Consider the following 42,596-nt stretch of genomic DNA (forward strand, 5'->3'; position numbering starts at 1 on the left):
ACGGCTGTGTACCCGACGCGAGACGGCCGCGCAGTCCGGGCACATCAACTCCGGTACGACACTGTGGGCTTCGGCCACAACCACCCCGCCCACCTCAGTCAATCGGTCCAGCACCATCCCCACAGCATCCGGGAACAGCACGTCCTTCAACACAGACAGAACCCCCATGACCAGGGAATTTCCGCAGCCAAACATGTTGCCGAGAACGACACGTTCGTGACCGTCACGAAATTCCGCCCAGACCCGTTTTCAAGAATCCCCATCAGCTCCGACCCCGCGCCCGTCGTCTCGGCGATGACCTCGCTCATCACCCGGCCGGTGCCCAGCTCGATGCCCTTCATCAGCGACACGAACACGGTGCGCGGCTCCCAGAGCACGTGCCAGGCTTCCATCAGCGTGCGGGCGTTCTGGGCGGAGACCGCGAGGACGACGATGTCGGCGCCGCGCGCGGCTTCGGCCGGCTCGGACGTGGCCGTCACGTTCGCCGGCAGTTTCACGTCCGGCAGGTAGTCGGGATTGCTGCGGGTCTCGTTGATCGCCTTGGTGAGGGCGGGGCGCCGGCCCCAGAGTGTGACCTCGCATCCGGCGTCGGCGAGGACGAGGGAGAAGGCGGTTCCCCAGGAGCCGGCTCCGTAGACGGCGACACGACGGGACATGATGAATCTCCTTGCATATCGAACCCTCCGCAAGGTCAGGAGGCGTCAGCGAACCGAGGGCTCGGTGGGCATGTTGTCCTCCCGGCCGCCCAACCGTCGCCAGGACGGACTCCCGCCCGCGTACCAGGAGCACCGCGTCACCCAAAGGACACCCCTGGCCAGCCCTCCCACCTACCTGCTGACTCGTAGCTCGGTTCATGGAATCGCGGCCAGAACCAGATTCAGACAGCCCCCATCGTCATCGACCTGGTCTGGCGAGACGGCTACGTCCCCGCAGCTGTCCTCGATCTCTGCCCACCTACGACACGAGCCGCCTTCCACGGGGGGAGGCCAGGCGGCGGCGTCATGTCCGGTACTTCAACCGGCCAGGGCGCCGGTGCGGGCTGCGAATTCACGGACGCCCTCGACCCGGGCCGGCCCGTACAGAAGACCGGCCGTCAGCGCGCGCAGCGCGGGCCGTCGTACCTCCTGTGGGGCCTCCTGCTCGACTCGCCGCAGGGCGTCGAACGTCTGTGGCGCGTCGCCAAGCGCGGTCCACATGCGGGCGATGTCGGTCCACGCCCGGGCCCGCCGCTCTGCTGTCGGCATGCGGTTGATGTCCAGGCGGGCCGCGACGTCGACCCCCTCGTCCGGGGTGCCGAGCGCGTTGAGCACACTGATCTGGTACGCGTCGACCTGGGCGCGGGTGGCCTCGACGGTGAAGAGGCCCGGCACGGCCGGCCTGCGGTCCGCTTGCTGCCCAGCTTCGTCCATCAGGGACAGAGCCGTCGACTTGTCCTTGCCCGTGGCCGCTGAGTAGGCGCCGGTCAGTAGCAGCGTCGTACGGACCGCGGCGGTCTGGTCGTGCGACGGGTCCAGGTCGGCGGCCTCCTTCGTCAGCAGGTTCACTGCGGCGGTGGGGCGGCCCGAGCGGCGCATGGCGATCGCCAGCTGACGCGATGCCTCACCGACGGCGACCGGGATACCACTGGACCTCGCGGCTGCCAGTGCCCGGTCGGCAGCCACCCAAGCCGCGTCCGAGTGCTGCTTCGAGGCGAGTTCGGCGGCCAGCACGTACGAACGGGCCAGTGCCAGATGCGCCTCGTCGCGGGCCCGGCCCTTCGAGACGTCCCGGGTGGCCTCAGCCGCCGCGATCAGCGCGGGCAGCACTTGCTCGAGGCGGGCGTACTGGGTGGCGCAGTAGTCCCGGCGGGCGGCAGCGACCTGTCCGACCAGCAGGGACAGAGGCATCGGCTCTGCCTGCGGCAGCCTGAAGAGCGCCTCGTCCAGATCGACCGGCGCGGCGGCGGAGGCCGGCCCAGTGCCGACGACGGCCGTCGCCCCCGCTGCCACCACCCCCGTCAGCAGTTCCCTACGACGCACCTCGTCCTCCTTGTCCGACCGGCAACCTCCGGCCACCGTAGCGACATTGGTCATGCCGGGTACGGCAGACGCACGCAGCTGCTCGGGGGCGATCCGCAGAAACGCGGCGACCCGCAGCAAGGTCGCGTAGTCGACGCGTAGCTTCCCGTTCTCGATGCGGGAGACCGCCGACGCCGAGTAACCGACCGCAAAGCCGACCTGCGCCTGCGTGTACCCCGCGGCGCAGCGCGCCCCACGTAAGAGGGCACCGATCTCAGCATCCGCACCCATGGGCACCTCCTTGGACCCGGGACGGGGTGGTGCAGAACCTAGCCTCACGGCAGGGGAGTTGGGAGAGCGCGTGGATGCACACCGTGTGCCGGATCCGCACACCGGATGCCGATGCCTTCCTGTCTGCTCCGAACCGCGTGTGCGGGCCGCCATGGTGAAGACTGCGCCCGGCAACAGCCGGGCGTCTCCATGACCGAACCCCCAACGCGTGGCACACCCATGTCGGCGGCCGGTCACCCTCACCGGAGGCATCTATGAAGCTGCTGGTCACCGGCGGAGCCGGGTTCATCGGCTCTCACTTCGTCAAGCGCCTGCTCGACGCCGAGGACGTGGAGCAGGTCACCGTCCTGGACGCCCTTACGTACGCGGGCAACAAGGCGAACCTCGGGGAGGCGTTCCTCAGTCCGAAGCTGGACTTCGTGCCTGGTGACATCTGCGACCGCGACCTGGTCGACACACTCGTCGCCCGCCACACCGCGGTCGTCCACTTCGCCGCCGAGTCCCACGTGGACCGCTCGTTCACCACCGCTGGCATGTTCGTGACCACGAACGTCGTCGGTACCCAAACCCTCGCCGACGCGGCCATGCGGCACGGCGTCGAGCGGTTCGTGCACGTCTCCACGGACGAGGTATACGGGCCGCTCGTGAACGGCGAGGCCACCGAGGACTACCCACTGCGCCCGACGGTCCCGTACGCCGCGTCCAAGGCGGCCAGCGACCTCGTGGCGCTCAGCTACTGGCACACCTACGGAGCACCGGTCTGCGTCACCCGGTCCTCGAACAACTACGGGCCCTGCCAGCACCCCGAGAAGATCATCCCGCTGTTCGTCACAAGGCTGCTGCGCGGCGAGAAGGTCACCCTCCACGACTGCGGCCAGCACGTGCGGAACTGGCTGCACGTCGCCGACAACTGTGCTGGCATTGAACTTGTCCTGCGCCAGGGCGTGCCTGGGGAGGTCTACAACCTCGGCGGCGGCACCGACATGACGAACAAGGAGCTGACCGGCGAGTTGCTGCGGATCTGCGGCGCTGACTGGGACCAGGTCACCTACATCCCGGACCGGCTGTCCAACGACATCCGCTACGCCATGAGCTGGGGCAAGATCGCCGCCCTCGGCTACCGGCCCGCCCATGACTTCCAGGCCGGGCTGGAAGAGACCGCCGCCTGGTACAGCGCCAACACCGACCGGTGGGCGCCGCTGTCGCGTCGCCTGCTTCCCGTCATGCCCGCTGCCCGCAGCGCCTCCCAGGAACTGGAGAGCCAGCATGCCCACTGAGCCGACCGGCCCGTACCGGATTCTCGTGACCGGTGTCGGCGCCAACCCCGGCCTCGGCCTGACCCGCAGCCTCCTTCGCCACGGCCACCACGTCGTCGCGGCCGACTGCAATCCGCTCGCCCCCGGCTTCTTCCTGCCCGACGTAATCGCCCAGGTCATCCCGCGAGCCGACGACCCCGGCTACGGCAGCATCATGCGCGGCCTGTGCCGCGAGCTGAACGTAGACGCGATCGTGATCGGCATCGAGAACGACCTGGTGCCGCTGCTCGAACTGCACCCCCGCCTGGAGGCCGACGGCGTACGCCTGTGGCTGCCCGACGTGGGCTCGGCGCACGACTGCATCGACAAAGCCCGCTTCCACCAGGTCCTGACCCGGCACGGCATCCCGACCGCGCTCACCTGGCGGCTCGAGGACATCGACCAGATCCCCGACGGCACCGAGCTCATCGTCAAGCCGCGCAAGGGCCACGGCGCCCAGGGCTTCCACCTCGTGGACAAACGCGAGCACCTGCCGCTGCTGTGCGACCTGGTTCCCGAGGCCATCATCCAGGAACGCCTCCAGGGCGCCGAGTTCACCGCGGACTGCCTGGTCGACCGCGACAGGCGGGCCTCCGTCATCCTGCGCCGCCGGGACCTGGTGAAGAACGGACTCGCCGCCGTCTCCACCACCTTCGAGAACGACGCCGTACGCGACCTGGTCGTGGACACGCTGCGGGCCGTCCGCGCCGCCGGCCTGTGCTGCGTCCAGGGCTTCGTCACCGACGACGCCCGGATCACGATCACCGAGCTGAACGTGCGGGTCGCCGGTGGGTTCGCCCTCACCGAGGCCGCCGGCGCGGACCTCGTCGGTCAGATGGTGCGCGGCCTGTTCGGCCAGCCCGTCGACCACGACAGTCTCACCTACCGGCCCGGCATGTTCCTGGCCAGCTGCGTCGAGACCCTGCACGTCGGCGACGCCGCCGAACTCTCCGTCCTCCTCGCATCGAACGGAGCCCCGGCATGACATCGACAGCAGCGACGCCCGGCGCCTCACGCAACGCCTCGCCGTACCTGTATGGCGAGGAGGCCGTCGCGGTCTCCCGGGTGCTGGAGACCGGCCAGTACGGGCACACCGACGTAACCGAGGAGTTCGAGCGCCGCATCGCCGAGTTCCTGGGCGTCCCAGACGCCGTCGCCGTCATGTCCGGCACCGCGGCCCTCCACGCCGCGCTGCTCGCCGCGGAGGTTGGCCCCGGCCACGAGGTGGTCGTGCCGTCCATGACGTTCTGCGCGACCGCCCAGGTGATCCTCGCCGTCGGCGCCACCCCCAGGTTCGTGGACATCGACCCGGCGACGCTGTGCGTGACCGACCAGCTCGTCCTGGACGCCGTCACCGACCGCACGCGCGCAGTCATGCCGGTCCTGTTCGGCGGCCGGGCTGTCGACCTCTGCCGCGTCCGCAAGGAACTGGCCGCGCGGAACGTCAGCATCATCGAGGACGCCGCGCACGCCTTCGGCTCCCGCTACGACTCCCGCCGTGTCGGAGCGACCGGAGACCTGACCTGCTTCAGCTTCGGCCCGATCAAGAACCTCACCTGCGGCCAGGGCGGCATCGTCGTCCCCCGCACCCGAACCGAGGCCGACACGGTCCGCCGGATCAGGCTGCTCGGCGTCGTCCAGTCCCAGGCCGAACGCGCCCAGGCCACCAGCTACCACGTATCCAGCTTCGGCCTGCGGTACCAGATGTCCAGCATCAACGCCGCGATCGGCCTGGCCCAGCTCCCTCACTTCGAGAAGGCCAAGACCACCCGCCGCATCCTGTGGCGCGCCTACCGACGCGCCCTCGCCCCGCTGGACCGAGTGACCCTGGTCGACGTCGACCCCGACCGGTCGGTGCCGCACCTGTGCCAGGTCCGTGTGCCCAGGCGCGACAAGGTGTTCGCGCAGATGCAGGCCCGGGGTATCGGAGTCGGCGTCCACTACCCGCCCAACCATCTCCAGCCGGCGTTCGCCCAGTGGCGGCGAGTCCTGCCCGCCACCGAGCAGGTCGCCGGGGAGATCCTGACACTGCCGTTCCACCAGCATCTGACCGAGACCGACATCGACCAGGTCGTCACCACCCTCGGCCAGGTCCTCCAGACCGTGGGAGCAGCATCATGCGCAAGGTCCTGACCGTCTGCCTCGGTAACTACTGCCGCAGCCCGTTCGCCGCGCTCGCCCTGGCCCACCGAGGCGGCGCCGAGCTGGATGTCCGCTCGGCCGGGCTGATCGGGAAGTGGGAAGGCGAGCCCGCCAACGAGTCGATGATCAGCGCGGCTCGGCGGCTCGGCTTCGACCTCACCGCCCACCGCGCGCGGCAGCTCACCCTGGATGCGATGGACTGGGCCGACAGCGTCCTCGCGATGGATGCCTCCGTGCTTGACGTCCTTCGAGAGATCTGCGGCGAAGCCGTTCAGCCCAAGCTCGGCCTGTACCTCGGCGACCGCGACGTCCCCGACCCCATGGGCAAGGACCAAGAGGCGTTCAACGCGTGCGCCATCCTCATCGAGGCCGGGACGGCGCTCCACATCAGCTGAGCCCCGGTCAGCCGGACACGGCGGCGGACAGGATCTCATCCACCAGCCTGTCGGCCGCGTCCGGACGGCCGTACGCACGAGCCCGCTCCGCCATCGTCTCCCGCAGGCGGGCATCGGCCAGGAGCGGGCCCAACGCGTTCCGTACCTGGTCCGCCGTCACCTCGCCTTCGAGCGTGACCGCGGCCCCGGCCCCTTGCAGATGACGCGCGTTGTGCGCCTGCTCGTTGCCCGCCGACGACGCCAACGGCACGAACACCGCGGGCTTGCCCAGCGCCGTCAGCTCCGCCAAGGTCCCCGCACCACTGCGCGAGATCACCACATCGGCCAGCGCAAGCACGTCCGGCAGCTCCGCGCCGACGAACCCAGCCAGGTAGTACCGGCCCGCCAGCTCGGCGGGCAGCCCGGCCGCACGCGCCCGCAGGCCCTCCTCGTTGGCCGGACCGCACTGGTGCACCACGTTCGCCTGTTGCAGCAGCCACGGCAGCACCCCGCCCACCAGCTCGTTGATCTGCTGCGAACCCTGCGCACCACCCGTGACGTACACCGTCGGCAGCTGCCGGTCGAAACCCCACAGCCCCAACGCCTCGACGGCCTTGTCCGCGTGTCCGGACAGGACTTCCGGCCGCACCGGGTTGCCCGTCACCACGGCAGCCTGCCGCGCCGACTCCGACAGCATCTGCAGCGTCGACTCCGACGACACACAGATCCGCGCAGCCGCCGACGCCAGCTTCCGGTTCGCCAGCCCGAGTCGCACCGTCTGCTCGTGCAGCACCAGCGGACGGTGACACATCCGAGCTGCCAGACCGGCCGGCACCGCGACATAGCCGCCCGTGGCGAGCACCACATCCGGCCGGAACTGCTCGATAGCCCTGCGCGCCTGGAGGACACCGAGCGGCACCCGTGCCATGTCCTTGACGTTCGCGGGCGACACCAGCTTGATCGGGTTCTTCGAGCGGCGGATCTTGCCCGTCACCACGCTGGTGAACGCAATGCCCTCGGCCGGCGCCACGCGCGCCTCCAAGCCCTCTGCCGTCCCGATCCACAAAGTCTCCAGCGCCCGCCCCTCAGCAGCGAGCCGAGCCTGGAGAGTGCGCACCGCGGTGAGCGCGGGATACGTGTGTCCACCGGTCCCGCCGCCCGTGACGACGAGACGGAATGGGGCGCTGTTCATCGGGACTGCTCCAAGTTCCGGCGGAGATCAGACGAGCCGCCACAGTAGCGGCTGAGGGACGCTCTTTCGGCCGCCGCGCGTGAATCCACGTCACGCGCCCGCCGTGGGGCCCCAGGGCCCGCGGCTCGATGGCGTCACGGTAGGCGACAGATGCCACCCTCGACCCCGCGGCCCGACTCGCCGGCCGCAAGGTCTGCCTGATGGGTCAGACCCGCCGCACGGGCGCAGCCGAGACGGTATAGACCAGCACCGCTTCGTGGTCGCTCATGGTCAAGGGCCGGCGACCGTGGAGATGGACGACACGGCTGCCTCCTCCACCACGTGCGCGCAGGTCAACGACCTGCCAGGGCTCCTCGTCAAGACAGAGCCATTGGTTGATGCGCAGTTCCCGCGCCGGTATGGGCTGAGGAGCGCTGAGCCTGGTGCCGTCCAGCAGGGTGTGTATCCGCGGGGTGCGCGGCTCGGGCTGTACCGGCCTCGTGTAGTAGCTCATCGGAAGTCTTCCTTCTGGTCTGCCGCCGGTCGGCGGGCGATGGGGGGGAGGCTGCTCACGCCGCCAGGGGGATGCGCGGTTCGGGCGCGGGCGTGTTCTCGTCGTCTCCGCCACGTCGGCACCACGGACACCACCAGGCGAGCCGGTTGTGCATCCGGGTGGCCCATAGGTCGGTCGTCACCCAGGCGAAGCCCGCCGTGGCCAGGGCCGGACCCCATGCAGCCGGCGCGAGCATGGGCCCGATGACCAGGGCCCAGAAGATGGCCTCGCTCACGCGGTGGCGCCGCTGGGTGCCGCGGGTGATGTGGTCCCACGCCAGCAGGGGCCGACGGCGCCGAGCCCTGGCCTCGACGTCCTCGGGCAGTTGCCCGCAGCGCTCGCACAGTGTTCCCTGCTCGTGGGCCTGGGCGAGGAACGTGCCAGCGGCGATCGCCGTCAGAGCGGTTAAGCGCACCGCTCGGCCCTGCCAGTTGTGCGACGGCGGCAGAGCCCACATGGCCGCGGTGTAGGCGCCGAGAGCTGCCGTGATCAGCGGCAGACCGTAGTGGCGGATCCTCCAGTTGCCGCCGAACGGCACGCGGATCGTCAGATTCACAGTTCACTTCTCCTTCGTTCTCCCCGCTGGCTGGGTGCTGCTGCCGCTGTCAGCGGGGGCAGGGGGGAGGGCCCCAGCACGGGCGCGCCGGGGCTCTCCGAGCCGTTGACCGCCTGCGACGGGGGCGCCTGCGGGCAACGGCGGTCAAGGGACGGCTGCGTGCCAGCTGTTCAGCGCCCGTGCCGTCGCGGGGCCGGGCAGTGGTGTTCACACGGCGGCCTGGTGACGGGGAAGGCGGACGGGGGCGGGGACGTCGAGGTGCAGATGCACGGTGATCTCGTGCAGGGAGCCGTCGGTATCCCTCACCTCCAGGTCGAGCCGGCCGCCCTCGGTCAGCACGTGCTCCGGTTGCACGGGGTGGGCTTGTCGCACGTCGCGTACGTATGCGTCGACCTGGGCTTGTGTCGCCATGAGCTGGGTGGCGATCTTGCGAACACGCTCTATGGCCCACTCCACCGCGTCCTCGCTTCCGCGCACGGTGGCGACGGCGCCGGGGACACGGCGGGCGGCGCCCTGGCCGTCGTCGAAGACGGCGGTGTGCTCGCACCGATAGCTGCGGACGCGTACGGGGGCTCGGTGCTGGCTCACTCCGCTCCTCCGGATGCCGATGCGCAGGGTGCCGTCGACACGGCGGAGGGTTCGGGGAAACGGACCACCGCCCACACCATCGAGCGCTGGGTGCCGTAGACCCGGTGCCCCCATACGTCGACGTAGGCGTCGACCACCGCGAGCCCCCGGCCGCCCTCCGCGTCCTGATCCGGCAGGCTCGCCGTCAACCGCTTGGATGTCGCCGGGCCAATCACCGCGACCCTGACCGCGCGCGACTCGTGGGCTACCAGTACCGCGACCCGGTCCGGCTGGGCCGGGTGCACCGTCGCGTTGGTCACCAGTTCGGAGACGATCACGAGTAAGTCGGCACTCGCCTGCGGCGGTACCCGCCATGCCGTCAGGATCTGTAGTACCTCGGCGCGAGCGCGGCCCGGCGCGGCGAACGTGGTGCCGTCCAAGTCGACCATCCGGCGGCGACCTACGCGGCGCACGACGAGCGGAGTCTCCGGGTACGCGGGGGGTGGATCCAGGTCGTCGGCGTGCGCTGTGCGCATGGCACGACCTCCTCTGTGGGGGATCGGTGAGCGAGCATCAGTCGACGAACCTCGCGGTGCGTGAGCACCGGTCGGCGAAGGCGCGGCGATGGAGGGAGGCCACGGCAGGTGCTGCCCTCGCCTTGGCTCAGTGGCTCCGAAGCGTGTGGACCAACGCGACACCGAAGGCGAGGACCACGAGGCCGGCCAGCGCGATCGTGATGACCGCTTCGGTTATCCAGGTCCGCAGCGGAGGCTTCGGTGATGCCATAAGCGGCGGCCTCCTTGAGCGTTGAACGGTGCAGACGGTCCTGCCGTCGGCGGACGGCGCCCTGTGCCTGTCCGTCACGAGGCCTCCCAGGTGCCGCGTTTGGCGATCAGCTCGACGGCCGCCCACGTGGTGGGCCACGGCTCGGCGAAGGTGGCGCCGTACTGGGCGCGAAGGTAGGGGACGCCGTCGCGTACGTCGGTGAGCACGGCTTGACAGCCCCGGGAGGTGTCGCGGACGAGGTCCCCCACCCCGGCCGTGCGGGGCACTGTTGCGCCGGTCACCGCGTACTCTCCTGCGCCGTCTCGCTCTGCGCCCGGCGACGGCGGCGCCGCTGGACAGCGTCGATCGCATGCGCGCTGCCCTCACCGTCCTCGACCCGTTCCCGGTACTCCGCCCAATCACGGGCGGTCCAGTTGTCCAGACCGGCCGGGAAGTCGTCGGCGCCGGTCACTGGCCCGCGTCCACGGCCGGGACGCCGTACATGCCGGCGCACAGGGGGCAGGCGCGCAAGTCCGCGCCGTCCGTGCCCAGCCGGACAGGGAACCGGGAGTCGGGGGTGCCGCTGCACCAGCAGCAGGAGCGGCCCGTGCGCTGGTGGTCGCTCAGCCGGTCCAGGTGCAGCGCGGGAGCGTCCACCAGGGCGCCGGGGCGGGGGGTTGTGCCGCGAGTGGTCATCGTCAGGTCCCGTCGTTGTCGATCGTGGCCGCCGGTCCCCTCCGGGGGACGAGGACCGGCGGCCCGTCACGGCCGTCCGCACGGGGGAGGCGAGCGGCCTGCACATAGACAACGCCCTTTCATTGCAAGGGGGTGAGGGGAAAGCGGACCTATCGCAATGTGCCCCCTAGGGGATTTTGACCATCCATTTACCTGACTCCACGATTTCGGAGCGCTACGGTGCGTGCATGGACACCACGCTCAACACGGCATTAGTGGCGTGGATGGACGACAACGGGCACACCGCCAAAAGCCTGGCCGAGGCGCTGAACGCAGCCCTTGAACGGCTCACGGGAACGCGCGGACGGTATGACGACCGCATGGTCCGAGACTGGCGATCGGGGCGTGTCAAGTCGCCCAACGCAGCCACGCGCAAGGCGTTTGAGGACGTCTCGGGTCTGCCCGCGACCGCTTTAGGGTTCGTGCCTCGAGGCCGGACTCGGTCCACCCCAGCCGCACCACAGGAGGACCCTGACGACATGAAGCGCCGTTCCCTCGTCGGCGGCATCGCCGCCGCAGCCGCCGCAGCCGCCGCCCCCGGCACCGCCGGGCCCCGCCGTATCGGAATGACTGACGTGGCACGTCTACAGGGCGAGTTCGCCGAGGTCATCGCGAGCGACCACCGCCACGGTGGACAACGCACCATTGAGCAGCGTGCCGCCGACCTCGCCGACGAGGCACTGAACTTGCAGAACTCCGGGAGTGCCACCCAGCGCGTACGCAGCAACCTCTACGCAGCCGCAGCCGCCTTCCGCTCCTCCGCGATGTGGGCCGCGATCGACGGGCGCCGCTACAACCACGCCATCACACACATGCGCGAGGCGCAGGCCCTCGCCGAGATGTCCGGGGACCAGGAGATCAAGTTTCGTATTTGGTCCCATGCCGGGACGATGTACCGGCACATGGGACGGTCGGCGGACGCCCTTGCCGCAAACGACGTCGCCCGGAACCTCCACGTGACCCGCAGGGATCCGCTGTTCGCGAGCCTCGGGCTGGCGCGTCAGGGCGCCATCTACGGGGCCGCCCACGACCCCACTGGCGCCCGCCGTTCCTTCGACCAGGCTCAGGATGCCATGGACCGCGCCGCCCCAGGCGCCCAGCGGCCCATGTGGCTGCTCGCGTTCTACGACCGGGCTGAACTGGACTCCCTCGCCCTCTCGGCGTACCTAGCCCTCGGCGATCACCCATCGGCCGAGTACCACGCTCACCGGTCCCTGTCGGGGCTAAGGCCCTACATGGTCCGGTCCCGAGCCATCACCACAGCCCGGCTCGCACACGCCCAACTCGCACAGGGCGACGCCGACGCCGCCACGGCGACCGCGATGAAGGTCCCGGCAGACGCCGCTACCCAACACGCCCGCGTCTCCCGCATGCTGATGGAATTCGGCGCCGCGCTCCGAGCGACGGCGCCGGGCAACTCCACCGTGCAGACCTGGACCGAGCACGCCGCCACCTGGAGGACCACGGCATGACCACGGCACCCGCAGTCGAACTCCGACAGTTCACCGACCTCGACCCTGCCCGCGGTGACCTACTCGACGTGTACGCCGAGGTCCGTGCCCCGCTCCTCCACATGCCGAACTACGCCGTCATGGCGTTCGGTGAGCGCCTGGACCGGCACGGCATCGAGCCGGGGTTCGTGGCCGTCCTCGCGTACACGGGCGGACAGCCGGTCGGGTACGCGTACGGGAACACAATCAGGCACGGTGACCGGTACTGGCAACGCACCAGCCCTGTGCCAGCGGCGATGTATACCCAGCATCCAGCCCTAGCCATCAAGGAGATTGGGGTACGGCCGACCTGGCGGAAGACCGGTACGTCACGGCTCATGCATGACGCCCTTCTCGCCGAGCGCACCGAGCCCTACGTGACGCTCATGGTGAACTCGGCGGCCGGTGATGGGAAGGTTCGCGCTCTGTACCAGTCATGGGGGTACGAGGACATCGGTCACAGCCAGCCGTCGGCAGCCTCGCCAGTTCTCACAGTGATGATCCGCACCACGTGCTGACCGGCGCGCATTCGGCGGACCGCTCCGATCTTGGGGCGGGCCTCCACCTCCGCCAGCTGCTCACTGCAGCGCGGAGCCCATCAGCAGCCCCAGGAAGGTGCCGCCGAGGAGGAATGGGCCGAAGGGCATGGTGGTCGTTCGGCTGGCTCGGCGCGTGAGGAGGAGGGCGACGCCGTACACCGCGCCGAGCAGGTATCCGGCGAAGGTGCCGACGAGGAGGACGACCCAGCCGTACCAGCCCAACATGGCACCCACCGCGAGGCTGAGTTTCACATCGCCGAAGCCAATGCCGCTGGGGAGCAGGAAGACTGCAAAGTGACAGGCGGCCAGGACGAGGGAGCCGAGCACGGCGGTGGTCCAGCGGCCGCCCGCATTCGGGAGTGCTGCGGCCACGCCGAGCAGGGCCAGTGCGGTCGCGGCGAGCGGCAGCGTCAGGATGTCCGGCAGCCGGTGCACGGCGAGGTCGACGGCGGCCAGGAGGATGGCGACCGGCGCGAGCAGGAGCCAGACGACGAGTTCAGGCCGGTTGCCGGTGGTGAAGGCGAGTGCGGCGCAGGCGAGTGCGGTGATCACGGCCAAGAACGGGGCGTTCAGACCGTAGGTGGTTCCGTCGGAGCACCGGGCGCGTCCGATCCATCCCCGGGCGGGGCCGGCGATCGGGTGCCCGGCGGGACACGCTGCGCGCCATGGCTCGTCGGGCGTCACGGAGAGCCGGTAGGCAGCCCTTGGTATGAGCAGGCCGGTGCGCCCGCCCCACAGGGCAGCGGCACCGGTGATCAGCAGGTTTCCCACCGGGCTGACCTTAATACGTGCCGTCGCGGTACCTGGTCTTGGCACTCACGGCAAGGCGCAGAGGGACTCGTGCCGGGAATACCGCCGAGCCGACCCGGTTACGCACCGTCCTTCTCTCCCTTGATGAGAGTCAGTGGCGGGGCTTCCCGGACAAAGTCACCTCGTTCCAGGGCTGCGTCCGTCCAGGAACCAGTCAGTTTCAGGAGCCGGTCGAGGGCGTGGTCATAAGGTGGCGCAGTGCCGGGGACGAGTGGCTGAAGAATGGCCGCGGCGAAGCGTACGGCGTGCATCGCGGCGGTGGCATGGGCGTCAACGGCGTCGTCTTCCAGGCGCCGTCGAGTGTCCAGGTCCGCCGCCAGGGCGAGCAGGGTGCGGTACGTCTCGTCGTAGGAGCGGGTCACGGCGGTGTCCTCCCGGTCACGCGCTCCGGCTCATGATCGAGTCGAAGATGCGTTCCGTTTCGGGTTCCATGCTGACAGCCAAGCCCTTGTTGATGGCGAGGAGCGTGTTGTAAGCGCTGGTGACGCCGTCACGGTTGCCGGCCTGGTCTTCGATCAGCATCCAGTCCTGATAGAGGAGTTCGGCGCTGTCGTCTACGTCAAGGCCGATGCGGACCGCGCGGCGGGCGGCATCGAGGTCGGGCCGGGGGGCGCCGCGGTGCCAGGCGGCCAGGGTGTGAGCGACGTCGGTGATGCGTACGAGCATCTCCTGGATGCGAGCTGCCGCCCACATAGGCTCGGTGTCCGCGAAGGGGCGTCCGCGGACCATGCCGAGAGCCACTTCCAGGTCGGCGATGCCGGCGGTCGGGCCCTTGGCGAGGCCGCGTTCCGCGCGCTGCTGGAAGGTGGTCCAGTCGCAGCGGACCTTGGGCGAGAGGCGGTAGATGCCGCTGCGGTCGCGTGGGAGGTAGAGGTTGCTGTCGGCGTCGTGGCCGAGGCGGTTGCGCAGCTCGCTGATGCGGGCCTGAACCGTGGGCTTCGACCAGGGTTTGCGCGGGTCCATGGCCTCGCGCACGGCATCGCTGCTGGTGCCGGGCTTGAAGTACAGCAGGGCGGCGAGCAGGGCGAGTTTGAAGCCGTGGCCGGAGGCCTCGATGCCGGTGACGGCGACCGGTCCGAGGACCATGATCTCCGGTGTGTGCAGGTCGACGGCATCCGCGGATTCCTCCTCGGTGACGGCCGTGACGGACTCGTAGGAGGCGGAAGGAGCGATTTCCGCGACGCCGTCGCTGTCGGGGGCCTGTGCTGGCACGGCGGTCAGGACGCGTACCGAGTCGCCGGCCGGTCGCGCCTCGGCGGCTCCGGCCAGTGCGGCGAAGGGTGTGTCGGGTACGGCGGTCGGTCCGGCGAAGGCGGCCACGGGCGTCTCGGGCTTGTCCAGCGAGACGGGCGGCACGAGGGTCCAGGGTCCCTCGGCGGGGCGGGCCGGTTCCTGTGCTGTGTGGAGCACGTCGACGAACTCGCGGTACTCCTCTTCGGTCAGGGACTGGGTGATCAGATCGCTGTCCAGGACGTCGAGGTGCTGGGGGGTGTCAGTACCGACGGTCAGGCGTACGGCGTCGGGGAAGGCGCCGATGGCGTCCTTGGCCGGGAGCACCAGGGCGACGGGAACGTTGTGGGCCGTGGCGAGCGCTTCGGCGAGCTGGTGGGCGTCACTTTCGCGTGCCTGGGCGGCGCAGATCAGGAGCCAGGGCAGCGGGGGCATGTCCTCGTCCTCGTCGCGCTGGTGGTGCTCGAGGAGGAGTTCACCGAGGTCGCTCTGGGCGGCGCCGAGGTGGGGGACGACGCGTAGGCGGCCTTGGGGCAGGAGGGCGGGCAGTTCGTCGCCCAGGCCGATGGTGAGGATCTCCGCGTGGTCGCTCCAGGTGCTGGTGGCGGCTTCCAGGGCGATGATGCGGGCGGTGTCACGCACGGCGTCGTCGTCTCCGTCGAGCAGCAGGACGCGCACAGCAGGCAGGTTGAGGAGCAGGTGGTTGCCGTCGAGGTCGGTGCCGAGGGTGACCAGGCCGGGAAAGGGGGCCGGCAGGTTGTGCAGCGTCTCGTCGTCGAGGAAGTCGCGGGACGTCAGCGTCCATCGCCCGGCGTCGGCTGCGGTGAAGGGGGCCAGGGCGTCGTCGTCGGTGTCGGCGGTGAGGAGGAGTTCGACAGTACGGGCGGTGACGCGGGCGCCACGGATCGCAGGTAGGGGGCGGCCCTGCTGCTCGGCTTGGCGGGCCAGGGCTCGCAGGGCGCCGTCGAGCAGGTCGACGCTGGCCGGTTCGGCGCTGGCGTCCAGCGCCTTCTCAAGGCTGGTGGGTTCAGCCGCGATGGCGATCGTCTCGCCGGGGCGTCGGCGGCGGCGCTGGAGCAGACGCTTGACGCTCACGGTGACGAGCAGGCAGCCCGCGAGCAGCATCCCGATTCCGGCTCCTTCCCGCACGCCGATGACCGGGCCGTCGTTCCCGTCGGCGGGTTCAGCTGTGGGCGAGGGCGTGGTCTCTGCGGTCTTCGAGGGTGCCGAGGAGGAAGCCGTCGGGGCCGGTTCGTGCTGCTGGGCGGAGGCCGAAGGTGATGGCGCGGGCGCCGTGGGCGTAGGCATGGCCGTGTGTGCGCTGGAGGCGGAAGGGGCGGGCACCGCTGGCGCGGTCGCGCGCTGGTCGTGCTCGGGCTTGGCGCTCTGACCTGGCTCGGTGGTTTCCGTGCCCGCGTTGGAGGCCGGTGCAGGCGCGTCCGCTTTCCCGTCGTGATCGGCGTGGCCGGAGGAGCGCTCGTCGTGGCCTGTGCTGTCGCCCGGTGACTTGGAGCCGTGGTGGTCCGGGTGGGTGGGCGCCGGGGCGGCGGGGGCACTCGCGTGGGGGATGTCGAGTTTCAGGCCCGGGCGGATCTCGTCCGGGTCGGTGAGGGTGGTGCCGCCGGGCTGCGGAGCACCGCGGTTCTCCTCGAAGATCTGCGTGTACTTGCTGCCGTCGCCCAGCTGGTTCTCGGCGATGTCCCAGAGGTTGTCGCCGGTGCGCACGGTGTAGGAGGTGGCGACGGAGTCGGCCGGCTGGGTGTGGGTGGTCTGCATGGTAGGCCCGTTGGTCGGTTCGTCGGGCAAGCGCAGGATCCATCCCGGCTGGATCGGGGCGCTGGCGTGGAAGATCGTGCCGTCGGCCATGGTGTGGCCCTCGTTGGCATCAGCGATCTTCGTGTAGAACTCGCCATGGCCGTAGAGCTGTTCGGCGATGCTCCACAGGCTCTCCGCGGGACGCATGTCTCGGACGGTGTAGGTCCGCTGCGTCTGGTCAGCGCTGGCGGTCTGCTGGGCGGGGATCGTTTGCTGGGCCGGTGCGTGGACGGTGGCCTGGGCCGTAGCGCCGGGGACGTGGCTGGCCGAGGCGGTGACGCTGGCGGAGGCCGGGGCGGCGGAGGCGAGGGTGCCGGTGGTGAACAGCAGCATGATGCCGCCGACCAGGATGGCGGCGGCGCGTTGGCTGACGCCGAGGCCGGGCAGGCTCGGGGTGCTGCGGCCGCGGAGCTGGGCGGGGATCTCCAGCAGGAGGGACAGCATGAAGGTGGCCCAGGCGGCCCATCCGACGAGGCAGAGGGCCAGCATGAAGGCGCTGCCGGTGTCCTGGCGGGTGAGCAGGTGGGTGAAGGCGTCGACGCCCGAGTCCCAGACCGCCGTGGTGGCTGCCAGGAGCAGCCAGGGCAGGCCGGCTACCAGGGCGCACAGGACGAGGGCGGATGCCAGGGCGCGCAGGATGCGCAGCGTGCGTGATCCGGTGGGCGCGGTGGAGCGGGATCGGGTCGTGGGCATCCGGTGTCAGTCCTTCTCGGGGTGGGTGATCCCGTGCAGCAGTGAGGCGGAGCTGGTGGCGTGGACGGTCCACGTCTTGGGGGCGAAGCGGCCGGTGTAGGTGTCGGTGACCTGCACGGTGATCCGGTGGCCGTCGCCGCTGACGGTCACGGTGCCGGTGACGCCGGCTCTGTTGAGGTAGGTGCGGGCGGCTGCGGCGGCGTTCTGGGGGTCGGCGACGACCGCCTGGCCGGTGATGGCCTCGGCGGGGTCGATGGCCTGGGCTGCGGCGCGTGCGGCTTCGGTGGCGATGCCATCGGCGCGTTCGTGGGCGCGGGTGACACCAAAGCTGTCGACGGCGAACAGACCGCCGACGAACAGCAGGGGGACAGCGATGATGGCGACGAAGATGGAGATGCCGCCGCGGTCATCGCCCCAGTTCCGCCGTGGGGTGCGCTGTGTGCTGGTCATCCGCGAGTCCTAAAGGCGTCAACGACCGAGGTGAAGGAACTGCTGACGGTGCGCACTCCGGGGCCGCCGTCGAGGAAGAACAGGTCGCCGAGGGGGACGGTGCAGGAGACGCGCACGGTGACGGAGGAGATCTGTCCGATCGGTGCGGCCAGCCCGCTGGTGTTGGCGCTGACGCTGGTGGCGGAGCAGCTCTGATTTTGAGAGGCGAGCGAGTCCGCGGCCGCCTGCTGGGCGGCGGCCTGTCCCGCGCCGGGATTGCGCTCCAGTGAAGCGGCGCGGGCTGCTGCTTGAGCGGCGGCGTCGGTCTTCTGTCCGGCTATGGACAGCCTGGCGCCGGCGATGAAGACCAGGGCGAGCGCGAGCAGGAGGGGCATGACGATAACCGCCTCGATGGCGATGTCGCCGCGGTCCCGGTGGGCCCCTCGGAGGATCGTGCGCATCAACGGCCTCCCTGGGCGGCGGTCGTCCACCGTTCAACTGGCCCGGACACGGTGGCGCTGACGTCCCACCCGGACATGCCGGGGATCAGAGAGATGGCCTGTCCCTGGACGCGGATGCGGATGCGCTGTGGGGTGCTGCCGTCGGTGGAGATGCGCGGGCCGGTGAGGATGTTGCCGCCCAGAGCGTCCACCGCGGACTGCGCCTTGGCGGCACCGTCCGACGCCCCTGCCTCGTACATCCGGCCGGCCGACACGCCTTCCCGGGCAGCGGTGAGGGCGACGTTGCGGGCATAGGCCCACAGGAAGCCCTGCACAGCTGCGAGCATCAGCAGAATGACGAACGGGAAGACGATGGCCACCTGGACCGGGGAGGATCCCCGGTCGTGTTCGTGGCGCGGCAGCACTCTGTTCATGGGTGTGGTCGTCAGCCGCCGAGGTTGACGCTGCCGAGCTTGTCGTTGGCCTTGGCGTACAGAGCTGCCAGGCCGCCGGCGATGAGCAGGGCGCCCACGATCATGGCGACGACGATGATGACAGTCGGGACCGGGCCGTCGCCACGGTCGCCGCGCTCCTTGATCTCGGTCTTGGCCTCGTCCAGGCGAGCCAGAAGTGCAGCAGTGTGCAAAGTCGCGGCCGTGTGGGCCTTCACCAGTAGGTTCTTCATGAGGGGTCCCCCCTTGGGAGTTTTGGGGTGCGCGCCAAGTCGGTGCGCGGTCGTCAGATGGAGAAGACATTCAAGATCGCCGGGAAGGCGAGCGCGACCATGACGATCACGGCGAGGAGGGCTGCAGGGATGTGCAGCTTCTCGCTGTCGGCGTTGGCCTTGGAGGCTTCCTGAGTGAGCAGTTCGTTGGTCAGGCTCTTGGCGCGATTGCGGAGGGTGTCGTAGATGCTGGCGCCATCGTCGGCGGACAGGCGCATGATGTCGGCGACGTCGTTCAGGACGGTCAGGTTGAGCTGGGTGCCCAGGTCGTCCAGGGCCTGCCAGGGCGAGGATTTCTCCGTGCGGGCACGCAACAGGGCTTCCTGGATGCGGACGAAGGCCCAGCCGCGGCCGACGCGGGCGGCGTCCTCCAGGGCCTGGTCGGCTGCCTTGCCGGAGGCCATGCGGGTGGCGACCAGTCGCATCCAGGCGGCTGCTCCGTAGGCGAACTCGGTGCGGGCCTTGGCCGCTTCGCTGACGGCCCACCAGTCGGGCACGAACCACAGCACCACAGCGAAGGCCAGGCCCAACCCGGTAGGGATGAGCAGCGGCACGGACAGACCCATCAGCGTCCAGCCGACCACGAGGGCAACAGGGGCGAGCAGGCCGAGCAGGGCGAGGGAGACCTTGTTGACGACGAACTGCTCCAGGCTCTGGCTCAGCAGGTCCAGGTCGGTGCGCGGCAGGGTGCCGGGCAGTCGCTCCGCCAGGCGTCCCGCCCATGCCGTGGAGGGGTTCGGCCGCTGCGAGCGGTCTCCCGGGGTCGGAGCGGGCGGGTCCAGGCGGCGTAGGGTGGGGCCGAGTTTGGGAGCGGAGGGCACCAGTTCGCGCACCACCAGTGCCACGCCGGCCCCCGCAAGGCCGCCGCAGACAACCAGCGCGGTCATGCTCATCCGACGAACTCCTCGAAGGCCGGCTCGGTTTGTTGCTTGACCCGGCTGCGCGGGTCGATGATCAAAAAGCGGGGCACCGGGCGGTGGCTGGCCAGGCGGCGGGTCCACCACAGCACCCCGGCGAACGCGGCGCCCAGGAGGGCAAGGACGAGCTGGCCGAGCAGAGTGCCGTAGGGGGCGGTGTAAGCAACGAGGAACCCGCCCAGGACCAAGCACAGGCTGATGATCGTCATGCTGCGCACAGCACTGCGGGACTTGGCCCGCTCCGACTCGATCTTGCGGCGCTGGACAACCTCTTCACGAATGGAAGCGGACACGTCCTCAAGGTCCGCGGCCAGGCCCGGGCCCGGGTCCACCGCGCACAGCATCAGCGCGGCGACCACCTTGTCGGCGGTGACGTCGTCGAGCCGGTCCGCGAAGTCCCTGAGCGCGTCGACCGGCAACCAGCCGGCCTTCAGCTTGTCGGCGAGCTCGGCGACTTCGTCCTCAATCGCTGCAGGCGGGTTCTTCCGGCTGGTGGTCAACGCCTGTTCCAGGGCAAGCCCAAGGCGCAGGATCTCCGACAGGCGCTGAGTCCAGTCGGCCAGCGCCTCCAGCTTGGCGATCCGTCCCTTGACCGTGTCAGCCGGGGACACCAGCCACGGCACGCCGATCACCGCTGCACCGAGCAGGAGCGCAGCCACAAACACCCCGCTGACCAGCCACACCCCAGCCGTGGTGACCACGGCAGCAATGACGAACATCCGGCGGCGGGCGATGCGCCGGTGGGCGTCCGGGCCGCCCGACCACTGCGCCTGCCAGCGGGCGATGCGCCCCTGCCCGGCGGGCACGGTGGTGCCGATGGCGGCCACGGTCGCGGCGACCAGCCCGCCGGCGAGCAGGGCGCCGCACAGCGTCCACCACAGCGCGGACATCATGCTCCCACCCCCTGCCAGGCGGCCGGCTGATCCAGCAGGTGGCTGGAGAACCCAGCCAGTTCGAGGCGGCGCCGAGACCGGGGGGACAGCGGCGCGGCGGGCACCGCACGCAGATCCCACTCGGAAGCGGGCTTGAAGATCTCGTTATAGGCGGGCCGGCCGTTCTCCCCGATACCGGTGATCTCCCACACGTGGCTGACCATGCGGCGCGGGATCGGGCCGGATTCGTCGACCGACAGGAACACCACGAAATGCAGGCCATTGGCGATCTGCCGGTAGGCGAGCTGCTCGGAGAAGTTGCCGCGCGCGAGCAGGTACAGCTCGGCGATGCGGTCGAAGACCACGTGCGGCTCGCTGGCGTGCATCGTGCACATGCTGCCGGGCCGGTCGCTGGTGAGGGCCTGCATCATCGCGGTCACCTCGGGCCCGCGGACCTCGCCGACCACGACCCGCTTCAAGCTCATCCGCTTGGCCCGGTACATCAGGTCGAGCAGGGTGATCTCGCCGACCGAGCGTCCGTCCACACGCTCGCCGTTGGACTCACGGGCCTCCATCGGCACCACCTGGGAGTGGAACCCGTTCTTGTGGGCCCACAATTCGAACTCGGTCTCGATCGTGCCGAATCGCTCATGCTGCGGAATCTCCTTCATCAACGCGCGCAGCATGGTGGTCTTCCCGCTCGACTGCTCCCCCACGACCATGACATTGCGGCGCGCGCGGACACACGCCCCGAGCAGGGCCGCGACCACGGGGTCCATAGCACCGATCTTGACGAGGTCGTCCAGTGAGGCGTCTTGCAGGCGGTGGCGGCGGATCGTGACGAAGGTGCGGTCGCCGGTGATTTCCGGGTGGAGGGCCTGGAGGCGGGAGCCGTCGGGGAGTCGCAGTGCGACGTCCGGGCTGGCGGTGGAGAAGGTCCTGCCGCTCTGGCCGCTGTTGCGGATCAGGTCACGGACCAGCTCCTGGAGCTCCTCCTCGGAGTCGGCGACCGGGTCGACCGCAACGGCCTCGCCGTCGCCGCTGTACTTGAGGAAGACCCTGTCGTGGCCGTTGATCCAGATGTCCTCGACCTGGTCGTCGTCCAGGTAGCGCTGGAGCCGTCCGGCGCGGAAGAGCATGTCGAAGACCAACGCGGCCATCTGCTGCTCGTCGACCTGGGCGACGGCACCCGAGACGCGGGTGGCGTCCCCCCATACCGCGACCCGCTCGTTGATCAGGGCGCGGGCCCGCTGCTCACGGGCCGGGCCCACCAGGCTGGGGTTGGTCTTGGCCTCGGCCAGGAGCTGGTTGTTGACCTGCCGCTTGATCTCGCCAGCCGCCTTGCCGTCGACGTTCACCCGCGGCACGGCGGCCGCGTTGACCATCGCCGGAGAGCCGGCCTGCCCGACTGTGCGCGGGTCGTAGGCCAGCGCCGGTGCAGGCGGCGCGGCAGGCGCAGGCGGGGGAACAGCCGCAGGGTACATACGCTCAGCGCGCACCGGTCGCTCCCCTCATCAGGCGCTGGTGCAGCGGCGAGGCGAGCCGCGCCCGGCGGGCTACCACTCGCTGCCGGATAGGGGTCGTCGCGTCCCGCGCAGCGCTCATCAGCTTGCCCTGCAGGAAACCGCGCCCTTCAGGGGCGCCGTCGGACAGCACAGCAGCTTCCTCGGGCCGGTACGGCAACGTCGCCAAAACAGGGGTACCGATGCCCCGACGGTCGAGCTCGGCCTCCACTTCCCGTGCGCTGTAGGGGCCCTGTTTGATCAGCACGATGCCCAAAGAGCCAGATCCGCGGCCGTGTTCACCATCCAGGAGTGCACGGAGCTGAGCGATGCGGGACTGCGCGAAGTGCAGGCTGCGGACCGTACCGCGCATGACCACGAGTACGGCGTCCGCACGCAGGGCCAGGACGCCGGAGGGGCCGAACGCGCCCGAACGCCCGAGGTCGACCAGCACATCGTGGCCATGCGCCTCGATGCCGGCGAAAAGATCACCGAGCTGACCCCAGACCGGGGCCAGACTCGCGGCCTGCGACATCGACGTCAGCCCGGGCAGCAGCAGACGATTGCGCTCGCTGCGCCGCTCATCGTTCTCCAGGGCGATCAGCTGCGGCCAGAACGCCTGCACCAGTTCCTGCGTCCGCGACGACTCAGTCAAGTTGCGCAGACCGCGGTCGGCTTCGACACGCCCTTCCAGCGCGCCGGACAGGACGGAGCCGCCGTCGGGGTCACACTCGGCCAACACCAGGCGCCGGCCGTCGTCCAGCGGCCATGCGCGCAGCAGCGCCAGCGCCGAACTCGTCACTCCGGGCGCGCCCGGCAGCCCGACCAGCGAGATCACCGCCATCACGAACCTCCGGATGCATCCACGACGAGCGCCACGTTTCCCGTCGCAGCCTGAGCCGCGAGCGAGGGGCCCTCCTCGGCGGGCACCGCCACGTCGACCACCTGGTCGTTGGTGGTCTGCGCCTTGTCCCCCACCCGCACGACCCGCGCAGAGATCGTCTTGGGCGCGGAGTCCCCGGCTGTCTTGTCGGTGGCAGTGCTGGTGGACGATCCGTCGGACGGCGTGAACACGACCAGGACGTTGTCACCGGGCGAGAGCCGGGTGGCCGGCATCTGCGTTTGCTTCAGCCCGATACCCACCAGCCGCTCCCCCGCCTTGACCAGGGTGTGAGTGGTGACCTCCCCCCGGGAGAGCAGAGAGCCGGGCACCAGGGCCACGGCCGCCCGCTTGCCCACCACCTGGCTGCGCTGCGAGGCGGGGATGGGCTTGAGCGCCGGGTCCAGCGACACGGAGGCCTCGACGAGGTCCGAGTCCTGGATCACGTCGCCGGCCTGCACGTCATGGGCGACCGCCAGGACTGGCGTGCGCTGCCCCGTTTCCTGAAAGGCGAGGAAGCCGCCTCCGCCGCCCGCGGCGATCAGGGCAACCGCCAGGGCATACATGCCGGGCCGCCGCCGACGCGCACGGAACCCGACCGCAGCGCTGGGCACCTGACTGTGCGTCGCCTGCGCGGGCAGCTGGCCCGGCATACCGGCCGGAGCCTCCGTCTTGCTCACGATGTGCCTTCTTCCTTCTGGAACACGCGTCCCTCGATCAGCTGCCCACAGCCTGCAACTCGCCCACCGCGACCTGGACCTGGGACTGCCGTACCTCAGTCAACTGGCCCGTCTCCCCACGGCCGTTCACCTGCCAGTCGATGGCCCAGGTCGACGTCGCCGTCAGCTGGAACGTCCCTCCCGCACCAGCTGAGGTCGTGGTGTAGCGGTGGCCACAGGTCGGTGAGTCGGCCATGCCATCCGAGCCCTGGTAGACCGTGCCGGGGCCTGTACACGTGACAGTGGATCCGTCACCCATTTGCCACACGATCTTGGAAACCTTCGCGGTGGCTGTCACGGTCACCGCGCCGGCCGACGCCGTGGCGGATTGGGGACCGTACGTCGTCGCATCCTGGTTGACCCACATCCACATGGGGACACCCACGGTGTACCTACCGGCCGCCCTCGGACTGGCGATGTCCGGGCCGAGCAGCCGCATCTTCTTGACGGCCTCAAGAGCCAGCGTCCTCGGGTCGACCCTTGGACCGCCGCCGTTCGGAGGCTGTGCAAAGAACTGGCTCGTCATGTTGGGGTTGTCGGGGCAGTACGCGTCGTAGACAGCGCCGTCGGCCTGGCTATGCCCCTCCCACCGCGGGTCGCCCGCCGGCGGCTGAGGGTTGGCCACCTGGTAGTAGCAGTTGTGGCCATTCGCCCAGTCGCCGAAGCCCTTCAGGTGGCAGGGGACTTCGTAGTTGCCCACATTGCTGTCGAGGCATTTGGGCTTCGCCGAACCGCCACTGTCCGAGGCCTGCTTACCGTTCCCTCCGCCACTGCCAGGTGTCGTAGTGGTGTCGTCGGCGACAACCCGGCAGAAGCCCTGTTCACACACCACTTTGCCGCCACCAGCGAATGCGGCGCTCTGCCCCAGTCCCACGGCGATAAGGGCGGACAGAGCGGTGCCCGCGGCGCGACGGCTCAGCATGTTCGCTCCTTGTCCGCCTTCGCCTCGGTGACCAGCCATTGAGCGCCCTGCTTCTGCAGGTTGGCGTTGATCGTGTAGCGCTTGACCTGGTTAGGCGGAGCGACGCTCTTCCCATTCTTCTTGTCGACCGGGTCCCATGTGTTGTTGTCGAAACACACACGCAGGGTGGCACGTGGCGGGGTGCTGTCCAGATCGACGCTGGCATCGTCCTCGGTCGCGGTCACCTTGGGCTCGCCCTTGACGACGATGTCGTTTCGCATGTTGATGAAGACCGCGTTCTTCACTTCCCACAGTGCGTCACCCGTGGCGTACTTGGTGATATTGCTTCCGTCGAGGGATGCCTTGGCGTAGGCCTTGACCCGCTCGTTCGTCATGCCCTGATATGCAGCGATGACGTCCTTGCGAGCCTGGGTCTGGTCAGCGGACAGAGTGCTCGTTGGGGAGGCTGTGCTGGGGCTCGGCGACTTCTGGGACTTGCTCCCACCGCCGGAGGAACAGCCAGCCGCCAGGGTGATCACCAGTGCGGTACACCCGACGACTGCCACCGAGCCGATAAGTCGATTTTGCTGATCTCGGATGCGAAGCGCGTTGCGCTTCGGTCGTGCCACTTGTGCCATTGCGCCTCCCCGTTTCATTGCTGTCGGCGGCGTTCGACCTGGGACATGGCGGGCAGGGCGTTGTAGCTGCCTCAGCACGCCGATCCCGGACGCATGCCGTAGTCACATACGTTACGCAAAGAATCGCCAACACCACAGTCCGTTCTCGCTGTTCAAGCCCACAATGCGGGCTGAAACGGTCACACTTCCCACCCGGAGGGAGAAGCGGCTGGAAGATCGGCTGCCGCCTCCCGTTCTACGCAACCCAAAGGGCCCGTAGCGCGTGGGTTCCCGGGGTACCAACGCGGAAGCAAAGCCGCCCCGGATCAACATCCCTACAAATCTCGGGCGTTCAGCGTTGACCGCCTTCGCGGTCATCGAAAGGACGCAGCGGAGGGCGCCGCCATCGAGCCAACAGCTCTTCCGGAAACCGGCCAGCGGACCGGTTGGCCCCCGCTCGGCGCTGTTGTCGGCCCATGTCCCGGGGAGGTGGAGACCGCCCAACTCTCACAGGTCGTCGTTCACCGAATCGGCTGCCAGGCCGCGTGAGACCGCGTGAGGAGAACCTGAGCCGAACGTCCGTCCTCGGCTTCGCCTGCAGGGTCCTCCCCTGCCCACACGAGGCGTACTCGAGCGCGGTCGGGGCTGCCGCCTACCGTGCGGGCGATGCCCGCTTGGATCCGTACGTCGCGGTACGGGGTGTGCAGCGGCTCGTTGCCGAAGTAGGTCGGCCATCGGTCGCGGCCGGTGCCCGTGACTTCGGCAAGCCAGATGCGGGAGCCGAGGGCGACGAGTTGATTCTCTTCGGCGCGGGGCAGATTGGCGGGCGAGCTGCTTTCGAGGACCTGTTGGATGGCGTAGTCACCGCCGGGGCCGTCCCCGGTCACCGGTACAACCCCGGCTGACGGTGCAGCGGCCCTGCTGCGGGGCGGCAGTGACGCGGATGCCTTAGGTGGAGGCATGGCCATCCGGGAGGTGGGGCTCAGTGGTGGCGCGGTGCGTGCGGCAGTGGGCAGCGCAGCGGAGGAAGAGGGCGCTGCGACGTCCTGTCCCACGCGGGCGTGAGTCGGCCTGAGCAGGGTGAGGCCGAGCACGGTGAGCACGGTTCCCAGGAGCAGCGGCCAGGCGATGGATGTCAGGCGTGGGATGTGGGTGTTGTTGTTCACAACAGCCGGGCACCTCCGGCATAGCCCTGGTCCCAGACCTGCTCGGTCCGTACGGACGTCCCGGGCCTTGGCGCGTTGATCATCATGGAGTCGCCCAAATAGATGCCGACGTGGTGGATGGTGCTGTCGGAGCTGGAGTCGTAGGCGAAGAAGACGAGGTCGCCGGGCTGAAGGGCGCCCACCCCGGCGCTGGCGGGGATGCGTTTGCCGATGCCGGCCTGTTCGGCTGCGGTCTCGGGCAGGTTGATGCCGACCTGGGCATAGGCGTAGAGGGTCAGGCCCGAGCAGTCGAATCCGGTGATGCTCGTGCCGGACTTGCCGCTCGGTGAGCAGCAGGTGCCTTTGGTGGGTCCGTTGGAGTCTCCTCCGCCCCAGGAGTAGGGGACGCCGAGCTGTTTGAAGGCGGCGTTGATGACGGTGGCGGCTGTGCCGGTGGCGTGGGTGTTGGTGCGGATCGTGCCGTCGCCGAGCTGGCTGTAGCGGTCGATCCAGGAGAGGACGTCGGCGAGGTACGCCTGGGAGTGGTTGTACTGGAGGATGGCGGCGTCGAGTTGGGAGCGGTCGGTGAGGTTGCGGCCGTTCCCGCACAGGTAGACGGCGGCTCCAAGGGCGGCGTCGTCGGCGTTGTGGGGGTCTTTGGTGCCGTCGCCATTGCCGTCGCGGCCGGTGCTCTCCCAGGTGGAAGGCAGGAATTGGAAGGGGCCGACCGCTCGCTCGCCGCTGGCGGTGCCGTCCCACTTGCCGCCGTCGGTGTCCGGGAAGGAGGTGCGGTTGCCGCCGGCGCCGGAGCCGTTGAGCAGCGGGCCGAGGATGTGCGGAGTGATGTCCCCGTTGTCGGTGATCTTGTGTCCGGCCGCATGGTCGGACTCGATCTTGGCGACTCCCGCAAGGACTGCCCAGGTCATGCCCTTGCATTTGGGGACTTGGCCGGGGAGTTGGGCGGCCGCTGACTGGTAGGCGGTCAGCATCCGTGCGGGGATGCCGGAGACTTTGCCGACGGTCTGCATATCGGGGGTGTCCTGTTTGTGGGCGGCAGTGGCGAACAGGACGAGGAAGACGGGTGTGAGAAGCAGGCCGAGGACGGTGAGGCCGGCACAGCCGAGTTTCTTCACCGGCCTTCCTCCGTGCTGCCTTCCCATGCGTGTCCGTCGCGGGGGTCGGGCTGCCAGGGGAAGCGGGGCATCCAGATGTGGTCGGGCACGTGGCCGTCGTCGGTGAGTGGGCCGCCGTAGTAGCGGGGCCGGCCGGTCTCGTCGAGCCAGGTCTGCTGCCAGGTGTGCAGGCGGTTAGCTCGTTGGATGGGTTCGGTGACGGCCTGGTAGCTGCGGCGGGCGGGGGTGGTGATGTCGTGTACGCCGTCGCGGGTGTCGGCGCGCCACTGATGGCCCAGGCGGCGGTAGTGGGCGCCCTGGCGGCCGAGTTCTTCGTTGAGGACGGTGGTGAGTTCGCTCGCGCCGCGGCGGGCACGGGTCCAGGTGGCGGGCAGACCGACGGTGGAGTAGTAGGCCGCTTTGCCGGTGCGGACGAGGATGCGGCCGGCGCGGGTGCGGCGCAGGCCTGCTTCGAGACGGGCGCCGTAGGGGATGACGCCTTCGTCGCTGTTGTCGATGACGCGTCCGGTACGGCCGTCGACGAGTGTGGGCAGCGCCCTGCCGTCTGCCCCGACGGGGGTGATCTGCTGGCGGGGACGCTTGGGGCCGATCAGCGCGGTGTGGGCGGTGCGCATGCCGAGGGCGAGCGGGGCGAGCGCGCGGCGGCCTTCGGCAAGGCCCTCGGCGAGGAAAGCACCAGGATGTCCGGGCAGGCCGGTGGCATCGCTCAGGGCGCGCAGGCCGGACGCGAAGCCGGCGTGGCGGTTCATGAAGGATGCGTGGGCGCCGGAGCCGCCGAGGCCGCCTTGGCCGTAGTTGAGGGAGGAGATGGCGGCAGCGGTGGCGGCGGCTTGGGGGTCCATGGTGGTGCTGCCGCCGATGCGGGCGTAGCGCATGCGCTCGGCGATGCGGTGTCCGAGGCTTTGGCCCTTGCGGAGCATGATGCGGTGCAGGACGAGGGCGGTGGCAGCCAGGCCGATCAGGGTGAGCAGCCGTTCCATCAGCGGTGTCTGGTTGTTCGACAGGAGCGCTTTGGCGGCGACGCCGAAGCCGGGGATGAAGACGGCGACGCCGAACAGGATGACGCAGGCGGAGGCGTAGTAGCCCACCCACCGCCACAGCACGGCGCGGTTGGGGCCCGGCAACATGGCCCAGGCGAAGACGAAGACGCCGCACACGGCGGCGATGACACAGCCGAACTGGGCCGCGAACAGGGCCAGGACCATGGCCATGATGACGATGGCGATGATGATGGCGGCGATCAGGACGAGCAAAGCGCCGATGACGCGCTCCCAGGTCGCCTTCTCCATGGTGGATGCGGCGAGCTTGCCCTCGTCCCCGAGCTTGTTGAAGTCCTTCTCCGGCTGGGGCTTGTTGTCCATCTCGCAGTACTTCTTGGCCACGCCGTCGATGAGGCTGCAGGGGTCCTTCTTGGGCTTCTTCGGATCGATGACCTCCTTGTGGACCTTGTAGAGGGGACTGCCCTTGTCGATGGTCTGGCCGTACTCCAGAAGCATGAAGGGCTGCACCACGAGGGTGTCGGTCAGTGTGCGGGTGATCGGCGCGGAGACTTCATCGGCGGTCGGGTGGTCTTCACCGCTCACACAGGTGTCGCGGGCCGGGCCGACAACCACGTCGCAGGCCTTCTTGCGTTCCTCGGCCTCCCTTCTGGCGTCCTTGGACGTCGTGTCCTGGCCAGCCTTGCGGCAGGCGCCCTGCCCGGGGCCGACGATCAGATTGCACGGATCGTTCCTCGTGCTGCCGGAGTTGCCCACGTTGGCGGTGATGGCAGCGGCTTGAAGCGCAGCGCGCTGGGTCTGCTGGATCGGCCCGTTGTACCCGAGGAGCATGGTGGGCCGGACGACACTGGTCGCGGCGAGTGCGCCGATAAGCAGGGTCAGCAGGATTTCACCGGCACCGCGGGCAACCCGTCCGCGCATGATCAGGATCAGTCCGAACACAAACGCCCAGGCCAAGAAGAGTCCAGCGAGACCGAGCGGTCCGATGATGTTGGTCTGGTAGGCGTCGGACACGTCCTGGGCAGGCCCGGCGAGCTTGTCCAGGACGGGGAAACGGTAGGCCCAGTTGATCAGCCAGCAGCTGAACCCCACGACATCGCGGCTCAGGGCGAAAAGGCCGGACATGCAGAAGGACAGGACCGTGCCGGTGATGCCGTCCGCCCCGCCGGTCAGCTCGTAGTGGTCGATCGGCACGCCTTCGGGCGTCTTGACGTTGATCGGGTCGAGCAGCCCGCCGGAGCTGCCATCCGCGGCGAAGGACGGGGTGCTGCTGATCACAGTGAGCAGCACCGCCAGTGCGGCAACGGTTCCTGCCGCCCTCCACCGGTTGTGCGTCGCGGAGGTCATGACTGCCTCCGGCGGCGCAGGTACAGCAGGACGGCGATGCCCAGCCCGGCGGCTGCGAGCCGCAGCAGGCCGTGCAAGGTGGGGCCGCGGCGGGCGGCATTGCCTCCGCGCCGGCAGTACTCCCGGGCGGGGCCAAGGATCAGGCCGCACGGGTCGTTGTGTGCGGCCGTGCCCGAAGGCGAGCTGAAGGCGTGGCCGGTGTGGGGCCACCAGACGTCAGGAACGCCGTGGCTGAGCAGCAACACGGTCACCACGCCGGCCACGGTCAGGAACACGAGCGCCATCAGGAGGAAGCCACGGCCGTTGCGGTGGCCGAAGGTGTCGCGGGTGGACTGCGGCATGGGGAAGGTGGTCGCGTCCTGGGCGTGCACAGTCTGCTGTGGGGCTGTGGTCCTCACGGCGGCGGTGTGGGGGCCGGAGTCGATGGCCCAGGTTCGGGGTGACCGTCGGGGCAGGAGGCGGGCGGGCATGCTGGCTCCTCTCACATGGAGGGGGTGGGTTGGTGGTCCCAGGGTTCGTCCCTGCGCTTACCGCCCCGCTTGCCACCTGTGACTCCAAGGCGTCACAGGGCCATAACTCCTGTTCTGGCCAGTGGTGGTAAGTGAGGTGACCTCGGTTGGGAAGTGCCTGTCAGGCGCGGGCCGCGCGGCGGCCGGCCGGGCTCGGCCGCCGGTTCATCGGGGGCTCCCGGTCAGGCGGAGAGGCCGGGCGTGTTCTCGTCGGGTGCACTCTCGTCGGGGGTGGTGAAGATCTCGGCCATCAGCCGGTCGACGGCGGGCACCAGGGCTTTGAACCGGCCGATCTGCATGCGCGGGTCCCGAGCGAGGAACTCGCCGGCCCGGTCGGCCTGGCCGAACGGCGACAGGTCGGTGGTGACCATGCGCAGCAGGGCTTCGTCGTCGCAGGGCAGCCCGAGCCATTCCAGGCCGCGCGCGGCCAGGACGGGGTCGGCGGTGCGGGAAAGGAACCGGTAGGCGAGCAGACCGCGTGCGGTGGACGTGCCGAGTTCGAGGACGTCGTGACAGCCGAGGCCGACCCCGGCGCCGTGCTTGCGACCGTCGAAGACGATCTCGTCGACCAGAGCCTGGCCCTCGGCGGAAGAGGTGAGCCAGTACGCCTCGTCGAGGGGGATGAGGCAGAACCTTGCATCGGCGAAGGCCACTTCGCGGGCGATCGCCGCGACGAGATACAGCACGGCTCGACCGATGAGGGCTTCCAGCGGCTGGCTGCGCATCAGCTCCGGTTTGGTGACGGCCTCGCGGGGCGGCAGGCTCAGCCCGTTGGTGGTGATCACCACGAAGTCGCTGTTGACGCGGGAGACGAGGTCGAGCGGCGGGAGTTCGGGGTCGAACACGGCGGCGGCGAGGGGGTCGTCGGCGGCGACCTGGAGCCATTCCACGAGGGAGGCGGCGCGTTCGGCGCGGGGCCCCTCACCCTCGGCCATCTCCTCCAGCACGGCAAGCACGTGGGCCATGCAGGGAAGGGAGTGATTCGCCGCCTGCTTGACAGCCTTCTTCAGTAGGGCGCCGTGTTCGGTCATCGGCCCGACGCCGAGCTGCACGGTCAGGTAGCTGAGCGCGTAGCGGGAGCCGACGGCCGGGTCGGCGAACACGCGCAGCGGGTCGAGGGACAGCTCGGCTTTCGCGGCATCGACGACCTGGCAGCGGCCGGCGGCGGCCGCGGAAGCGAATCGGGCCCATTCCCGCTTCTTGGTGCGGTCGATGGCGATGACGCGGCCGCCGCGGTCGACGACGGAGGACGAGATCATTTTGAGCAGGACGCTCTTGCCGCCGCCGAGGTCGCCCGCGATGCCGAATGACGCGGAGGCGTTCTTGGTGGGTGCGTCGGCGATGTTGAGCAGGGTGGGGGTGACGGTGCCGACGTCCTGGGAGAAGCCGATCATCGCGCCGGTGGGGTCGCCGAAGGCGTGCCCGGTCAGGGCGCCGTGCATGGCCCAGTCCTCGCCGAGTTCGTATTGGGCGTACTGGCGGGTGGCTCCTGGCGCGGTGGTGGCCGGTAGCGTGAGGGTGAACAGCTCTTCCTGGCCGCCGCGTGGCCGCTGCAGCCGGAAGTTCGATCCGCGCAGGCGGGCGTGAAGGCGTCCGGCGCGCTCGTCGCACTCGGCACCGGTCGTGCCCCAGACGGACATGACAGTGACGGACTGGACCTCGACCTCGACGCTGTTGCGCCCGGCCCGTGCCCCGAGGTCGCCCAGGTCCTCGGCAGCGTCGTGCATGTCCTCGGGCAGCCCGGTATCGCGCTGCGCCGCGTACTGCTCGGCCTGGTCGACCAGGTCCCGCTTCTTCTTGCGGACCTCCTCCACCACCTTCTCGGTCGGCACCAGCTTCATGTCGACCACCCAGTCGACCGGGAAAGGGAAGCGGTCCAGCCAGGTGAGGAAGTCCCCGCTGCTGGCGGTGAACTTGCGGGGCATCTCTACCAGCGCCAAGTGGGCCTGGTAGGAGCAGCCGGCCTCGGATTCCACCTGCAGCCACCGGCGACCGGCCATGCTCGTCCTCCTCCGGCTCGAGCGGTGGGCGGACTTCTTCGCCGCATCACGGCCGACGGCGGCGTGGGAGTCGTCCTCGAAGCCTCCTTCCAGCAGCCGCACTTCGCCGAGGTCTGCGTGCGCGGGGGCGCGCAGGGTGCCGCTGACCAGGCGGCTGCCCCGCACACCGGAGCGCTCGGCCTCGGCCAGCAGCGGCTCCTCCGGGCCACGCGCGACGGAATGCTGGTGCATCCACACGATCTCCGCAGGGCGGGCCGGGCGCAGACCGAGCCCGCCGCCGAGTTCAGCGGCCAACTGACCTGCGCGCTGCTGGCAGTCGGCGACCTCGTCGGCCGGCACGGGTGCCGGGGGCAGGCCCAGCATGCCGGCGAGCTCCGACCACGCCGTGGCGAAAGCGGCGGACAACTCCGCACGAGCACTGGACTTCTCCAGCGGTACGGCCAGCCACAGGGTGCGCCGGTGCATCTCCACCGGCGCGTCGAGGTCCTCCCCCGCCAGCAGCCGCAGCTGGGCGTCTGAGACCTCGGCCCAGTACGGGTGCCGGCGGTAGTCGACTCCCTCGACGGTCCGGGCGACGACCTCGCCGGGATCGACACGGGCGCACAGCCCGTACACACGGGCGCCGCCGGGCAGGGAACGCACCAGGGCAGTGACGCGGTACTGCAGTTCGTCGCGGGCCCGCTCGTCCATGTACCGCGATCCCTGCGGGGTCAGCGACCAGACGGCCCACACCGTGCCGGAGGTGGACCACACGATGTTGTCGACGATGTGGCGGATGGCCAGCTTCACCGTTCGGGCTCCTGCCGTGCGCGCAGCATCTGCTGCAGGGGCGTGGGCGCCGGCCTGACAGCAGTCTGGGCGGGGGCGCGGCGGGCTGTACGGCGACGGCTGGGGCGGCGCAGTACGGGCCGCGCCGCAGCGCCCGACGCCGGGCGCAGGCTGCGGGTGTGGGACTTCGCGGCCACAGCAGGCCCGGGTTCCGAGCTCTCGCGGCTCGCGTCGGGGGTGGTGTCCTCGATGAGGAGGGTGCCGTGCAGGACCTGAGGGCGCCGCTCCCGGGCGGTACGGCCTCCGATCCTGCCGTTCTTGGGCTGAAGGCCGTACTGCACCCACCCGTAGGCGATCCACAGCGGGGAGCGGCCGCCGATGCGGGTGGCGCGAGCCATCCACACCACCACGCACAGGCCGACCACGGGCACAGGCCCCAGGAACGACCACCATGCGAAGGTCTTGATCAATACGAAGATCCCGCCGGCAGCGATGACGAGCTGGGTAGGGGTGTAAGGGCCCAGTGGCAGCACCCAGTCCCCCACCTTGCCCAGGACCCACGGGTGGCGACGGGCGCGGGTATAACTGCGGCCAAGGCGGGGCGCGGCGGCAGTGGTGCTCATGCGCGCTCACCACCGGCCAACATGTGCGGGGTGGCAGGGTAGGGCCCTGGCGTCAGTGGCGCGTGCACCATCGGGGCACCCTTGATGTTGGTCACCTCGTCCGTGACCGCGTTGGAAATGTTGGTGCGGCCGTTGTAGATGCCGTAGGCGATGATCAGACCGATGAGCGCGCCGATCCCTGCCTTCATCGAGAACTTCTTGACCACGGTGGCGACGACAATGGCCAGCAGGCCGAGCTTGAGACTCTTGTCGGCCCAGCCGGTGCCCACCGCGAGCAGGTGATCGCCGATGTTCGCGAACTCCCCCGCGAGGAACACGCCACTCATCGGGTCCCCTCCCAACCGGCGATGCGAACGCCCGCATGCGCGCCGATGCCGAGTTCCGCGGTGGTCTGCGTAGAGCTGGCTGATGACGCGGTGGTGCTGGCGCGCGGGGCGCTGGTCTTCGTGCCGGAGCTTTCCAGGCCGGACTGCAGGGCGACGACTTCCCACCGTCCGTCGCGGGCCTTAAGGCCCAGCGCGTACGCCAGCGGCCACTGCCCACCATCGGCGTCCTTGGCAGTGACCTGTGCCCGCACCCGCACGGTTGCGCTGTCCTTCCCGGCCGCGCCATCCGTGCGGTCGGCGGCCTTCAGTTCGTCGAGGGAAACGGCCGTGAAGGCTGCGGAGGACAACGCGGGCAGTGTGGTGCCGGGGGCCAGATAGCGCTCGGCGCCGTCCTCGGCCCCCAGGTAGGCGCTCAGGAACTCGGCCACAGTGGACGACAGCGCCGACCCGGTGGGTACTTCGGTGCCGTAAGGATCGTCGGGCACGTCCAGCACGGTCGGGCCGGCAACCTCGGCAGGCGAATCCGTGACGGCGAAGGCCTGCTTCGCCCCCGGCTCGCTGCCCGCTTCCGTGGCGACGACGGGCAGCGCGAAGTACCGCACAATGCCCTGCGCGGCGGAACCCTCAACGGAGTCCTTGAACTCGACGGCAACGGTCACCGACCATGCGCCGTCGCCCTGCCGGGCACTGTGCACGGCAGCCAAGCGTTCCACAGCCGGGGCGTGCTCCGCCCACGTCGGGGGCTGCAGGGACGGCGCCATCGCGCGCAGCTGCCGGGCGGCCACGGAGTCCTGGCCAGTGCCGCTGCGCAGCCACACGCTAAGGACCAACTCGGCGTACCCGGCCGGGTCGGCGGCGGTCTCGGCGTGGTCGACGGCCCGGGTCACGGCGACCGGCCGGGGAGCGGCTGCGGACTGTCCATGTGCGCAGGTGGCGATCAGCGCGAGCGGGCCGGTGGCCACGGCGGCCCAGACCGCGAGACGCACCATCCGGGTCCGGCGTACGGGCAGCGTCCGTGTCCGGTGTGCTGCTGCACTCACATCGGTCGGCCCGTTGGTCTGGGGGCCGCTGCGGGAGCGGCGGGGGGCGGAGGGTGGCATGGACTGCTCCTCATCAGGAGGGGTTTCTGTGCCCACACCTTTCGTCCTGGCCCTTACCGCCCCGCTTGCCGCCAGGGCCCCAGTGGCGTCACAGAGGTATAACTGCCGACTTGACCAGCCGTGGTAAGTGGCCTCTGACCTGGTGGTAAGCGAGGTGGTAAGTGGTTGCGGCCGTGGTAAGCGAGCTGTGCTTCACTCACCACCGCAGGCCAGCGGGCGGTTCAGGGACTCTCGGACGGGCTGTGTCCGCTGACCATCGCCCCGCCGGTCGTTCATCTCCTGGGGGCCGTCGAGCAACGGATGACGCGGCCGGCAGGGGCGCACGAGATTCCACACTTTCGACACGGCGCTGGCCTGCCGGCAGCGGTCGCGGCTGAAGGCTCGGCGCCGTTGGAACCGGCAGCGGTGAATTCCAACGTGATCTCCGCGCGCGGTCGGTGGCATTCCGACCCGGCCCGGGCTGGCCATTCCAACGCCCTGCGGTCCGTGCTGCTCGGGACGCTGCGCTGGCATTCCACAGGGCCCTCGCCACCCGTTGCGCCTCCGGCCTGCCTGGTGCACGAGCCGCGAGCCGGTGCCTGCACTGGGCACCTTCCCGGCGCCCTCCCATTGGAAAGGTTGGAAAAATGCAGCTCAGAGAGCCTTCCAAGGGAAGCGCCGACGTCAGGGCGTCTCGTTACGTCCATGCGCGTGCTGCGGCTTCGCCGCCATCCTCGGCCGCGAGTGATGGTGGCCGGGCCGCCCGCACGAGGCGCGTCCCAGCGGCCTGTGGTCGGGGTGGGTCAAGGGCATTCCACCCCGGGACGGCAGCGGATTCCAACGGCCCGGGCAACGTGCTGGAACGTCGGACGTCACGCCTCTGCGGCCTGCGCAGCGCGAGCATCAGCCTTGCGGATGTCCCCGATGTACTTGCGGACCGTGCTCTGCTTGTAGCCGGTCATCTCCACCAGCTGGGGAGCAAGGGCGTTCGCCGACAGCCGCCGCTGCCCCTCGGGCAGGTGGCGGTAGTGCCACTCCACCAGCTCGACTCCCTTGATGTCGTCCGGAGTCACCGGAGGCGCCGCCACTGCCTGAGGCTGATCGCCGTCCGCAGCCGACTGGTCCTCGACCTCGTCCGAGGACGTCTGAGGCGCCGCAGCCTCCGGCTCGCTCGGTCCGTCGGGGATCCGCATCTGCACGATGTGCCGAGTGGGACCGCCGGTCAGGTCAGCAGCCACGCCAGCCCGCTCGTCCTGGAGGACGTCGTGGAATGCGGGGCTGGAATCCTCTCGTTCCAGGTCTGATGCAGTGTCCGAGGACACGTTCCAGCGCCTGCTGGAATGCAGCTCGGCAGCGTCGTACTGTTGCTCGCGTTCCCATGGCGACACCACCGCCTCGTTCGTCGCGCGGTCGATGTGGAGGGCCTCCCCGTCGCCGCTCTCTCCCGGGGCTTTTCCCGCAACCCGAGCCGATGCACCACCCTCACGGGAGGGATGAGGCATCTGCTCGAACTGCGATACGCCCGGCGGGCTCGGCACCGAGTGGTGCGGCGTGGACCACAGTGTGTCCCGCCCCGTCACCTGCTCGAAGGGATGCGCGTGGAAGCCAGCGAGCGCCACGGCCTCGTGCTGCACGGGAGGCTCGGGCTGCGGCCGAGGCACCTTGATTCTTGCGGCGGCCAAGCCTGCCGGCGCCGTGTCAACTAGCGGTACGCCGTAGCGCGCGAGGCGCAGCGGCATCAGCGATTCCACCGGGGCCTTCCTCCGCCACGCACGGCCGAAGCGGGCTTGCAGCCGGGCTTGGTAGACGAGGCGCTCCTGTTCCAGCTTGATGACCTGCTCGTAGGAGCGCAGCTCCCACAGCTTCATACGGCGCCACAGCAGGAACGTCGGCACCGGGGAGAGCAGCCAGCGCATGATGCGGACGCCCTCCATGTGCTTGTCCGCCGTGATGTCGGCGATGCGGCCGACCGCGTGCCGGGCCGCCTCGACCGCGACCACGAAGAGGATCGGGATCACGGCGTGCATGCCGACGCCCAGCGGGTCCGGCCAGGCGGCGGCGCCGTTGAACGCGATCGTCGCCGCTGTCAGCAGCCACGCCGTCTGACGCAGCAGGGGGAACGGGATGCGGATCCAGGTCAGCAGCAGGTCCAGGGACAGCAGGACGCAGATGCCTGCGTCGATGCCGACCGGGAACACATAGGAGAAGTTCCCGAAGCCCTTCTTGACGGCCAGCTCACGGACAGCCGCGTACGAGCCGGCGAAGCCGATGCCGGCGATGAGCGCCGCACCGGCGGTCACCACGGCGATCAGCATGCGCTGCGCCCGGGTGGGTGTAGCGCTCGTCGGTTCCTTCGCCGCCGTCATGAACTAGCAGCCCCTTCTTCATCGTGTTGAACAGGTGTCACCCTGTCACGTGCGTCAAGGCCGTGGCAGCGCCAGCGCCCGCATCGCCTCCACACCAACGGAATTCGTAGCATTTCACCTCTTTGCGATCTTCGTCTCGCCGAGCTGTAACTGTCACCTCGGCTGAGGCTGCTCGCCCGCCGGGCCGCCCGGCTCGCTTGTCGGCCCGTCGGGCGAGCAGCTCACATGCTCGGGGCAGGGCTGGGGCGCTTGAGGGTCTCCATGAGCGTCCACCACTGCACGAGTTCCTTGGCCGTGTAGTAGGTGGCTCCGCCGACCGTGATGCCCTCGGGCAGGTCCTGGCCGGCTTTACGTGCCCGGGTCATGCGCTGGCGCGCGGCGTCGTAGCGGACGGGGAGGATGCCGGTCTCGCAGGCCTCTTTGAGGCTGAAGACAGGCAGTTTCGTCTCCTCTGACTGGTCGGCCTGCTGGTGGTAAGCGTCGTGGTACGTGGTCACGCCGCCCGTCACATCAGCAACCTTGCCGTTTGACGCCACACGCTCTGACCTGGGGGCAGGCCCCTGCACGGCGCGGGTGTTCGTCTTGGTCACAAGTGTCGCGCCGCGCATGAAGGCACCGCCTGGAAGGAAGTCGGCGATGGCGAGTTCGTCCTCTGCTTCTTTCAGCGCCTCCGGGGTGATCCAAGGCGCCATCTCCCCAGCAGCGTGCCATGACGGGGCCGCTGCGCACTGGCGGAGGTATTCGCGGGCGTAGGGGGTGATGTAGGCGTACTGGATTTCCTCGATGGCCTGGGAGCCGGTGACACCGATGACCCCGCGCCCCTTGATCTCGTGTTTGTAGGCGACGCGGGGTGCGTCGAGGCCGTACGTGACGCCCCACTTAGGGTTCGACGCCGGTCCGACGATGCCCTTGGTGCCGACCAGGTCCCGGGTCTCGGTGTCGCCGAACAGTTCGCGAGTGAAGGTGTGCGCCCCGACGACGATCTTGTGATTGGCGCTGCGGCCCTGCATGAGGATCATGTGGAACCAGGCCTCGAACGGCGGCATGCCCTTGGCTTGAAGCCCGTAGCGCCACCAGATCTTGGCGCTCTTCACGAACGAGGCGAACTCGTCGATGACGAGGATCCGGCCGGGCAGCCGCTCCACCTCGGGTGTTCCTTGCAGGCTTTCCGCGGCCTTCATGGAGACGTAGAACTCGGCCATCGCCGCGACCGCCTGCCGACCACTCTTGTGGACCCGGATCCCGGACTCCCCCTCGATGTCCTTGAATGCGGCGGCCTTCATCGTGATGCAGTCGACCAGGGCGCCGTGCTGTCGGCCGTGTACGACCGGCAGGAGCAGCACCGTGGTCTTGCCGTCGCCGGTGCCGCCGGAGATCCCCCAGTGCGGCGTCTCGGTCTCGGTGTCGACGTACCGCGGTCCCTGAAACGTCTCCCCCACATACACACGTGCGGGATCGTCAGAACGAATCCACTCGACCAGCGTAGGCAGTTCAGGCTCGGGCGGCGCCGGCGGCCTGGGCGTGAACTCAACATACGGGTCGCGGCCACGCTGGGCGTAGGCTGCCACCCACTGGCCAGGCAGTCGAGAATGGACGACGTGAGCGAGCACCGCGCGCTCCTTTTCGCTGCCGAGCCAGAACAGCGGCAGACGGATCACGACCCGCGCGCGGTCGCTGGACAGGTCATCCGAAAGGCTCATCCAGTGGTTGCGGCCCCGTTTCTGGTCCTCGGCGGACAACCGCAGCACCTGAATCAAGGCCCCCCACAGACCCGGACCGTATCTTCGGGCGTCCTTGCGGCCGCGACCTCCACGGTGGCTGGCCACGATGACCACCAGGACGATCAGTTGGATACCGGCGAAGCACGCGACGGTCCACAGCGGTCCGAGCCAGAACCCAACGGCGACGGCGACAGCGCTGAGTCGCACACTTGCGCGGACAGCGCCGGGCCAGGAGTGCCACGTCCTGGTAAGCAGGTCCGCTCCGCCCACAGATCGTCCCCGCAGGAGGAGAAGGGCAGCGAGGCGGAACCGTCGTGGAGCGTCCTTGTTCTCGAACGTCTCGCCTGTCGGGCTGTCTTCGTTCATGGGCGCGCGGGTGACAGAGTCACCAGGCCCGAGGAAGGTGGCGTCGGTCTTGGCCTCACCCCACATTGGCTCGCCGACGCAGAAGCGCCAGACGACCAGGCCGAGCGCGCCGACCGCAGCAGCCGTGCCTTCGCCGAGCGCGTCGAAGGCACCGTTCACGCCGGGTCGTTCCTTCTTGCCCTTCTCCGCCATACGGCGGTACCCGAGTCCGCACAGCACGCTGATGGCCGCCAGGCCAGCAATGAGGCCGATCTGCAATTGCGAGGCGTCTGGCCGATGCCCGGTCAACCAGTCGACCATGCGCACCTCGAAGCCGCTGTCTGACGCCATCGCCGCAAATGATGGGTCGGCGACCCAAGGCGCCGTAACACGGATCATGCGGTGCGCACTCCCCTGTTCCTCAGACGAAGCCGTCTCCACCGTCCGTCATCGAACAGAAGGGGTAGACGTGCCCCGTGTCGCGAGCCGTCATCGGCGGGCCGCGAAGTAGACACGGCCAAGTTCATTCCCGGGCGTGCCGGGAAGTCCCTTAGGGCGGGCCAACGCTGGCCCGCGTGCCAAGCTTGGCCACACACACTCACCACTTCGCTGACCACGCGCGCTGTGCTGTGGTCACGGGCACGCTTCTACCCCCAGGGGTAAACGAGGCGACAAGCGTGAGCACCAGCACCTCCTTGACCCTCTCGGAGCAGACGATCTCCGTCACACCCTCCGATGTGACAGCCTCGGGTACAGCCCGTACGGCATAGGTCGGTGCAGGTCAGAGCGGGAGGTGTCACACCATGTCCCGGCGCCGTGTCACGTGCTCTGTGACGGATCCCAGGCCCTGGTAAGCGCCGTGGCAAACGACCGTCCATCCCCAGCAGCGCGGCCAGCCTGGCCCCGGGACGCCCCGCCGACACAAGCGCGATCGACGACATCATCTGTCGTAACACCGGCGCTCCACCTGCTCTGCGAACGTCACAGCGGCACAGCGGGAGTTACTGCACTTACAACGGCTAACGAGGTTGTGAGCGAATGAGCTCGGGACGTGCCGGCCTTGGAGGTTCGGCTGGTGGGTGATTCAGCAGGCCACCGAGCTGAGGGGCACGAGTTCGGTGCTCGGCTTGCTGCGGGTGGCACGTTGGGCGGCGCGGTCGGAGACGAGGCTGGCGATGGCCCGGTGGGTGGCCGGGTAGTGCTCGCGGCGTCCGAGGAAGCGTTGCAAGGGACGCCACTGCTTGTGCTCGGCGTTGGCGTGCTCGACGCAGATTCGGGCCGAGGACGTCGGCGCCGCCGCTCACGCCACGCGTACTGCTCGCCCAGAGGCGCGTCCTCCCTCGGTTTCCTCGGAGGCGCGCTGGCCTGGTCGGGGAACTCGTTGGCCAGGCCCCGGTAGCCCTCGTCGACCTCGGCCTTCACCTGCGAATGGAGGCGGAACTGCTCGGCGATGCCCTCAGTGCGCACGGCAGTCTGGTCGTGCATGCGGCCGGGTCGGTCGGCCCCGGACCATAGGGTGCGGCCCTGGCCGTCACTGATGGTGGTGGTCTTGCATGTGTTCTGCTTTTTCTTCCCGGAGACGAAGGCGCAGCGTCCCGGACGGTGGGCCTGGGGGCGGCGGACCTGGGTTTCGGTGCCGTCGATCCGCAGCTTCACGTTCTCGGCTTCGGCGTAGGCGAACACGTCCGCCAGTGTGCGCAGCCGCAGTCCGGGCCGGTCGGGGACAGCGAAGCCGCGCTCGGCCAGCAGCGGACGGATCTCACCGACTGCGCGGGCGATGGTGGATCGCTCCAGGCCGTATAGCTCCGCGAGCGCGGCGTGCGGGAGTTGGTGGCGCAGGTGGACCAGTGCGACCAGCACCCGATCGGTGAAGACCAGGTCATGCCTCGGCCCGGCCCCCGGCTGCTGCTTGCGTTTCCCGCCGCGCCGCTGGTGCAGCGCGGACTCACGCCGCGCGGCCCAGGGACCGGCCAACTCCTCGATCAAACTGCCGAGATGTGCACGGGAGATACCCGTGAAGGCGGGATGGGACAAGGCCGCACGGGCCCATTCCTTCGTCGTCACACACGAGGAACCCGTGCGGCTGCCCCCACGTCACGCCGTTGGTTTCCCGCAGTCCCGTTATTCCTGGCCCCGGTCTGCCAGTGCGGTCGCTGTAGCGACGGCGAAGGCTCCCGGGTTGTCCAGCATGATGTTGTGCCCGCAGTCCGGGATCCGTACCACGGCCACCCCTGCCTCGGCGAGCGCGTCGGCGCCTGGGAGCGGGCCGTCGGCCTCGGGAAACAGGTAGGCGCGGGGGATATCCAAGTCCAGCAGAAGTTCGCGCATGGTGGGGACGGTGCCGCGGACGAGGTGGACCGCGCTGCGGTGCAGGGCCTCACGGCCGGCCAGGCGCATGGTGGACCACCAGTGCGCACCGACCCGGTCGCGGACCTCCTCCCAGCCGCCTGCCAAGAATTCCTGCTCGGAGTACACGGCGATGCCACTGCTGCCGCCCGAGCCAGGCTGGCGCGGGAGCGGGTCGAGGTTGGCGTCGACCAGGACCAGTCGGGAGACCAGGCGCGGGTGCCGGGCGGCCAGGACGATGGCCACCGAGCCGCCCATGCTGTGCGCGATCAGCTCCGCACCGCAAACGCCAGCGGCGGTCAGGGCCTTCGCGAGGGCATCAGCGTGTGCTTCCAGGGTGTAGTCGAAATCGGTCGGCCGGTCGCTGAGGCCGTGACCGAGCAAGTCGATCAGCAACGAACGGCGGCCAGCCAGCAACGGGTGGGCTGCGACCTCCGCGAAGTAGGCGGGCGATGTGGCACCCAGACCATGCACGTAGACGCGGGAAGGCTCCTGCCCCGGCAACTCCACCCAGCGGATCTGGTCACCCTCGGGCGTCACGACAGCGTTACGCACAGCCTGCTCCCCCGCAATCAAGATCGATGGAGAGACGAGAGTAACCACCCGTCCTCCATACACCACCCCCATCCCTCATCGCAGGTCCTGCGTGGGCACCGGGGACGTAAGAACTTCGGCCAGGACACCTCCCCGTGGTTTCGCTCACAACCTCGTAACCTTGTCCTACCTTCCAAGCGTGGGTCTGAGCTGATCCTTCGTAAGATCGGCGGACCCAGGGGTTCTGGGTGTGGCTGTGAGCTTGTCGCCGTTGGATGGCTCAAAGGACTTGGCCGCCCGGATCCCCGCGACGACTCGACCGCTACTGAGGC

42 protein-coding genes and 1 pseudogene are annotated in these 42,596 nt (G+C 69.5%); 6 read left to right on the forward strand and 37 right to left on the reverse strand.

Annotation, left to right across the window (positions count from 1 at the left end; translation table 11 throughout):
• Positions 1-146 precede the first annotated feature (146 nt).
• The gene (locus AQI95_RS41755) at positions 147-656 is read right to left on the reverse strand and encodes a 2-dehydropantoate 2-reductase N-terminal domain-containing protein (protein ID WP_067136417.1); all 510 of its coding nucleotides are present in this window, start codon (positions 654-656) and stop codon (positions 147-149) included.
• Positions 657-1,013: 357 nt separating this feature from the next.
• Complete coding sequence (locus AQI95_RS41760; RefSeq protein ID WP_107121907.1) at positions 1,014-2,288, reverse strand: helix-turn-helix domain-containing protein; 1,275 nt, start codon at positions 2,286-2,288, stop codon at positions 1,014-1,016.
• 254 nt (positions 2,289-2,542) lie between these two features.
• Here AQI95_RS41760 and rfbB point away from each other — a divergent pair, with 254 nt between their 5' ends.
• Genes rfbB through AQI95_RS41780 form a run of 4 tightly spaced genes read left to right on the forward strand, consistent with a single transcriptional unit; the run spans position 2,543 to position 6,120 of the window.
• A complete protein-coding gene (gene rfbB / locus AQI95_RS41765) occupies positions 2,543-3,565 on the forward strand; it encodes a dTDP-glucose 4,6-dehydratase (protein WP_067136418.1) in 1,023 nt (340 codons plus the stop codon).
• Positions 3,555-4,568 carry an ATP-grasp domain-containing protein gene (locus AQI95_RS41770; protein ID WP_067136420.1) on the forward strand — a complete coding sequence of 338 codons (1,014 nt, stop codon included), beginning with the start codon at positions 3,555-3,557 and terminating at the stop codon, positions 4,566-4,568. The genes rfbB and AQI95_RS41770 overlap by 11 nt, the downstream gene beginning before the upstream one ends.
• Positions 4,565-5,716 carry a DegT/DnrJ/EryC1/StrS family aminotransferase gene (locus AQI95_RS41775; RefSeq protein WP_067136422.1) on the forward strand — a complete coding sequence of 384 codons (1,152 nt, stop codon included), beginning with the start codon at positions 4,565-4,567 and terminating at the stop codon, positions 5,714-5,716. Before AQI95_RS41770 ends, AQI95_RS41775 begins: the two co-directional genes overlap by 4 nt.
• Positions 5,701-6,120 (forward strand): arsenate reductase/protein-tyrosine-phosphatase family protein, encoded by a 420-nt coding sequence (locus AQI95_RS41780; RefSeq protein WP_067136424.1) that lies wholly within the window; start codon positions 5,701-5,703, stop codon positions 6,118-6,120. Before AQI95_RS41775 ends, AQI95_RS41780 begins: the two co-directional genes overlap by 16 nt.
• Before the next feature lie 7 nt (positions 6,121-6,127).
• Here the strand turns inward: AQI95_RS41780 and AQI95_RS41785 are convergent, their stop codons facing one another.
• From AQI95_RS41785 to AQI95_RS41815, 9 genes are all read right to left on the reverse strand, one after another.
• On the reverse strand, positions 6,128-7,291 hold the full coding sequence (locus AQI95_RS41785; protein WP_067136426.1) for a UDP-N-acetylglucosamine--N-acetylmuramyl-(pentapeptide) pyrophosphoryl-undecaprenol N-acetylglucosamine transferase: 1,164 nt from the start codon (positions 7,289-7,291) through the stop codon (positions 6,128-6,130).
• 205 nt (positions 7,292-7,496) lie between these two features.
• A complete protein-coding gene (locus AQI95_RS41790; RefSeq protein WP_067136428.1) occupies positions 7,497-7,784 on the reverse strand; it encodes a hypothetical protein in 288 nt (95 codons plus the stop codon).
• Positions 7,785-7,839: 55 nt separating this feature from the next.
• Positions 7,840-8,379 carry a hypothetical protein gene (locus AQI95_RS41795; RefSeq protein WP_067136430.1) on the reverse strand — a complete coding sequence of 180 codons (540 nt, stop codon included), beginning with the start codon at positions 8,377-8,379 and terminating at the stop codon, positions 7,840-7,842.
• 207 nt (positions 8,380-8,586) lie between these two features.
• On the reverse strand, positions 8,587-8,967 hold the full coding sequence (locus tag AQI95_RS41800; RefSeq protein ID WP_067136432.1) for a hypothetical protein: 381 nt from the start codon (positions 8,965-8,967) through the stop codon (positions 8,587-8,589).
• Complete coding sequence (locus tag AQI95_RS41805; RefSeq protein WP_067136434.1) at positions 8,964-9,482, reverse strand: ATP-binding protein; 519 nt, start codon at positions 9,480-9,482, stop codon at positions 8,964-8,966. The genes AQI95_RS41800 and AQI95_RS41805 overlap by 4 nt, the downstream gene beginning before the upstream one ends.
• Before the next feature lie 127 nt (positions 9,483-9,609).
• Complete coding sequence (locus tag AQI95_RS50000) at positions 9,610-9,732, reverse strand: hypothetical protein (protein ID WP_279617058.1); 123 nt, start codon at positions 9,730-9,732, stop codon at positions 9,610-9,612.
• 74 nt (positions 9,733-9,806) lie between these two features.
• The gene (locus AQI95_RS41810; RefSeq protein WP_159056702.1) at positions 9,807-10,013 is read right to left on the reverse strand and encodes a hypothetical protein; all 207 of its coding nucleotides are present in this window, start codon (positions 10,011-10,013) and stop codon (positions 9,807-9,809) included.
• Positions 10,010-10,183 (reverse strand): hypothetical protein, encoded by a 174-nt coding sequence (locus tag AQI95_RS47695; RefSeq protein WP_159056703.1) that lies wholly within the window; start codon positions 10,181-10,183, stop codon positions 10,010-10,012. Before AQI95_RS47695 ends, AQI95_RS41810 begins: the two co-directional genes overlap by 4 nt.
• A complete protein-coding gene (locus AQI95_RS41815) occupies positions 10,180-10,407 on the reverse strand; it encodes a hypothetical protein (RefSeq protein WP_067136438.1) in 228 nt (75 codons plus the stop codon). The genes AQI95_RS47695 and AQI95_RS41815 overlap by 4 nt, the downstream gene beginning before the upstream one ends.
• Before the next feature lie 227 nt (positions 10,408-10,634).
• Between AQI95_RS41815 and AQI95_RS41820 the strand changes: the two genes are divergently transcribed.
• Together AQI95_RS41820 and AQI95_RS41825 are read left to right on the forward strand one after the other, a co-directional pair.
• Entirely contained in the window at positions 10,635-11,918 is a 1,284-nt protein-coding gene (locus AQI95_RS41820) for an NsdA family TPR-like regulatory protein (RefSeq protein WP_244189062.1), read from the forward strand.
• Positions 11,915-12,454 carry a GNAT family N-acetyltransferase gene (locus AQI95_RS41825; protein WP_067136440.1) on the forward strand — a complete coding sequence of 180 codons (540 nt, stop codon included), beginning with the start codon at positions 11,915-11,917 and terminating at the stop codon, positions 12,452-12,454. Before AQI95_RS41820 ends, AQI95_RS41825 begins: the two co-directional genes overlap by 4 nt.
• 60 nt (positions 12,455-12,514) lie before the next feature.
• On the opposite strand, the gene AQI95_RS41830 is transcribed toward AQI95_RS41825, so the two are convergent.
• The 26 genes and pseudogenes from AQI95_RS41830 to AQI95_RS41955 form a co-directional block, all read right to left on the reverse strand.
• Positions 12,515-13,246 carry a prepilin peptidase gene (locus AQI95_RS41830; protein WP_244189063.1) on the reverse strand — a complete coding sequence of 244 codons (732 nt, stop codon included), beginning with the start codon at positions 13,244-13,246 and terminating at the stop codon, positions 12,515-12,517.
• Positions 13,247-13,344: 98 nt separating this feature from the next.
• Entirely contained in the window at positions 13,345-13,647 is a 303-nt protein-coding gene (locus tag AQI95_RS41835; protein ID WP_067136442.1) for a hypothetical protein, read from the reverse strand.
• A 16-nt stretch (positions 13,648-13,663) separates the two neighbouring features.
• Entirely contained in the window at positions 13,664-17,023 is a 3,360-nt protein-coding gene (locus tag AQI95_RS41840) for a LysM peptidoglycan-binding domain-containing protein (RefSeq protein WP_067136443.1), read from the reverse strand.
• Positions 17,024-17,029: 6 nt separating this feature from the next.
• Positions 17,030-17,473, reverse strand: a complete 444-nt coding sequence (locus AQI95_RS41845) for a pilus assembly protein TadG-related protein (protein WP_067136444.1) — start codon at positions 17,471-17,473, stop codon at positions 17,030-17,032.
• Complete coding sequence (locus AQI95_RS41850; protein ID WP_067136445.1) at positions 17,470-17,913, reverse strand: TadE/TadG family type IV pilus assembly protein; 444 nt, start codon at positions 17,911-17,913, stop codon at positions 17,470-17,472. The genes AQI95_RS41845 and AQI95_RS41850 overlap by 4 nt, the downstream gene beginning before the upstream one ends.
• Entirely contained in the window at positions 17,913-18,326 is a 414-nt protein-coding gene (locus AQI95_RS41855) for a TadE family protein (protein WP_079071932.1), read from the reverse strand. Before AQI95_RS41855 ends, AQI95_RS41850 begins: the two co-directional genes overlap by 1 nt.
• 11 nt (positions 18,327-18,337) lie before the next feature.
• Positions 18,338-18,577: a hypothetical protein gene (locus tag AQI95_RS41860; protein WP_067136446.1), complete on the reverse strand. Its 240-nt coding sequence runs from the start codon at positions 18,575-18,577 to the stop codon at positions 18,338-18,340.
• A 53-nt stretch (positions 18,578-18,630) separates the two neighbouring features.
• A complete protein-coding gene (locus tag AQI95_RS41865; RefSeq protein ID WP_067136448.1) occupies positions 18,631-19,509 on the reverse strand; it encodes a type II secretion system F family protein in 879 nt (292 codons plus the stop codon).
• Positions 19,506-20,426 carry a type II secretion system F family protein gene (locus AQI95_RS41870; protein WP_067136450.1) on the reverse strand — a complete coding sequence of 307 codons (921 nt, stop codon included), beginning with the start codon at positions 20,424-20,426 and terminating at the stop codon, positions 19,506-19,508. The genes AQI95_RS41865 and AQI95_RS41870 overlap by 4 nt, the downstream gene beginning before the upstream one ends.
• On the reverse strand, positions 20,423-21,790 hold the full coding sequence (locus AQI95_RS41875; RefSeq protein WP_067136457.1) for a TadA family conjugal transfer-associated ATPase: 1,368 nt from the start codon (positions 21,788-21,790) through the stop codon (positions 20,423-20,425). The genes AQI95_RS41870 and AQI95_RS41875 overlap by 4 nt, the downstream gene beginning before the upstream one ends.
• 103 nt (positions 21,791-21,893) lie before the next feature.
• Entirely contained in the window at positions 21,894-22,751 is an 858-nt protein-coding gene (locus AQI95_RS41880; RefSeq protein WP_067136459.1) for a hypothetical protein, read from the reverse strand.
• Positions 22,751-23,467 carry an SAF domain-containing protein gene (locus AQI95_RS41885; RefSeq protein ID WP_244189064.1) on the reverse strand — a complete coding sequence of 239 codons (717 nt, stop codon included), beginning with the start codon at positions 23,465-23,467 and terminating at the stop codon, positions 22,751-22,753. Before AQI95_RS41885 ends, AQI95_RS41880 begins: the two co-directional genes overlap by 1 nt.
• Before the next feature lie 37 nt (positions 23,468-23,504).
• Positions 23,505-24,428: an ATP/GTP-binding protein gene (locus tag AQI95_RS41890; protein WP_107121909.1), complete on the reverse strand. Its 924-nt coding sequence runs from the start codon at positions 24,426-24,428 to the stop codon at positions 23,505-23,507.
• A complete protein-coding gene (locus AQI95_RS47700) occupies positions 24,422-25,045 on the reverse strand; it encodes a hypothetical protein (protein ID WP_159056704.1) in 624 nt (207 codons plus the stop codon). The genes AQI95_RS41890 and AQI95_RS47700 overlap by 7 nt, the downstream gene beginning before the upstream one ends.
• Positions 25,046-25,545: 500 nt before the next feature.
• Positions 25,546-25,911 (reverse strand): hypothetical protein, encoded by a 366-nt coding sequence (locus tag AQI95_RS45885; protein WP_079071935.1) that lies wholly within the window; start codon positions 25,909-25,911, stop codon positions 25,546-25,548.
• Between the two features lie 275 nt (positions 25,912-26,186).
• The gene (locus AQI95_RS41905; protein ID WP_067136461.1) at positions 26,187-27,302 is read right to left on the reverse strand and encodes a C40 family peptidase; all 1,116 of its coding nucleotides are present in this window, start codon (positions 27,300-27,302) and stop codon (positions 26,187-26,189) included.
• Complete coding sequence (locus AQI95_RS41910; RefSeq protein WP_067136463.1) at positions 27,299-29,647, reverse strand: hypothetical protein; 2,349 nt, start codon at positions 29,645-29,647, stop codon at positions 27,299-27,301. Before AQI95_RS41910 ends, AQI95_RS41905 begins: the two co-directional genes overlap by 4 nt.
• Complete coding sequence (locus AQI95_RS41915; protein WP_067136464.1) at positions 29,644-30,117, reverse strand: hypothetical protein; 474 nt, start codon at positions 30,115-30,117, stop codon at positions 29,644-29,646. The genes AQI95_RS41910 and AQI95_RS41915 overlap by 4 nt, the downstream gene beginning before the upstream one ends.
• 221 nt (positions 30,118-30,338) lie before the next feature.
• Positions 30,339-32,945 (reverse strand): ATP-binding protein, encoded by a 2,607-nt coding sequence (locus AQI95_RS41920; protein ID WP_067136466.1) that lies wholly within the window; start codon positions 32,943-32,945, stop codon positions 30,339-30,341.
• Positions 32,942-33,547: a hypothetical protein gene (locus AQI95_RS41925; RefSeq protein WP_067136468.1), complete on the reverse strand. Its 606-nt coding sequence runs from the start codon at positions 33,545-33,547 to the stop codon at positions 32,942-32,944. Before AQI95_RS41925 ends, AQI95_RS41920 begins: the two co-directional genes overlap by 4 nt.
• Positions 33,544-33,873 (reverse strand): hypothetical protein, encoded by a 330-nt coding sequence (locus tag AQI95_RS41930; RefSeq protein WP_067136470.1) that lies wholly within the window; start codon positions 33,871-33,873, stop codon positions 33,544-33,546. The genes AQI95_RS41925 and AQI95_RS41930 overlap by 4 nt, the downstream gene beginning before the upstream one ends.
• Positions 33,870-34,973 carry a conjugal transfer protein gene (locus AQI95_RS41935; RefSeq protein ID WP_079071938.1) on the reverse strand — a complete coding sequence of 368 codons (1,104 nt, stop codon included), beginning with the start codon at positions 34,971-34,973 and terminating at the stop codon, positions 33,870-33,872. The genes AQI95_RS41930 and AQI95_RS41935 overlap by 4 nt, the downstream gene beginning before the upstream one ends.
• A gap of 851 nt (positions 34,974-35,824) precedes the next feature.
• Positions 35,825-37,318 (reverse strand): DUF2637 domain-containing protein, encoded by a 1,494-nt coding sequence (locus AQI95_RS49580; RefSeq protein ID WP_244189065.1) that lies wholly within the window; start codon positions 37,316-37,318, stop codon positions 35,825-35,827.
• A 221-nt stretch (positions 37,319-37,539) separates the two neighbouring features.
• Positions 37,540-39,735: a type IV secretory system conjugative DNA transfer family protein gene (locus AQI95_RS41945; protein ID WP_159056705.1), complete on the reverse strand. Its 2,196-nt coding sequence runs from the start codon at positions 39,733-39,735 to the stop codon at positions 37,540-37,542.
• 733 nt (positions 39,736-40,468) lie between these two features.
• Positions 40,469-41,448, reverse strand: a pseudogene (locus tag AQI95_RS41950) (transposase).
• A gap of 57 nt (positions 41,449-41,505) precedes the next feature.
• A complete protein-coding gene (locus tag AQI95_RS41955) occupies positions 41,506-42,285 on the reverse strand; it encodes an alpha/beta fold hydrolase (RefSeq protein ID WP_067136489.1) in 780 nt (259 codons plus the stop codon).
• Positions 42,286-42,596: the final 311 nt, after the last annotated feature.

This window comes from Streptomyces yokosukanensis, from assembly GCF_001514035.1.
Classification (GTDB): domain Bacteria; phylum Actinomycetota; class Actinomycetes; order Streptomycetales; family Streptomycetaceae; genus Streptomyces; species Streptomyces yokosukanensis.

Bases quoted from the DNA above. Each gene is read 5' to 3' on its own strand.
- AQI95_RS41840 (WP_067136443.1), bottom strand. From the start codon at position 17,023: ATGCCCACGACCCGATCCCGCTCCACCGCGCCCACCGGATCACGCACG.
- AQI95_RS41815 (WP_067136438.1), bottom strand. From the start codon at position 10,407: ATGACCACTCGCGGCACAACCCCCCGCCCCGGCGCCCTGGTGGACGCT.
- AQI95_RS41805 (WP_067136434.1), bottom strand. From the start codon at position 9,482: ATGCGCACAGCGCACGCCGACGACCTGGATCCACCCCCCGCGTACCCG.
- AQI95_RS49580 (WP_244189065.1), bottom strand. From the start codon at position 37,318: ATGACGGCGGCGAAGGAACCGACGAGCGCTACACCCACCCGGGCGCAG.
- AQI95_RS41770 (WP_067136420.1), top strand. From the start codon at position 3,555: ATGCCCACTGAGCCGACCGGCCCGTACCGGATTCTCGTGACCGGTGTC.
- AQI95_RS41785 (WP_067136426.1), bottom strand. From the start codon at position 7,291: ATGAACAGCGCCCCATTCCGTCTCGTCGTCACGGGCGGCGGGACCGGT.
- AQI95_RS41820 (WP_244189062.1), top strand. From the start codon at position 10,635: ATGGACACCACGCTCAACACGGCATTAGTGGCGTGGATGGACGACAAC.
- AQI95_RS41850 (WP_067136445.1), bottom strand. From the start codon at position 17,913: ATGCGCACGATCCTCCGAGGGGCCCACCGGGACCGCGGCGACATCGCC.
- AQI95_RS41915 (WP_067136464.1), bottom strand. From the start codon at position 30,117: ATGCCCGCCCGCCTCCTGCCCCGACGGTCACCCCGAACCTGGGCCATC.
- AQI95_RS47700 (WP_159056704.1), bottom strand. From the start codon at position 25,045: ATGGCACAAGTGGCACGACCGAAGCGCAACGCGCTTCGCATCCGAGAT.
- AQI95_RS50000 (WP_279617058.1), bottom strand. From the start codon at position 9,732: ATGGCATCACCGAAGCCTCCGCTGCGGACCTGGATAACCGAAGCGGTC.
- AQI95_RS41855 (WP_079071932.1), bottom strand. From the start codon at position 18,326: ATGAACAGAGTGCTGCCGCGCCACGAACACGACCGGGGATCCTCCCCG.
- AQI95_RS41825 (WP_067136440.1), top strand. From the start codon at position 11,915: ATGACCACGGCACCCGCAGTCGAACTCCGACAGTTCACCGACCTCGAC.
- AQI95_RS41930 (WP_067136470.1), bottom strand. From the start codon at position 33,873: ATGAGTGGCGTGTTCCTCGCGGGGGAGTTCGCGAACATCGGCGATCAC.
- AQI95_RS41760 (WP_107121907.1), bottom strand. From the start codon at position 2,288: ATGGGTGCGGATGCTGAGATCGGTGCCCTCTTACGTGGGGCGCGCTGC.
- AQI95_RS41890 (WP_107121909.1), bottom strand. From the start codon at position 24,428: ATGCTGAGCCGTCGCGCCGCGGGCACCGCTCTGTCCGCCCTTATCGCC.
- AQI95_RS41860 (WP_067136446.1), bottom strand. From the start codon at position 18,577: ATGAAGAACCTACTGGTGAAGGCCCACACGGCCGCGACTTTGCACACT.
- AQI95_RS41875 (WP_067136457.1), bottom strand. From the start codon at position 21,790: ATGGTCAACGCGGCCGCCGTGCCGCGGGTGAACGTCGACGGCAAGGCG.
- AQI95_RS41870 (WP_067136450.1), bottom strand. From the start codon at position 20,426: ATGATGTCCGCGCTGTGGTGGACGCTGTGCGGCGCCCTGCTCGCCGGC.
- AQI95_RS41935 (WP_079071938.1), bottom strand. From the start codon at position 34,973: ATGCCACCCTCCGCCCCCCGCCGCTCCCGCAGCGGCCCCCAGACCAAC.
- AQI95_RS41790 (WP_067136428.1), bottom strand. From the start codon at position 7,784: ATGAGCTACTACACGAGGCCGGTACAGCCCGAGCCGCGCACCCCGCGG.
- AQI95_RS41780 (WP_067136424.1), top strand. From the start codon at position 5,701: ATGCGCAAGGTCCTGACCGTCTGCCTCGGTAACTACTGCCGCAGCCCG.
- AQI95_RS41755 (WP_067136417.1), bottom strand. From the start codon at position 656: ATGTCCCGTCGTGTCGCCGTCTACGGAGCCGGCTCCTGGGGAACCGCC.
- AQI95_RS41925 (WP_067136468.1), bottom strand. From the start codon at position 33,547: ATGAGCACCACTGCCGCCGCGCCCCGCCTTGGCCGCAGTTATACCCGC.
- AQI95_RS41910 (WP_067136463.1), bottom strand. From the start codon at position 29,647: ATGACCTCCGCGACGCACAACCGGTGGAGGGCGGCAGGAACCGTTGCC.
- AQI95_RS41775 (WP_067136422.1), top strand. From the start codon at position 4,565: ATGACATCGACAGCAGCGACGCCCGGCGCCTCACGCAACGCCTCGCCG.
- AQI95_RS41845 (WP_067136444.1), bottom strand. From the start codon at position 17,473: ATGACCAGCACACAGCGCACCCCACGGCGGAACTGGGGCGATGACCGC.
- rfbB (WP_067136418.1), top strand. From the start codon at position 2,543: ATGAAGCTGCTGGTCACCGGCGGAGCCGGGTTCATCGGCTCTCACTTC.
- AQI95_RS41880 (WP_067136459.1), bottom strand. From the start codon at position 22,751: ATGGCGGTGATCTCGCTGGTCGGGCTGCCGGGCGCGCCCGGAGTGACG.
- AQI95_RS41945 (WP_159056705.1), bottom strand. From the start codon at position 39,735: ATGGCGTCAGACAGCGGCTTCGAGGTGCGCATGGTCGACTGGTTGACC.
- AQI95_RS41865 (WP_067136448.1), bottom strand. From the start codon at position 19,509: ATGAGCATGACCGCGCTGGTTGTCTGCGGCGGCCTTGCGGGGGCCGGC.